The 57315-nt window shown below is 64.0% G+C and carries 48 protein-coding genes and 2 pseudogenes (1 of these 50 only partly in view); 33 read left to right on the forward strand and 17 right to left on the reverse strand.

Annotation, left to right across the window (positions count from 1 at the left end; all coding sequences use genetic code 11):
• From P8H27_RS20710 to P8H27_RS13335, 4 genes are all read left to right on the forward strand, one after another.
• Positions 1 to 631 carry the 3' portion of a methyl-accepting chemotaxis protein gene (locus tag P8H27_RS20710; RefSeq protein ID WP_374761354.1) on the forward strand. It extends 200 nt beyond the left edge of the window, so 631 of the gene's 831 nt are visible here — the last part of the coding sequence; the start codon falls outside the window, past its left edge; the stop codon is at positions 629 to 631.
• 447 nt (positions 632 to 1078) lie between these two features.
• Complete coding sequence (gene brnQ, locus P8H27_RS13325; protein ID WP_289638057.1) at positions 1079 to 2392, forward strand: branched-chain amino acid transport system II carrier protein; 1314 nt, start codon at positions 1079 to 1081, stop codon at positions 2390 to 2392.
• 100 nt (positions 2393 to 2492) lie between these two features.
• Positions 2493 to 3227, forward strand: coding sequence for a DUF599 domain-containing protein (locus tag P8H27_RS13330; RefSeq protein ID WP_289638058.1), 735 nt, complete (start codon positions 2493 to 2495; stop codon positions 3225 to 3227).
• Positions 3224 to 3613, forward strand: a complete 390-nt coding sequence (locus P8H27_RS13335) for an MAPEG family protein (protein ID WP_289638059.1) — start codon at positions 3224 to 3226, stop codon at positions 3611 to 3613. The genes P8H27_RS13330 and P8H27_RS13335 overlap by 4 nt, the downstream gene beginning before the upstream one ends.
• A gap of 48 nt (positions 3614 to 3661) precedes the next feature.
• Here P8H27_RS13335 and P8H27_RS13340 read toward each other — a convergent pair whose 3' ends face one another.
• Positions 3662 to 3952: a hypothetical protein gene (locus tag P8H27_RS13340; protein WP_289638060.1), complete on the reverse strand. Its 291-nt coding sequence runs from the start codon at positions 3950 to 3952 to the stop codon at positions 3662 to 3664.
• A 184-nt stretch (positions 3953 to 4136) separates the two neighbouring features.
• Here P8H27_RS13340 and P8H27_RS13345 point away from each other — a divergent pair, with 184 nt between their 5' ends.
• From P8H27_RS13345 to P8H27_RS13370, 6 genes are all read left to right on the forward strand, one after another.
• Positions 4137 to 4613: a PaaI family thioesterase gene (locus P8H27_RS13345; RefSeq protein ID WP_289638061.1), complete on the forward strand. Its 477-nt coding sequence runs from the start codon at positions 4137 to 4139 to the stop codon at positions 4611 to 4613.
• Positions 4610 to 5056, forward strand: a complete 447-nt coding sequence (locus P8H27_RS13350; protein ID WP_289638062.1) for a PaaI family thioesterase — start codon at positions 4610 to 4612, stop codon at positions 5054 to 5056. The genes P8H27_RS13345 and P8H27_RS13350 overlap by 4 nt, the downstream gene beginning before the upstream one ends.
• Before the next feature lie 51 nt (positions 5057 to 5107).
• Positions 5108 to 6355 (forward strand): MFS transporter, encoded by a 1248-nt coding sequence (locus P8H27_RS13355; RefSeq protein WP_289638063.1) that lies wholly within the window; start codon positions 5108 to 5110, stop codon positions 6353 to 6355.
• A gap of 103 nt (positions 6356 to 6458) precedes the next feature.
• The gene (htpG, locus tag P8H27_RS13360; RefSeq protein ID WP_289638064.1) at positions 6459 to 8378 is read left to right on the forward strand and encodes a molecular chaperone HtpG; all 1920 of its coding nucleotides are present in this window, start codon (positions 6459 to 6461) and stop codon (positions 8376 to 8378) included.
• Positions 8379 to 8822: 444 nt separating this feature from the next.
• A complete protein-coding gene (locus P8H27_RS13365) occupies positions 8823 to 9845 on the forward strand; it encodes an amidohydrolase family protein (RefSeq protein WP_289638065.1) in 1023 nt (340 codons plus the stop codon).
• A 61-nt stretch (positions 9846 to 9906) separates the two neighbouring features.
• Positions 9907 to 10374 (forward strand): DUF3859 domain-containing protein, encoded by a 468-nt coding sequence (locus tag P8H27_RS13370; RefSeq protein WP_289638066.1) that lies wholly within the window; start codon positions 9907 to 9909, stop codon positions 10372 to 10374.
• A gap of 140 nt (positions 10375 to 10514) precedes the next feature.
• Here P8H27_RS13370 and fabB read toward each other — a convergent pair whose 3' ends face one another.
• The 5 genes from fabB to P8H27_RS13395 form a co-directional block, all read right to left on the reverse strand.
• Positions 10515 to 11735: a beta-ketoacyl-ACP synthase I gene (gene fabB, locus P8H27_RS13375; RefSeq protein WP_289638067.1), complete on the reverse strand. Its 1221-nt coding sequence runs from the start codon at positions 11733 to 11735 to the stop codon at positions 10515 to 10517.
• A gap of 11 nt (positions 11736 to 11746) precedes the next feature.
• Positions 11747 to 12262 carry a 3-hydroxyacyl-[acyl-carrier-protein] dehydratase FabA gene (gene fabA, locus P8H27_RS13380; protein WP_289638068.1) on the reverse strand — a complete coding sequence of 172 codons (516 nt, stop codon included), beginning with the start codon at positions 12260 to 12262 and terminating at the stop codon, positions 11747 to 11749.
• Positions 12263 to 12591: 329 nt separating this feature from the next.
• Positions 12592 to 14538, reverse strand: coding sequence for an ATP-binding protein (locus tag P8H27_RS13385; protein WP_289638069.1), 1947 nt, complete (start codon positions 14536 to 14538; stop codon positions 12592 to 12594).
• Positions 14535 to 15416 (reverse strand): ABC transporter substrate-binding protein, encoded by an 882-nt coding sequence (locus P8H27_RS13390; protein ID WP_289638070.1) that lies wholly within the window; start codon positions 15414 to 15416, stop codon positions 14535 to 14537. Before P8H27_RS13390 ends, P8H27_RS13385 begins: the two co-directional genes overlap by 4 nt.
• 46 nt (positions 15417 to 15462) lie before the next feature.
• On the reverse strand, positions 15463 to 17631 hold the full coding sequence (locus P8H27_RS13395) for a TonB-dependent siderophore receptor (RefSeq protein ID WP_289638071.1): 2169 nt from the start codon (positions 17629 to 17631) through the stop codon (positions 15463 to 15465).
• Positions 17632 to 17791: 160 nt separating this feature from the next.
• Between P8H27_RS13395 and P8H27_RS13400 the strand changes: the two genes are divergently transcribed.
• The 10 genes from P8H27_RS13400 (at position 17792) to P8H27_RS13445 (ending at position 26461) form a co-directional block, all read left to right on the forward strand.
• Positions 17792 to 18814, forward strand: coding sequence for an NAD(P)H-dependent glycerol-3-phosphate dehydrogenase (locus P8H27_RS13400; protein WP_289638072.1), 1023 nt, complete (start codon positions 17792 to 17794; stop codon positions 18812 to 18814).
• Between the two features lie 25 nt (positions 18815 to 18839).
• A complete protein-coding gene (locus tag P8H27_RS13405; RefSeq protein ID WP_289638073.1) occupies positions 18840 to 19187 on the forward strand; it encodes a DUF4389 domain-containing protein in 348 nt (115 codons plus the stop codon).
• A 10-nt stretch (positions 19188 to 19197) separates the two neighbouring features.
• Positions 19198 to 19662 carry a phosphohistidine phosphatase SixA gene (gene sixA / locus P8H27_RS13410; RefSeq protein WP_289638074.1) on the forward strand — a complete coding sequence of 155 codons (465 nt, stop codon included), beginning with the start codon at positions 19198 to 19200 and terminating at the stop codon, positions 19660 to 19662.
• A 114-nt stretch (positions 19663 to 19776) separates the two neighbouring features.
• Complete coding sequence (locus P8H27_RS13415; protein WP_289638075.1) at positions 19777 to 21444, forward strand: AMP-binding protein; 1668 nt, start codon at positions 19777 to 19779, stop codon at positions 21442 to 21444.
• A 64-nt stretch (positions 21445 to 21508) separates the two neighbouring features.
• The gene (locus tag P8H27_RS13420) at positions 21509 to 21955 is read left to right on the forward strand and encodes a hotdog fold thioesterase (RefSeq protein WP_289638076.1); all 447 of its coding nucleotides are present in this window, start codon (positions 21509 to 21511) and stop codon (positions 21953 to 21955) included.
• Between the two features lie 147 nt (positions 21956 to 22102).
• Positions 22103 to 22912 carry an alpha/beta fold hydrolase gene (locus P8H27_RS13425; RefSeq protein ID WP_289638141.1) on the forward strand — a complete coding sequence of 270 codons (810 nt, stop codon included), beginning with the start codon at positions 22103 to 22105 and terminating at the stop codon, positions 22910 to 22912.
• Positions 22909 to 23772, forward strand: coding sequence for an alpha/beta fold hydrolase (locus tag P8H27_RS13430; protein WP_289638077.1), 864 nt, complete (start codon positions 22909 to 22911; stop codon positions 23770 to 23772). Before P8H27_RS13425 ends, P8H27_RS13430 begins: the two co-directional genes overlap by 4 nt.
• A 50-nt stretch (positions 23773 to 23822) precedes the next feature.
• Positions 23823 to 24485, forward strand: coding sequence for a glutathione S-transferase family protein (locus P8H27_RS13435; protein ID WP_289638078.1), 663 nt, complete (start codon positions 23823 to 23825; stop codon positions 24483 to 24485).
• Between the two features lie 8 nt (positions 24486 to 24493).
• A complete protein-coding gene (locus P8H27_RS13440) occupies positions 24494 to 25297 on the forward strand; it encodes a DUF4892 domain-containing protein (RefSeq protein ID WP_289638079.1) in 804 nt (267 codons plus the stop codon).
• A gap of 75 nt (positions 25298 to 25372) precedes the next feature.
• Positions 25373 to 26461 (forward strand): AI-2E family transporter, encoded by a 1089-nt coding sequence (locus P8H27_RS13445; RefSeq protein ID WP_289638080.1) that lies wholly within the window; start codon positions 25373 to 25375, stop codon positions 26459 to 26461.
• A gap of 179 nt (positions 26462 to 26640) precedes the next feature.
• On the opposite strand, the gene P8H27_RS13450 is transcribed toward P8H27_RS13445, so the two are convergent.
• The gene (locus P8H27_RS13450; RefSeq protein WP_289638081.1) at positions 26641 to 27675 is read right to left on the reverse strand and encodes a patatin-like phospholipase family protein; all 1035 of its coding nucleotides are present in this window, start codon (positions 27673 to 27675) and stop codon (positions 26641 to 26643) included.
• 113 nt (positions 27676 to 27788) lie between these two features.
• On the opposite strand from P8H27_RS13450, the gene selD reads away from it, so the two are divergent.
• The 5 genes and pseudogenes from selD to P8H27_RS13475 form a co-directional block, all read left to right on the forward strand.
• On the forward strand, positions 27789 to 28823 hold the full coding sequence (gene selD, locus P8H27_RS13455; RefSeq protein WP_289638082.1) for a selenide, water dikinase SelD: 1035 nt from the start codon (positions 27789 to 27791) through the stop codon (positions 28821 to 28823).
• Positions 28823 to 29923 carry a tRNA 2-selenouridine(34) synthase MnmH gene (mnmH, locus tag P8H27_RS13460; RefSeq protein WP_289638083.1) on the forward strand — a complete coding sequence of 367 codons (1101 nt, stop codon included), beginning with the start codon at positions 28823 to 28825 and terminating at the stop codon, positions 29921 to 29923. Before selD ends, mnmH begins: the two co-directional genes overlap by 1 nt.
• Before the next feature lie 99 nt (positions 29924 to 30022).
• Positions 30023 to 30301 carry a hypothetical protein gene (locus P8H27_RS13465; protein WP_289638084.1) on the forward strand — a complete coding sequence of 93 codons (279 nt, stop codon included), beginning with the start codon at positions 30023 to 30025 and terminating at the stop codon, positions 30299 to 30301.
• A 187-nt stretch (positions 30302 to 30488) separates the two neighbouring features.
• Positions 30489 to 32138 (forward strand): cellulose biosynthesis protein BcsG, encoded by a 1650-nt coding sequence (bcsG, locus tag P8H27_RS13470; RefSeq protein ID WP_289638085.1) that lies wholly within the window; start codon positions 30489 to 30491, stop codon positions 32136 to 32138.
• 38 nt (positions 32139 to 32176) lie between these two features.
• Positions 32177 to 32350 (forward strand): annotated as a pseudogene (locus P8H27_RS13475) (IS630 family transposase); the annotation flags it as partial.
• A 135-nt stretch (positions 32351 to 32485) separates the two neighbouring features.
• On the opposite strand, the gene P8H27_RS13480 reads toward P8H27_RS13475, so the two are convergent.
• From P8H27_RS13480 to bcsR, 10 genes are all read right to left on the reverse strand, one after another.
• On the reverse strand, positions 32486 to 34513 hold the full coding sequence (locus P8H27_RS13480) for a hypothetical protein (protein WP_289638086.1): 2028 nt from the start codon (positions 34511 to 34513) through the stop codon (positions 32486 to 32488).
• Entirely contained in the window at positions 34513 to 35334 is an 822-nt protein-coding gene (locus tag P8H27_RS13485) for a CbbQ/NirQ/NorQ/GpvN family protein (RefSeq protein WP_289638087.1), read from the reverse strand. The genes P8H27_RS13480 and P8H27_RS13485 overlap by 1 nt, the downstream gene beginning before the upstream one ends.
• Positions 35335 to 35339: 5 nt before the next feature.
• The gene (locus P8H27_RS13490) at positions 35340 to 36713 is read right to left on the reverse strand and encodes a cbb3-type cytochrome c oxidase subunit I (RefSeq protein WP_289638088.1); all 1374 of its coding nucleotides are present in this window, start codon (positions 36711 to 36713) and stop codon (positions 35340 to 35342) included.
• Between the two features lie 57 nt (positions 36714 to 36770).
• Positions 36771 to 37643 (reverse strand): c-type cytochrome, encoded by an 873-nt coding sequence (locus P8H27_RS13495; protein WP_289638089.1) that lies wholly within the window; start codon positions 37641 to 37643, stop codon positions 36771 to 36773.
• A 928-nt stretch (positions 37644 to 38571) separates the two neighbouring features.
• On the reverse strand, positions 38572 to 42021 hold the full coding sequence (gene bcsC, locus P8H27_RS13500) for a cellulose synthase complex outer membrane protein BcsC (protein ID WP_289638090.1): 3450 nt from the start codon (positions 42019 to 42021) through the stop codon (positions 38572 to 38574).
• Positions 42018 to 43124 carry a cellulose synthase complex periplasmic endoglucanase BcsZ gene (gene bcsZ, locus P8H27_RS13505; RefSeq protein ID WP_289638091.1) on the reverse strand — a complete coding sequence of 369 codons (1107 nt, stop codon included), beginning with the start codon at positions 43122 to 43124 and terminating at the stop codon, positions 42018 to 42020. The genes bcsC and bcsZ overlap by 4 nt, the downstream gene beginning before the upstream one ends.
• 7 nt (positions 43125 to 43131) lie before the next feature.
• A complete protein-coding gene (gene bcsB / locus P8H27_RS13510) occupies positions 43132 to 45348 on the reverse strand; it encodes a cellulose biosynthesis cyclic di-GMP-binding regulatory protein BcsB (protein ID WP_289638092.1) in 2217 nt (738 codons plus the stop codon).
• Positions 45345 to 47936 (reverse strand): UDP-forming cellulose synthase catalytic subunit, encoded by a 2592-nt coding sequence (bcsA, locus tag P8H27_RS13515; RefSeq protein WP_289638093.1) that lies wholly within the window; start codon positions 47934 to 47936, stop codon positions 45345 to 45347. Before bcsA ends, bcsB begins: the two co-directional genes overlap by 4 nt.
• Positions 47933 to 48664: a cellulose biosynthesis protein BcsQ gene (gene bcsQ, locus P8H27_RS13520; protein ID WP_289638094.1), complete on the reverse strand. Its 732-nt coding sequence runs from the start codon at positions 48662 to 48664 to the stop codon at positions 47933 to 47935. The genes bcsA and bcsQ overlap by 4 nt, the downstream gene beginning before the upstream one ends.
• A gap of 1 nt (position 48665) precedes the next feature.
• Positions 48666 to 48884 (reverse strand): BcsR/BcsP family cellulose biosynthesis protein, encoded by a 219-nt coding sequence (gene bcsR / locus P8H27_RS13525; protein ID WP_289638095.1) that lies wholly within the window; start codon positions 48882 to 48884, stop codon positions 48666 to 48668.
• Positions 48885 to 49195: 311 nt separating this feature from the next.
• Here bcsR and P8H27_RS13530 point away from each other — a divergent pair, with 311 nt between their 5' ends.
• The 8 genes and pseudogenes from P8H27_RS13530 to P8H27_RS13560 all read left to right on the forward strand — a co-directional run bounded on the left by P8H27_RS13530 (position 49196) and on the right by P8H27_RS13560 (position 57238).
• Positions 49196 to 49336, forward strand: coding sequence for a hypothetical protein (locus tag P8H27_RS13530; RefSeq protein ID WP_289638096.1), 141 nt, complete (start codon positions 49196 to 49198; stop codon positions 49334 to 49336).
• A 1089-nt stretch (positions 49337 to 50425) separates the two neighbouring features.
• Positions 50426 to 50656: pseudogene (locus tag P8H27_RS20715) on the forward strand (HAMP domain-containing protein); the annotation flags it as partial.
• A 141-nt stretch (positions 50657 to 50797) separates the two neighbouring features.
• Positions 50798 to 51511 (forward strand): methyl-accepting chemotaxis protein, encoded by a 714-nt coding sequence (locus P8H27_RS20720; protein WP_374761355.1) that lies wholly within the window; start codon positions 50798 to 50800, stop codon positions 51509 to 51511.
• A gap of 120 nt (positions 51512 to 51631) precedes the next feature.
• Positions 51632 to 52549: a MoxR family ATPase gene (locus P8H27_RS13540; RefSeq protein ID WP_289638098.1), complete on the forward strand. Its 918-nt coding sequence runs from the start codon at positions 51632 to 51634 to the stop codon at positions 52547 to 52549.
• Positions 52546 to 53502, forward strand: coding sequence for a DUF58 domain-containing protein (locus P8H27_RS13545; RefSeq protein ID WP_289638099.1), 957 nt, complete (start codon positions 52546 to 52548; stop codon positions 53500 to 53502). The genes P8H27_RS13540 and P8H27_RS13545 overlap by 4 nt, the downstream gene beginning before the upstream one ends.
• A complete protein-coding gene (locus tag P8H27_RS13550) occupies positions 53499 to 55496 on the forward strand; it encodes a DUF3488 and DUF4129 domain-containing transglutaminase family protein (RefSeq protein WP_289638100.1) in 1998 nt (665 codons plus the stop codon). Before P8H27_RS13545 ends, P8H27_RS13550 begins: the two co-directional genes overlap by 4 nt.
• Positions 55497 to 55564: 68 nt before the next feature.
• On the forward strand, positions 55565 to 56335 hold the full coding sequence (locus tag P8H27_RS13555; RefSeq protein WP_289638101.1) for a CHAD domain-containing protein: 771 nt from the start codon (positions 55565 to 55567) through the stop codon (positions 56333 to 56335).
• 105 nt (positions 56336 to 56440) lie between these two features.
• Entirely contained in the window at positions 56441 to 57238 is a 798-nt protein-coding gene (locus P8H27_RS13560; RefSeq protein WP_289638102.1) for an acyl-CoA thioesterase II, read from the forward strand.
• Positions 57239 to 57315 lie beyond the last annotated feature (77 nt).

Genomic DNA, 57315 nt, shown 5'->3' on the forward strand with positions numbered 1-57315 from the left:
CGCCGACGACGGCCAGGCGCGGGTGCAGGGCAATCGCCAGGCCATGCACAGCCTGACCGACAAGGTCGGCCGGCTGGCCGCGGTGATCGAGTCGCTCAGTGCCGACAGCGAACGCATCGGCTCGGTGCTGGCGGTGATCCGCTCGATTGCCGAGCAGACCAACCTGCTGGCGCTCAACGCCGCCATCGAGGCGGCGCGGGCCGGGGAGCAGGGGCGCGGCTTCGCCGTGGTGGCCGACGAAGTACGCAATCTGGCCCAGCGCACCCAGGCGTCGACCGAGGAGATCGAGGCGATCATCCAGGCGCTGCAAGCACGCAGTCAGTCCTCCATCGAGATGATGGGCGATAGCCAGCAAGCGGTGGAGTTGGCCAGTGACAGTGCCGAGCAGACGAGCTCCGCGCTGCAACGGATCACCGCGGCGGTGGATGCCATCGACCAGAATATCCAGCAGATGGCCGCGGCAGCCGCCGAGCAGGCCAAGGTGGCGGAGGAGGTGGGCAGCGGCGTGGTGCGGGCCAACGGTATCAGCGAGGACACCTATGCCACCGTCGAGCAAACCCGCGCCGCGGCGCAGAGCATCGCCGAACTGGAGAGCCGGCTAAGCGGGCTGATCGAGCAGTTCCAGACCTGAGACTGCCGGGGTGGCGCCCCGCGAACCGTGCGGCACTCCAGCCCTGGGGCCTGAGCGGTAGCGGCTGCGGGTCAAGTTATATAAATGCGACATCGAATGCCGTTCGCTCGACGCCGCGACTGGCGTCGGTCGCTTGCTGCGAACCATTGCTTTAAGGTGCCGGCGCCAGCCTTGGGGCTGAGTGGCTTGGCCATTGTGGCTGTCCAGGAGTCTGTCGGAGTTAGCGCTGTTCTACTGCGCAAAAGCCACAGCCTTTGGTTGCGGGGGCTATTTTTGCTGCTCGTTCTCGTTAAGTAGCCGGTTATTCGCCGCGAAAGATCGATAAAGATCAATGCAAGCTGACTCAAATCGGGCTTGCCCTCGCGACGCACGATCAAGTTCGACAGACTCCCGGCCGACGGGCCGCCGCACCTTCTCAAGAATTTCTACTTCGGTACTACCCTGCCAATGAATGTGTTGAAAAAACTGGATCTCCTGGCCCTTGGCTTCATGACCTTCGCCCTGTTTCTGGGCGCCGGCAACATCATCTTCCCCCCCAGTGCCGGTCTGGCGGCGGGCGAGAGTATTGGCCTGGCGGCGTTGGGTTTCCTGCTTACCGGTGTCGGCTTGCCGTTGCTCACCATCGTCGCCCTGGCCCGTGTCGGCGGCGGCATGGCGCTGCTCACCGCGCCTTTGGGCATGCGTGCCGGAGTGCTGTTCGCGGTAACGGTCTACCTGGCCATCGGCCCGCTGTTCGCCACGCCGCGAACCGCGGTGGTGTCGTTCGAGATGGCAGCGGCACCGTTTACCGGCAATTCGGAGCGGCCGCTGCTGATCTACACCCTGGCGTATTTCGCGGCGGTGTTGTTTCTCTCGCTTAACCCGGGGCAGTTGGTCAATCGCATCGGTAAATTCATTGCGCCGATGCTGTTGGCGGCACTCCTGGTGCTGGGTGGTGCGGCATTGCTGATGCCTGCTGGCGAGATTGGCCTGGTTGCCGCGGACTATCAGTCAGCGCCTTTCGTCCAGGGCTTCCTGCAAGGCTACCTGACCATGGACACCCTGGGCGCGCTGGTGTTCGGCATCGTGATTGCCACGGCCATCCGCGATCGGGGCGTGACCGACGGCGCGCTGATCACCCGTTATTCGGTGATTGCCGGGCTGATTGCGGCCATTGGATTGTCGTTGGTGTACCTGGCACTGTTCTATCTGGGGGCGACCAGCCAGGGCATTGCCGGTGAAGCGCAGAATGGCGTGCAGGTGCTCACCGCCTATGTCCAGTACACCTTCGGCACCGCCGGCAGTCTGCTGCTGGCCGTGGTTATCACCCTGGCCTGCCTGACCACCGCGGTGGGCCTGCTGACCGCCTGCGGCGAGTTTTTCAGCAGCCTGTTGCCGGTGTCCTACCGAGTGGTGGTGGTGGTGTTCGGTTTGTTCAGTCTGCTGGTGGCCAATCAGGGGTTGACCCAGTTGATCAGCATTTCGGTGCCGGTGTTGGTGGGGCTCTATCCGCTGGCTATCGTGCTGGTGGCATTGAACCTGCTGGATAATCTGTGGTTGTCGTCGCCTCGGGTGTTCGTCCCGGTGATGACGGTGACCCTGATTTTCGGAGTGGCCGATGGTTTCGCCGCGGCGGGCTTCAGCCACTTGCTGCCGGCAGTGTTCAGCGACCTCCCGTTGGCCGAGCAGAGTCTGGGTTGGTTGCTGCCCGTGTTGCTGGCCGTGTTGCTGGCGGCCGCGTTCGATCGCACCTTGGGCCGGCCGCGAGCAGTAGCCGCTTGACCCTGATCTGACGCCGAGGCCGCCGCTACAGGCGGCCTTTTTGTTGGCCTGTGTCAGGCCAGGGCTGGCTATAATCGGCGCGGGCCAACAAGGAGTCCCCATGCCGATCGATGACTATTACCTGGCGCACCTGCTAGCCGTTTGCTGGTTCGTGATCTGTTGGGCCGGATACAATCGCTACGCGCTGTTCAAAGGGCGCAGCACACCCTGTCTGGCCAGTGTGCTGCATCTTTACCGCGAGGACTGGATGCGCCGCATGTTGCTGCGCGAGAACCGCATCGCCGATGCCAGCGTGATCGGTAACCTGGAGCGCAACGCCTCGTTTTTCGCCTCCAGTACCCTGCTCATCCTCGCCGGTATCCTTACCGTCCTGGGCGCCTCCGAGCGTGCGGTATCGCTGTTGGCGGACTTGCCCTTCGTGCAGGCGGCCAGTCGCGAGATGTCCGAGGTCAAGTTGTTGAGCCTGGGGGTGGTGTTCGTCTATGCCTTCTTCACCTTCAGTTGGTGCATGCGTCAGTACAACTTCGCGGCGGTGCTGGTTGGCTCGGCGCCGATGGCCGGCGAACGGCATGTTACCGAACAGGAACGCAAGGCCTTCGCCGAACGCACGGCGCGGGTGATCTCGATGGCGGCCAACCAGTTCAACTACGGTTTGCGGGCCTATTACTTCGGCATGGCGATTCTTTCATGGTTTATCAATCCCTGGTTTTTTATGGTGGTAACCGCCGGCGTGGTGTTGGTGCTTTATCGTCGTGAGTTCCATTCCGATGTATTGGAAGTGATGGTCTATACCCAGACTACGATGGCCGAGCCGGCCAAGGAAAAACGCGAATGAGCTTGCCATTCTGGTCCGTCTTTATCAGTGCGTTGTTGATTTTTCTGGCCAAGGCGCCAGTGGCCAGAGCCATGCAGCAGGAGAGCGGGGCCTATGACAATCATCAGCCGCGCAGCCAGCAAGCCCGCTTGACGGGGTTCGGGGCGCGGGCTTTGGCAGCCCATCTGAACAGTTTCGAGGCATTCCCGCTGTTTGCCGTCGGCGTGCTGATGGCCCATGTCACCCAGACTCATGGGCTGCTGGTGGATGTGCTAGCGGTGACTTTTGTTATCTCGCGGGTGCTGTATCTGCTGTTCTATTGGGCGGATATGCACTGGCAGCGCAGCCTGGTGTGGGGGCTGGGTTTGCTGTGCAGCCTGTTGCTGATGCTCGCTCCGGCCTTATAGGGCACAGCAAGACCCGTTTAATTCGGGCCTTGCTGTGTTGCGGGGTTGTTACTGGCCGTCAAGGCTGTCTTTGAGTTCGTCCCCGGCCTCTTTGATCGCGTCGGCGGCGTCATCCGCTGCCGCTTCAATTTTTTCACCGGTGGTAGGTTCCGAGCCCATCACTTCATCCGCTTTCTGCTTGATCGCCTCAGCGCTATCTTCGGCCGCGTCGCCCATGGATTCAGCTGCTTGCGAAACGGACTCCTGAGCCGATTTCATCTTGTCTTCCGGAGTTTCTTCACAGGCTGCCAGGGCCAGAACGGCCGCGAGCAGCAGGGCATAGGTAAATGGCTTTTGCACGATAGGTACTCCTTGTGGACATTTATGATGGCTGGGTTGCCCCAGACATGGCCCATTCGAGCATGGCCCGTTCAACGAAGTTCCCTGGCAATTGCCAGTTAATCAGCGCTGCTGCGGCAATGTGCCGGGGGCGGCGGAGGCGCTATCATGCGCGCCCTTTTTGCCGCTGTGGTGGATCGAATCGATGAGCAATACCCACATTCTCGAGCGTGCGCAGCGATTTTTGGCGGCGCTGCGCCATTGCCAGGTGCTCGCTATCCAGGTGCATGACGCCAACCCCCTCGGTTTGACCCTGCGTTTGCCCTATAGCCAGCAGATAGTCGGCGATCCGGAGTCCGGGGTGATTCACGGTGGTGCGATCACCACCCTGATGGATACCACCTGTGGCATTTCCACCGTCTGCGTGCTGGCTGAGCTCGAGGTCTGTCCGACCCTCGACCTGCGTATCGACTACATGCATCCGGCCGAACCGAACAAGGACGTGTTCGGTTTTGCCGAATGCTACCGGGTTACGCCGAACATCATCTTTACCCGTGGGTTTGCCTATCAGGACGACCCGGCGCAGCCGATTGCCCACGTGGTTGGGACTTTCATGCGCATGGGCAAAGGCGTAGCGGGCGCCACACAGCTCAAGGGTGCCATTCAAGGGGGTGATGCATGAGCGAATTGCAGCTCAAACAGTTGGTCTGCCAGGCGCATGAAAGTGGCAATTACGACCCGCTGCTCGACCTGATGCCCTACGCCAAACTGCTCGGCATGCAATGCCTGCGTCTGGGCGAAGACATGGTCTTCCGCTTGCCGGCCAACCAGGACAATATTGGTAACCCAATCCTGCCGGCGCTGCACGGCGGGGTGCTTGCCGGGTTCATGGAACATGCCGCCATGCTCCATCTGTTGATGTTCATGGGCATTCCACATTTGCCGAAAATCATCGACTTCTCGATAGATTACCTGCGCGCCGGTCATTATCGTGACAGCTATGCCCAATGCCAGGTGTGGCGACAAGGTCGACGCGTCGCCAACGTGGCAATCACGGCCTGGCAAACCAACCAAACCGAGCCCATCGCCACGGCCCGTGCACACTTCAAGGTCGATGAGCCTTGAAGGCTGCCACGGCCGTCAACTCGACTCGGCACATCTACTAAGGAATTCTGAATGGATGCGTTGCTGATCCTCGGTGGCTTGTTGCTGATTCTGGCCGGCCTGGTCTGGCTGGTGGTGCGCGCCTTTGGCACGGGGTTGCTGTGGGGCTGGGCGAGTCTGCTGCCGCCGTTTACCCTGCTGTATGTGTTGCGCCACTGGCGCAGTGCGCGCCAGGCGCTGGGCCTTAGCGCCCTGGGGTTTATCCCGCTGGTCGTCGGCTTGACCCTGCTTGCCAGTCAGGATTCGCAGCGCCTGCAGGCGCTGATCAGTTTGCAGTGGCTCAAGCCCGAGGTGCAGGCTCCGACTGAGTTGTCCATCGAGTTGCATGGTGAGTTGCATGGCCAGCCTTTTCTGCCGCAGCAGGGCGAGTTGCTCGGCAACGTCCTCAGCCTGCGCGAAGGCCAGGATTTTTTTGCCCGCCGCGAATTGGTCATCCGTCTGCCGCAGCCCGTGACGGGTGCCTTGCGCCTTGACGTGTTGCCCGGCGACCAAGGCCCGCTGCCGGAAATCGAGGTCAGCTGGTTGCTGCCGGAGCAGGAACTGCCCGAGGCGCGTCGACTCAGTCGCGGCTACACCCTGCACCTGAACCTGCAACCTGTGCCGCCGAACAAACTGGCTGGCGATTTCCATCTGGTGTTGCCGACGCAATTCAAGACCACCCTGAGCGGCAAGGTTGAGTTGTTCCGTGATGGTTTGCGCTATCGCGACGGCATGGTCGACCGGCATGTCGACTCGAGCGATACCCTGGCCTATGTGATCAAGGACTATCTGCAGCGGCGTTTCGCCAGCCGTGCGGTGTACCTGGGCGACTTGCCCGCAGTGACGCTGCCGGCGGATAGCCTCGAGCTGACAGTCGAGGCGCAGATCAACGGGCAAGCGCAGCGTCTGCCCATTCGCCTGGACAAAACCGAGGCGCGCGGCTGGGCGGTTGCGGCCGATCACTTTGCCCCATTAGCCGAGCGGGCGGCGCCAGCGCCACAGGCGGCCGCGTCAGTTGGGACGGCGAGCGGCGAGCGGGTCAGCCGTCCGCTGGATCGGCGCCTGCGCTTTAGCCTCGAAGGTCTGTTGCGCAACCCAAGCCGCTACGCGAACCTGAACATGCGGGTGTTGACCGTGCGCGGCAGTACGGCCGAGGGCCGTTTTCAGGGGGTCGACCAGCAGGGGCGTATTCTCATCCGTCAGCGCTTGAGCGGTGCGGGCGTGGTCAGCTACGCCCTGCATCCTGAGGAAGTCGGCAAGATCGAGCTACTGGAACCCTGAACCCTTGTCGTGACAGGCAACTACTTGAAATCCTGGCGGTTGCCCCCATCTGCATGACACCCGCCGGATTTCGGCTTAGTCAACAATGTGGAGTTAAACGACCATGAGTGTGGAAACTCAAAAAGAAACCCTGGGCTTCCAGACCGAGGTGAAGCAGATGCTTCACCTGATGATCCATTCGATGTATTCGAATAAGGAAATCTTCCTCCGGGAACTGATTTCCAACGCCTCGGATGCGACCGATAAGCTGCGCTTCGAAGCGCTGGCCAAGCCCGAGTTGCTGGAAGGCGGTGCCGAGCTGAAGATTCGCATCAGCTTCGATACCGAAGCCAAGACCGTCACCCTCGAAGACAACGGTATCGGCATGAACCGCGAGGAGGCGATCGCCCACCTTGGCACCATCGCCAAGTCGGGCACCGCCGATTTCCTCCAGCATCTGTCCGGCGACCAGAAGAAAGATTCGCACCTGATCGGCCAGTTCGGCGTGGGCTTCTATTCGGCCTTCATCGTCGCCGACAAGGTCGACGTGTTCAGCCGCCGTGCCGGCCTGGCGGCCAGCGAAGGCGTGCATTGGGCGTCCAAGGGCGAGGGCGAGTTCGAGATTGCCACTGTCGACAAGGCCGAGCGCGGCACCCGTATCGTCCTGCACCTGAAGAAAGGCGAGGAAGAGTTCGCCGACGCTTGGCGCCTGCGCAACATCATCAAGAAATACTCCGACCATATCGCCCTGCCGATCGAGCTGCCGAAAGAGTCCCATGCTGCTCTGGAGAACGATGCAGAGGCCGACAAGCCGGCCGAGCCTGCGTGGGAAACCGTCAACCGCGCCAGCGCGCTCTGGACCCGCCCGCGCAGCGAGGTCAAGGACGAGGAGTACCAGGAGTTCTACAAACACGTTGCCCACGATTTCGACAACCCGCTGACCTGGAGCCACAACAAGGTCGAGGGCAAGCTGGAATACACCTCGCTGCTTTTTGTCCCGGGCCGCGCGCCGTTCGACCTGTACCAGCGCGACGCCTCCAAGGGCCTCAAGCTGTATGTGCAGCGCGTGTTCATCATGGATCAGGCCGACGAGTTCCTGCCGTTGTACCTGCGCTTCATCAAGGGCGTGGTCGACTCCAACGACCTGTCGCTGAACATTTCCCGCGAGATCCTGCAGAAGGATCCGGTGATCGACTCGATGAAGTCGGCGCTGACCAAGCGCGTGCTGGACATGCTGGAAAAACTGGCGAAGAACGATGCCGAGCAGTATCAGGCGTTCTGGAAGAACTTCGGCCAGGTGCTCAAGGAAGGTCCGGCGGAAGATTTCGCCAACAAGGAGAAGATCGCCGGTTTGCTGCGTTTCGCCTCCACCAGCAGCGACGCGGGCGAGCAGAGCGTGGCCCTGTCCGACTACCTCGGCCGTATGCAGGAAGGCCAGGACAAGATCTACTACCTCTCCGGCGAGTCCTACGCCCAGGTCAAGAACAGCCCGCACCTGGAAGTGTTCCGCAAGAAAGGCATCGAGGTACTGCTGCTCACCGACCGTATCGACGAGTGGCTGATGAGCTACCTCACCGAGTTCGACGGCAAGCACTTCGTCGATATCGCCCGCGGCGACCTGGATCTGGGCAAGCTGGACTCGGCAGAGGACAAGCAGGCCCAGGAAGAAGTGGCCAAGGCTAAAGAAGGCCTGGTCGAGCGCCTGAAAACCGCGCTGGGCGAGCAGGTCGCCGAGGTGCGGGTATCGCACCGCCTCACCGATTCGCCGGCGATCCTGGCCATCGGCGAGCAGGATCTGGGCTTGCAGATGCGCCAAATTCTCGAAGCCAGCGGGCAGAAGGTGCCGGAGTCCAAGCCGATCTTCGAGTTCAACCCCAACCATCCGCTGATCGAGAAGCTGGATGCCGAGCCGGACGAAGAGCGTTTCGCCGACCTCAGCCACATCCTCTTCGACCAAGCCGCGCTGGCGGCCGGTGATAGCCTGAAAGATCCGGCGGCCTACGTGCAGCGCTTGAACAAGCTGCTGGTCGAGCTTTCCGCCTAATACCCCTGGTAATGAAAAGCCCGCTGCTGCGGGTTGCTCAGAGGCCACCCCCACACCCTGCGCGGGCTATGCTTGCGCAGGGTGTTTTGTTTGCGGGGCCATCGTGAACGCGTTAGCGCTGCTAGCAGGCCGTTGAAAAATGTAGGCGAGGCAGCCAAGACAAGGCAGAAATGGCCGAAACCGCTGCTGGTCGCGCGGGCGTTCAAGGCCATGCCCGTGCAGTTCGATGAGCTGTTCGCCGCGCCCTGGGCGGCGCGGGATCAGCGCGGCAATTCCAGGCGCACGGTTTTCCCGGGTACCTCGGGCCAGCCTCACCCAGGGCCGATGGGCTGCAGCCGCGGGGGCGTCTGCCGAATGGGTGCGCGATTGAGCAGGGTTCTGCGCGCTGAACTTGCCGGGCGTCTGCTGGGTCTATGCTGCTCATGCTGTCAGAAGGATACCCGCATGCATCTGCTGCCTTTGAGTTGCCTGCTGTTGCTCGGCCTGGCTGCGAGCAGCGCGCATGCCCGCGATTATCGCTACAGCGATGCGCACCTGCATTACGTCGATTTTTTCCAGGAAAGCGCCGGCATGGACACACTGCTCAAGCGCATGGCCGAGGCCAATGTCGAGCACGTGATGCTCTCGGGCATTCCGGTGGCCAAGCAATGGGACGAGAACGAACCCAAACGCCCGCGTTACTACGCCGGCGATGACGCCCATGCCTATTGGTACAGCGCCACCGACGGGGCGATCGCGCATGCTTTCAAACGGCTGTCGGCCGAGCAGCGCAAGCGCTTCCACCCCTTCTTGTCTGGCTTCAACCCCAACGACAAGAACGCCGATGCGCATATCCGTCGCACGCTCGAAATGGATCCGGGCTTGTGGCAGGGGATCGGTGAGGTATTCACCCGGCACGACGATCTGACGGCGCTGATCCATGGCGATGCGCCGCAGGCCGACAACGAGGCGCTGGCGCGGGTCTATCACCTGGCCGCCGAGTACGATTTGCCGGTGCTGTTGCATTCCAATATCACCTCCAAGCGCGAGCGCAACCCGCTGTACTTGGCGGAAATTGAAGCGCCGCTGCGCAATCATCCGCATGTGCGCTTTATCTGGGCGCATGCCGGCACCAGCCTGGAAATACATCGGCATCAGGACAAGCTGGATTTCCTGTTGTCGACCCTCGCTCGCATGCTCGAAACCTACCCGAACCTGTATATCGATCTGTCCTGGAGCATGCTCAGGCCCTACCTGCTGGATGAGCGGGGCCAGCCCGACCCGGATTGGCTGCAACTGATCGGCCGTTATCCGGAGCGGTTCATGCTCGGTTCCGATGTGGTCGGCCGCTTCGACAGCATGGGCGAGTACCTGCGGGGGTTCGAACCGTTCCTCGATGCCTTGCCCGCCGAGGTCGCGCAGCAGGTCGCGCGGGACAACTTCCTCGCCGTACTGCCGCGCAAGGTGCAGGACGAACCCGACAAATAGGCTGTCATTCGTCTGTCACAAGGGTGCCATAGGCTCGCTCCAGGCAAACAAGGAGCGCGACATGCAATACACCCGTTTCAGTGCGCTGGCCGCACTTATGCTGATGGCTGGCCTGGCGCAGGCCGAGGTGCGGGTCGAGGGGGTCGTGGAATATGGCATCTTTGTCAGCCCGCATCAGGACTTCAAACCGGGCGAGCATGTCTTGACCCGCGCCAATCAGCAGATCGAGCGCAGCGAGGTGATCCCGGCCAAGCTCGGTAGCAAATTCGGTATGCGCTACAGCCTGGCGGGCAAGGCGGTCGGCGACGCACCGCTGACCCTGCTCTACCTGACGCCCGGTGTCGTCAGCGCCGACGGCAAGCGTCACGACAAGTTCGTGGTGATGCAGGCGCTGATCCCGGGAGCAACACCGGACGTCATGGCGTTCGAGTTCAGCGAACCCCATGAGGTCGTTGCCGGGGAGTGGCATTTCCTGGTGTTCCAGGATGACCGCAAACTGGCCGAGCAACGCTTTCAGGTGCGCCGATAGTTGCCTGCCCGGTCAGAGCAGGCCGGGTTAATCTTCGCGCACTTGCCCAGCTGATGCTGGAGCACGGCTTCGGCACAAACAACAAGGCCACCCAATGGGGTGGCCTTGTTGTTTAAAGCATCGAGCCATTGCTCGGCGGTTTACTTGCCTGCCCAGCGCTTGAGCACCAGGGTGGCGTTGGTGCCGCCGAAGCCGAAGCTGTTGCTCATCACTGTGTCGATTTTGGCATTCTCGACGGTGCTGCGCTGGATCGGCAGGTCGGCGATTTCCGGGTCGATTTCGTCGATGTTGACCGAGCCGGCAATGAAGTTGCCTTCCAGCATCAGCATGCAGTAGATCGCTTCCTGCACGCCGGCGGCACCCAGGGAGTGACCGCTCAGGCTCTTGGTCGAGCTGATCGCCGGTGCCTTGGCGCCGAACACCTCGCGTACTGCGCGACTTTCCGCGACATCGCCGACCGGGGTCGAGGTGCCGTGGGTATTCAGGTAGTCGATTGGCGTGTCCACGGTGGCCAGTGCTTGCTGCATGCAGCGCACCGCGCCTTCGCCGCTCGGGGCGACCATGTCGTAGCCGTCGGAGGTGGCGCCGTAGCCGACGATTTCCGCATAGATCTTGGCGCCGCGCTTGAGCGCATGCTCCAGTTCCTCGACCACCACCATACCGCCGCCGCCGGCGATGACGAAACCGTCACGCTTGGCGTCGTAGGCGCGCGAGGCCTTGTCCGGGGTGTCGTTGTACTGGGTGGAGAGGGCGCCCATGGCGTCGAACAGGAAGCTCTGGCTCCAGTGCTCCTCTTCACCGCCGCCGGCGAACACCATGTCCTGTTTGCCCAGCTGGATCTGCTCCATGGCATTGCCGATGCAGTGAGCGCTGGTGGCGCAGGCCGAGGAGATGGAGTAGTTCACGCCCTTGATCTTGAAGGGCGTGGCCAGACAGGCGGAAACCGTGCTGCCCATGGTGCGCGGTACGCGGTAAGGGCCGACACGCTTGACGCCCTTCTCGCGCAGGATGTCCATGGCTTCCATCTGGTTGAAGGTGGAAGCGCCACCGGAGCCGGCGATCAAGCCAACCCGCGGGTTGGAAATCTCTTCGAGGCTGAGACCGGCATCGGCGATCGCCTGTTGCATGGACAGGTAGGCGAAGGCGGCGGCATCGCCCATGAAGCGGTAGACCTTGCGGTCGATCAGCTCTTCCAGATTCAGGTCGACCGAGCCGGATACCTGGCTGCGCAGGCCCTTCTCGGCGTATTCCGGGTTGAAACGGATACCCGACTTGCCGGCGCGAAGGCTGGCGGAGACGGCTTCTTTGTCATTGCCCAGGCAGGAAACGATGCCCAGGCCAGTAATCACGACGCGACGCATGGGGGGATCCTTTAAAAACTGTCGGTAGAAGTGAACAGGCCGACGCGCAAGCCTTCGGCGCTGTAGATTTCGCGACCATCCACGCTAACAGTGCCATCGGCGATGGCCAGGATCAGCGAGCGGGTAATGGTGCGCTTGATCTGTATGTTATAGGTCACGGTCTTGGCCGTCGGTAGTATCTGACCGAAGAACTTTACTTCGCCCGAGCCGAGTGCACGGCCGCGGCCTGGGTTGCCTTGCCAACCGAGGAAGAAGCCGACCAACTGCCACATGGCGTCGAGGCCAAGGCAGCCTGGCATCACTGGGTCGCCTTCGAAATGACAGCCGAAGAACCACAGGTCAGGGGTGATGTCGAGCTCTGCAACGATCTCGCCCTTGCCATACTTACCGCCAGTGTCGTTGATGTGGGTGATACGGTCGATCATCAACATGTTCGGGGCGGGCAGTTGCGCATTACCTGGGCCGAACAGTTCGCCACGGCTGCAGCGCAACAGGTCTTCCCGGGTGAAGGCGTTTTGTTTGGTCATGCGAGCTCCTCAATATTTCCCATGCGCCAAGGCTGGGCAAATCGTCCTGGCCGGATATGCCGCTATTGTGCGTCTACCGGCAGCCTAGTCATAGACTGTTGCGTTGTGGTGAAAGTCACAGCGCGCTGAGTACAGTTGTACTCCGTCCCTGCCATCTTGCCACAGCGGGGCGCCTTGGTAAGCCTACGCTGGTCAAGCCTGCAGCACATAGCAGGCGGTTGGGACGCTGCTGCGCTCGGTTATACAGCGCCGAAACCGGGCTAAAAGGCCTGTTTTCAGCAGCTGAACTGCGCTTTTAGGCCGATTCCGGCTTGCCTGGCCGTGGTTCGCTACATTTCCAACGGCCTGTCAGGCGTCTTGACCATTGGTCGAAGGTCGGGGGGCAGCCAGCGCAGCAGTACCCGTTGCAGATCGGCGCGTTTGAAGGGTTTGGCCAGGTAATCATTCATGCCTGCATTCAGGCATGTCTCGCGATCGCCCTGCAAGGCATTGGCGGTGAGGGCGATGATCGGTACCTCGGCCTGGCCCGCGAGCCGGCGAATTTGGCGGGTGGCTTCATAGCCATCCATGATCGGCAGGCGGCAATCCATAAGGATGGCGGCAAAGTGCTGACGCTCGACGCTGTGCACGGCCTGGGCGCCATCGCCGACCAGGGCGACCCGATAACCCAGGCTGCGCAGCATGGCCTCGATCACGGTCTGGTTCACCGGGTTATCCTCGACCAGAAGCACCTCCTGACCTTGCCCCTGAGCGTCTTTTGCCGGGGCGCTCGGGCTGATGTGGCGAACTTGGCGAGAGAAGGGGAGCGGTAAGCCGAGGGTGAACACCGAGCCCTGGCCCTCTTGGCTGTCGCCGCGCAGGGTGCCGCCCATGCGTTCGGCCAGGGTACGTGCGATCGGCAAGCCCAGACCGGTACCGCCGTAGCGCCGGGAGATCGAGGTGTCGGCCTGCTGGAAGGCATCGAACATGTGTTCCAGGCGTTCGGCTGAGATGCCGATGCCGCTGTCGTGCACCGCGCAGGTCAGCCACAGCACCTGGTCATCCAGCTCTTGCCAGCGGGTTTCCACCCGGATGCTGCCTGCTTCGGTGAACTTCAACGCGTTACCGATCAGGTTGACCAGAATCTGCCGGATGCGCGTCGGGTCGCCTTGAACTTCGAGCAGCTCCAGGTCGCCCTGGGTGTCCAGGTGTAGCTCCAGGCCGCGTTGCTGGGCGCTGTGCTGGAACACCTGCACGCAGGTCTGCACCAGTTCCAGCAGGTTGAAGGGGATGGATTCCAGTTCCAGGGCGCCGCGCTCGATGCGTGAAAAATCGAGGATGTCATTGATGACTTTCAGCAGGTGTTCGGTGGATTCGGCAGCCAGTGCCGCGTATTCCGCCTGTTCCCGGGTCATCTCGGTGGTTTCCAGTAGCTGCAGCATGCCCAGCACGCCGTTCATCGGGGTGCGAAGTTCATGGCTCATCATGGCCAGGAAGTCGGATTTGGCGCTGTTGGCCTGCTCCGACTCTTCGCGGGCCTTGATCAGCAATTCGATGGCTTGCTGTTGCTCTTGGCTGGCACGATTCAGGCCACTGGCCAGGTTGTTGATGTGCCGTGCCAGGCCGCCCAGTTCGCCATCGTCGAGTTCGGGCAAGGTGGCGCGGTAATCGCCGCCCTGAATCGCCGTTACCGCATCGCCCATGGCGCTCAGGGGGTGGGAGATGCGGCGTGCCAGGCGGCGCGCGAGGGTAAAGGTCAGAAACAGGGCGAGCAGCGCCAGAGCCGCGGCTTTCAGGAGAATTTCCTGCTGGCGAGTGTTGAAGGCGTCATTCGACATGCCGACCACGACACGGCCAAGATACTGCTCGGGGGCTCGTACCGGGGGCGGGCTGGGTTGTTGCAGAAAATCGTTATCCAGCTCGATCCGTTGCAGGCGAATAGGCGCGTGAAAGACTTCCACTTGCGTGCTGCCCTGACCTTGGCTGGCGGCCTGTTCGACATACACCAGGATATTGTCGGTGCTGTCGCGAACCTCGAGAAAGCGTACGTGTGGGGTCTGCAGGGTGGCCTGTAACAGGGCGTCGAGCACCTCCACGTTACCGGAAATAACCCCGTATTCGGTTGCAGGGGCCAGCTGGCTGGCGATCAACTGGCCCGTGTGGTCGAGTTCTTGGCGCAGATCCTGTAAACGCACGAAGGTGAAGAATCCGGTCAACAGCAGGGTCATCAGCAGTGCCGGACCGACACTGATCAACTGCGTACGGGTATGGATGTCCCAGCCGCGGCCCAGCTTCATGGTTGTTCTCCTTCGGCGACTTGCTGCGCCAGGCTCGCATCATCGGCCAGCTCCAGGGCCAGTGCGCGCGCCACCTGGCGGTTGCCGAGTACTCTGAAATGGCTAGGGTAGGTGCTGCGCGGCCAACTGGCTGGAGGCTGGTCGAGCAATTGCCCAAGGCTGGCCAGCCAGTCGTCCTGGTCGCTGTAACTGCTCGCCAGGCTGCCGGCACGCACGAAACTGGCGTTGGGGCCGATCAGTGCGCGTTGCTGGGCGTAGCTGGTCAGCAGCAGGCTTTTCGCCGTTTGCGGGTTGTACAGCTCGGCATCGTTGAGGCCGAACAGCAGGTCGCTGCGCCGCAGCAGAGCTTGCAGCGGTCGGTTGTCGCGGCTGTCCGGCCAGGCTTGGTCGACGATCTCCAGTCCCAGGGGGGCGGCGGCGCGGCGCAGTTCGTCGAGCAAGAATTCACTGTGTTCGCCGTAGAGCACGCCAATCCGTTGCGCTTGTGGCAATAGCAAACGCGTCAGGCGCAATTGACGGGCAGGTGCCGGGTCGCTCCAGAGCAGGGTTAGGCGTGTCGGGCGAGTCTCGCCGAGCCGTTCATGGGCTTGCACCCGGCTGATGCGCAGCACCAGGGTGGGAGGGCCTTCCGGGCTGGCCAGGCGCCAGTCGAGGGCGGCGGCGCCAAGCAGGATCAAACGGGTGTCGGTGGGGATCTGCTCGGGGCTCGGCAGCTGCTCGATGGGCTGGAATTGCACCCGATCCTGGGGGCGCCGCTCTGCCAGCGCGGCACTGAATGCGCGGATGGCGGGATTGTCTTCGACGCTGCCGAGAATGATCTCGGCGGCCTGCAGCGGCGCACTGCAGAGCAGGCAGCAGAACAAGAGCCAAGGAGGCATCCGTGGGACTTGCATGGGACTCTTCCGTGAGGGGGGGTAAGGCATCTTAGAACTCTAGCTCCGCACTGAAATACAGCAGGTGTCTTTGCTGGTAATTATTCGCTGGCCAGGACAGCGGCTCATCGTCCAGGCGCTGCTGCAAGACACCGGCCAGTTCCAAGGCGGCGCTACCGATGACCATGCGTTTGGCCACGCGCAGATCCAGTCGTTCGAATCGATATTGGTTGAGCTGGTCGGCGCCGTAATAAAACAGCGCGCTCGACCAATCCTGGCCCCAGTCCCGCAGCCAGCCGACAGAGCCGCTGTGGCGTGGCGTAAGACGGCGATCAATCCGGTGGCTGGCGTCATAGTCGATGTAGGCGTAGCCGAGACGCAGGCGATCGCGCATGCTCAGCTGCCAATTCAGCTCAGTCTCGCTACCTTTCAGGCGCAGCTGATTGCCGTTGGTTGGCATGAATTGGTAAACCTTGAGGGGTTCGCTGATCAGGTTGTCGATTTCGTCATAGAACAGTTTGACGTCGAGGCTCAGGCCGATGTCGTTGAAGTGGCCGTTGTAGCCGAGCTCATGGGAATGAATGCGTTCCTGCTCGAGATTGCCGGGGCCAGCCGCCGTAGCGAAATAGTCGGCTTCGCTTTGGCCGGCGAGTGTTGGCTTCAGGTCGCGCACGCGGTACTGCCAGTCGGCATGGTTCTCGAACATGTCAGGGCTGCGCACCGCTTCGGAATACACGGCCCGCAGGCCGTGGGCGGGGGTGATCAGGTAGTTGAGGGCGAGGCGTGGCGAGAGCGAGGCGCTGGTCGCGCTGGCATCCTCCAGCATCGCGCCACCCTGCAACAGCCAATGCGGGTCGATGCGCCACTCGAACTGGCTGAACAGGCTCCAGGTGTCCCGGCTAAGTTCGCCGTTGAGGTAGACCTCGGAGTCGGCGCGGTCGTGGCGGTAGTTCAGCCCGCTGACCAGGCGCAGGTTGTCGGAGAGGCTCAGGGTGTCCTGTACTTCGAGATCGAAGCGGCTCTCGCGGGCGTCTTCGTTGATCAGGCCGCAAGAGTGGGCGAAGGCGCCAGAGGTCGGGTTGAAGGTGGCCGCGGCCTGCTGCAGTACCTGGGTGGCGAGGAGGCTCTGGGCTTGGCTGCCGCCAAGCGGTAGTTGCATGTTTTGCAACAGGGACTGGGTGTACTGCGGCGAAAGCTCCCATAGCTTGCGCAGCGCTGGACTGAACGCCAACTGACCCTCGCAGGCGCGCCACTGGCGCAGGCGTTCCCATTGCTGCAGGTTGGTCTGCACATACAGGCTGTGCTCAGGGTTGAAGTCGAGGTTCCAGCGCAGGCTGGTGGCGAAGTCACGGGCACGCACATCGGAATCGCGATCCTGCTCCCAGGGTTGCGCGGCGATCGGGAAGATCGGCTCGTAGCGGTTGTCGACCTGGTTGGTTCCCTCCTTGAGTGCCAGTTGCCAGTCCAGCGACTGCTTAGCGTCGAGTTCCTGGCTCAGGCGCAGGTTGAGGCGGTTGAGCCGTTTGCTGTCGCGAAAGTCGCTGTCATCGGCCCGCTGGTCAAAACCGTCATCCTGCAGGCCGGAGAGCGACAGGCGCAGGTCTCCGCCATCCCATCCCTGGCCATGGCTGGCATACCAGTCGTTGATACCGCGCTGGCCGCGGGTGTGTTTCAGGCGCGTGCCATGGGTGTCGCGGGGGGCGCGAGTGAGGATGTTGATTACGGCCATCAGGGCATTGGCGCCGTAGCTGACCGTGTTCGGGCCGCGGAACACTTCTATGCGCTCGATGTCTTCGAGGGCCACGGGAATATCGTCCCAGTCGACCTGGGCGAAACCTGCGCGATAGACCGAGCGGCCGTCTACCAGTACTTGCATGCGCCGGGCCTGGGTAGCGCTGCTGCCGTGGTAATTGACCGTGGTCGAATTACCGCTTTGCGGTACCACCAGCATGCCGGGCACCAGACGCAGCAACTCCGGCAGGCTGCGTGCCCCGCTGGCGCGGATCAACTGGCGGTCGAGTACGCTGATGCTTCCAGGAACCGCCGCGGGCGCTTGTTGCAGGCGGGTGGCGGTGAGAATCTCGGGTAGTGGCTGCCCAAGCTCGAACAAATCGTTGGCCTGCGCCAGATTCGCCGTCAAGAGAGTCCACAGGCTCAGAGAGCGCGCAACTGCAGGATTGATCGCCACGCAACGGCCTTGTTCGTGTTGAAAGTGCGGCATGTTAACCGAGCTGCACGGCTTTTTCAGTCTGAGGTATGCGCTTACCTGCATTTCTGTCTGGCGCAAGGGCTGCTGGCGTCTGCTAAAAGCTGGCCGCAGGCCCCTCGGCCCGTATAATGCCCAGAGATTGCCATCGTGCATGGCCCAAAACGGATACCTTATGACAGAGCAGCAACCCATAGCCGTACTTGGCGGCGGCAGCTTCGGCACTGCGATTGCGAACCTGCTGGCGGAGAATGGTCAGCAGGTGTTGCATTGGATGCGCGACCCGGATCAGGTCGAGGCCATCCTCGCCACTCGCGAAAACCCGCGCTATCTCCAAGGGGTGAAGATTCACCCCGGCGTCGAACCCCTTACCGATCTCGCCGCGACCCTGGGTGCCTGTCAGTTGGTGTTTGTCGCCTTGCCCTCCAGCGCCCTGCGTCAGGCGCTGCAGCCGGTAACCGAGCGGCTCGCCGGCAAATTGCTGGTCAGCACCACCAAGGGTATCGAGGCGCATGGCTTCAAACTGATGAGCCAGGTTCTCGAAGAGGTCGCCCCGCAGGCGCGTATCGGCGTACTGTCCGGGCCGAACCTGGCCAGAGAGGTCGCCGAGCACGCCCTGACCGCCACGGTGATCGCCAGCGAGGATGACGAGCTGTGCCTGCGGGTGCAGGAGGCCCTGCATGGCCGCACCTTCCGCGTCTATGCCAGTGGCGACCGTTTTGGCGTGGAGCTGGGCGGCGCACTGAAGAATGTCTACGCGATCATCGCCGGCATGGCCTCGGCCATGGGCATGGGCGAGAACACCCGCAGCATGCTGATCACCCGTGCATTGGCGGAGATGACCCGTTTTGCCGTGCAACTGGGCGCCAACCCCATGACCTTCCTCGGCCTGGCCGGGGTCGGCGATTTGATCGTCACCTGTTCGTCGGCGAAAAGCCGCAACTATCAGGTCGGCTTCGCCCTGGGCGAGGGCTTGAGTCTCGAGGATGCGGTGGAGCGCTTGGGCGAGGTGGCGGAAGGGGTCAACACCATCAAGGTGCTCAAGGCCAAGGCCGAGGAATTGCAGATCTATATGCCGCTGGTCGCGGGTTTGCATGCCATTCTGTTCGAGGGCCGCACGCTGAATCAGGTGATCGAGGCACTGATGTTGGCGGAGCCCAAGACCGACGTCGACTTTATTCCCACCACGGGTTTCTGACCCGCGACTGCACAAGGAGATTTTCATGAGCGAAGCGCCTAAAGAACTGGAGCGCGAGTCCATTCTGTTGCGGATTCTGTGGATGGCGGTGTTCGTCATCGTCTGGCAACTGGCCGAGTTGGTGCTCGGCGGCGTGGTCTTGCTGCAGTTGGGCTACCGGCTGTTTTATGGCGCGCCCAGTGCCAGCCTGCTCGGCTTCGGCGACAGCCTGAGCCAATACCTGGCGCAGATCGGTCGCTTCGGCACCTTCAATAGCGAAGAAAAGCCCTGGCCCTTCGCCGATTGGCCGACCCCGCAAGCCGCGCAAGGTCAAGCGCCGCATAGCGTGCCGCCGGCCGCGCACCCGGTGCGTGACGAAGAGCCGAAGTTGTGAGGGAGAGGCAATGAGGCTGTGGTTGCTGCGCCATGGCGAGGCCGAGGCGCAGGCGCGCAGCGATGCCGAACGCGGCCTGACGGCGCGTGGCCGCCAGGAGGTTCTCCAGGCCGCGTTACAGCTGGAGGGGCGTGCGCTTGGCGCGATCCTGGCCAGCCCCTATGTGCGTGCGCAACAAACCGCCGCACTGGTGCGCGAAGCCCTGGGCTTCACCGCTGGCGTCCAGACCGTGCCCTGGCTGACCCCCGATAGCGACCCGCGCGAAGTGCTCAGGCAGCTCGACCATTACCCTCAGAACGAGCTTTTGCTGGTCACCCACCAACCGCTGGTTGGAGCCTTGGCCGGGCTGTTGATCCATGGTCACCGGCAGCAGGCACTGCCCATGTACCCCGCCAGCCTGGCCGAGCTGGAGGGCGATGTGCTCGCCGCCGGTCTGATGGATTTGCTGGCTGTGGTGCACCCGCGCCACGGCTGAAAGCGGGCTACACAGCGAAACATTTCTTCACTTGCGGCTTGCCTTTGTGCGTGGAATAGTCCAACCAAGCAATTGCTTGGTTGGCTCCACAAAAATAACAAAGGAGGAAGCCCTGTGGCCGATGCGATCCGTTTGCCGCTGGCGGTGTTTTACCAGCGTGAAGCTCGTCACCCGAATAAGCGCTACATGGTTCAGCCGTTGCCGGGCGGTCAGCTGGAGGAGTTGAGTTGGGCGGATGTCGGCGCGCAGGCACGCCGCAGTGCCAACTGGCTGCGCAGCCGGGAACTGCCGCAAGGCAGCCGCATCGCGATCATCTCCAAAAACTGTGCGCATTGGATCATTGCCGACCTGGCGATCTGGATGGCCGGACACGTCTCGGTGCCGCTCTACCCGAACCTGACCGCCGAGTCGGTGCGCCAGGTGCTCGACCATTCCGAGGCGGCGCTGGTGTTCATCGGTAAGCTGGACGATTGGCCGGGCATGGCGGCGGGGGTGCCTGATAATCTGCCAACCATCGGTTTGCCGCTGCGCCCGCCAGGACAATTCAGTTACCTGTGGGACGATTTGCAAGCCTGTGCGCCGATCCAGGATGATCCCACGCCGGCGGCCGATCAACTGGCCAGCATCATTTATACTTCCGGCACCACCGGCATGCCCAAAGGGGTGATGCACAATTTCAGCAACCTGGGTTTTGCCGCCAGCCATGCCGTCGAGTTGTTCGGTGTCGATGAAGACGATCGGGTCTTGTCCTACCTGCCGCTGTGCCATGTGGCCGAGCGCATGTTCGTCGAGTTGGCGTCGATCTATGCGGGGCAGACGGTGTTCTTCGCCGAGAGCCTGGAGACCTTCCTCGACGATCTCAGGCGTGCCCGGCCGACGGTGCTCTTTGGCGTGCCGCGGATCTGGAGCAAATTCCAGATGGGGGTGTACAGCAAGATGTCGGCTGCACGGCTCGACTTCCTGCTCAAGTTGCCGCTGATCGGCCGCCTGGTCGGCAACAAGATCCTCGCCGGTCTTGGTCTGGATGCGCTGCGCTATGCCCTGTCCGGCGCCGCGCCCGTGCCTGAAACCTTGCTCGACTGGTACCAGCGCCTGGGCCTGGAAGTGCTCGAGGTCTATGGCATGACCGAGAACTGCGGCTATTCCCATGTCTGCCGGCCGGGCAGGTTCAAACCCGGCTGGATTGGCCAGAACAACCCCGGTGTCGAGGTGCGCATCGCCGCGGATGGCGAAGTACAGGTGCGCAGTGGCGCGACCATGCAGGGTTATTACCAGGATCCGCAGAAAACCGCGGAAACCATCAGCGCCGATGGTTTTCTACGTACCGGCGACAAGGGCGAGCAGGATGGCGAAGGCAACCTGCGGTTGACCGGGCGGATCAAGGAAATCTTCAAGACCAGCAAGGGCAAATATGTCGCCCCGGCGCCGATCGAGAACCTTCTGGCGGTGCATTCGCGCATCGAGCAGGTGTGTGTGGTCGGCGATGGCATGGCCCAGCCCTTGGCGCTGTGCGTGCTCTCCGAAGTCGGCCGCCGGGAAGCGAGCAATGGGATCCGTGGCGACTTGGAGAGCAGTCTCAAGAGCCTGCTCGAACAGGTCAATCAGGCGCTCGACAAGCACGAGCGTGTGCAGCGGCTGGTGTTGGTCAAAGACGTCTGGGCGGTGGACAACGGCTTCCTCACGCCGACCCTGAAGATCAAACGCACGGTGGTCGAAGGCACCTACGGGCCGTACTTCGCCGATTGGGTCGAGCGCGGCGAAACGGTGCTGTGGCACGAGTGACGGGTTCGGATTGGGGTGTCCCCGGGCCGAACCGCTTTCCTTAAACCGCAAAAAAGGATTTCCCATGAGCCTGTGGCGGCAAACTCCGGATATCGAACAGCTCAATGCGACCTTGAGCAACACCATCGGCGAGCAGTTGGACATTCGCTTCGAATCCTTCGACGCCGACTCCATCAGCGCCAGCATGGCGGTCGACTCGCGCACCCATCAGCCCTATGGCCTGTTGCACGGCGGCGCCTCGGTGGTGCTGGCGGAAACCCTCGGTTCCATGGCCAGTTATCTGTGTATCGACAGCAGCCGGTTCTATTGCGTCGGTCTGGAGGTCAACGCCAACCACCTGCGCGGGCTGCGCAGCGGGCGGGTCACGGCGGTGGCGCGCGCCGTGCACCTGGGGCGCAGCACCCATGTCTGGGATATTCGCCTGAGCGGCGAGGATGGCAAAATCAGCTGCATCTCGCGACTGACCATGGCCATAGTGCCGTTGGGCGAGAACGGCCCGGCGCTACGTTGAATCAAACAGCCGGAAGCCGATGCGGACGTGCTGGCGTGCTTCCCATTGGCTTTGGCCATAGTGCCGTCATTCGCTGGCCGTTTCGCCATTGCCGTGCCGGCGCGGCTGCCGGACAATCCACGGATCATTTCGCTTAAGCCTGCCGCCATGACTCAGCCCGTGTTCTTCGCCCATGCCAATGGTTTTCCCTCGGCCACCTACGGCAAGTTGTTTGCTGCCCTGGCTCCGGATTATCGGGTGCTGCATCTGTCGCAACATGGTCACGACCCGCGCTTTCCGGTGAATGACAACTGGAGCAACCTGGTCGACGAGCTGTTGCATCATCTCGAGCAACACGGCGAACCGGTGTGGGGGGTGGGGCATTCCCTTGGCGGTGTGCTGCACTACCATGCGGCGCTGCTGCGCCCGGAGCTGTATCGCGGGGTGGTGATGCTCGATTCGCCGGTGCTGACCCTGGCCGACCGCATGGTCATTCGCGCGGCCAAGCGTTTCGGTTTTATCGACCGCATCACCCCGGCCGGGCGCACCCTGGGCCGGCGCGAAGAGTTCGCCGACCTGAACGAGGCGCGCGGTTACTTCGCCAGCAAGAGCCTGTTTCGCCGTTTCGATCCGGAATGCCTGGATGCCTACCTGCAGCATGGCCTGCATGGCAGCGGACAGAACCTGCGCCTGCGCTTCGACCCGGCCACCGAGATCAGTATCTATCGCAGCGTGCCGCATACCAGCCCGGGGCGGCCGCAGCAATTGCAAGTGCCGCTGGCGATGATCCGTGGCCGGCACAGCCGGGTGGTGCTGGCGCATCACGCGCGCCTGATTCGGCGCATGGCCAAGGGCGAATACCTGACCCTGCCGGGCGGGCACATGTTCCCCCTGGAACGCCCGCAGGACACGGCCGGGCTGTTGCGCTCGCTGTTCCAGCGCTGGTCCGGCCAACCCCCTGTCGAGGCGTGCGCATGAGTCTGCCGGTCGAGGAAGTACGCCTGCGCCTGCCGCATATCGAGCTGGCGGCGCATCTGTATGGCCCGGTGGACGGCCTGCCGGTGATCGCCTTGCATGGCTGGCTGGACAATGCCGCGAGTTTCGCCCGACTGGCGCCCAAGTTGTCGGGGCTGCGCATCGTTGCCCTGGATTTCGCCGGGCATGGCCATTCCGATCACCGCCCGCCGGGGGGCAGCTACGCAATCTGGGATTACGTGCATGATGTCCTGCAGGTGGCCGAACAGTTCGGCTGGCAGCGTTTTTCCCTGCTCGGTCATTCGATGGGCGCCATCGTCGCGGTCTTGCTGGCCGGTGCGCTGCCCGAGCGGGTCGAGCGTCTGGCGCTGATCGATGGCTTGATCCCCTACACCGGCGAGGCCGACACGGCGCCGCAGAAACTGGCCGAGGCGCTCAAGGCGCAGATGGCCCTGGCCGGCAAACGCAAGCCGGTGTACGCCGAATTCGGGCGGGCGGTCGAGGCGCGCATGCGCGGGGTCGGCGCGGTCAGCCGCGAAGCCGCCGAGCTGTTGGCCCAGCGCGGCCTGATGCCGGTACCCGGCGGCTACACCTGGCGTACCGACAGCCGCCTGACCCTGCCGTCGCCGCTGCGCCTGACCCATGCCCATGCCATGGCCTTCGTCCGGAGCCTGCAGTGTCCGGTGAGTTTGCTGCTGGCCGAGCAGGGCATGCTCCTGGCGCAGCCAGGTTTCGCACAGTTGTTGAACGGCTTGCCGTTCGGCCTGAGCCGTCTGCCGGGCGGGCATCATCTGCACCTGGACGATGAGGTCGGCGCGCAACTCGTAGCAGACTGTTTCAATCCTTTCTTGCGCCCGTCTTGACTTGCTAAAGGCAACTGCGGAAGGTGGGGCCGATTGCAATGGAGAATCGCATGATCGACCTTTATACCGCGGCGACCCCCAATGGCCACAAAGTGTCCATCGCGCTCGAGGAGCTGCAGCTGCCCTACAGCCTGCATACGCTGAGTTTCGAGGATAAAGAGCAGAAAACCCCGGGCTTTCTCAAGATCAACCCCAATGGCCGGATTCCGGCGATCGTCGACCGTGACAACGGTGATTTCGCCGTGTTCGAGTCCGGCGCGATTCTGATCTACCTCGCCGAGCTGACCGGGCAACTGCTGCCGCAGGACATCAAGGGGCGCTCGCTGGTGTTGCAGTGGCTGATGTTCCAGATGGGCGGGATTGGCCCGATGCAGGGTCAGGCCAATGTGTTCTTCCGCTATTTTCCGGAGAAGCTGCAGGGCCCCATCGACCGTTACCAGCACGAAACCCGACGCCTCTACGAAGTCCTGAATACGCGCCTGGGCGAAGTCGAATACCTGGCCGGCGACTACAGCATCGCCGATATCGCCACTTACCCTTGGGTGCGCATCCATGACTGGTCGGGCGTTGCGGTCGAGGGGCTGGAACACTTGCAGCGCTGGCTGGCGGCGCTCGACGGTCGCCCGGCGGTGCAGCGCGGCCTGCTGGTGCCAGCGCGTCAAGTCGCGGACGACGCGGCGGTGAAAACCGCCCAGTCGATGTTGATTCGATGAGGGCGCCTATGCGAGGCCTCAGTCTGTTCGGCATGCTCCTGGCGAGCGGCGCAGTATTGGCGGCGGATGTCGCCGGCAGTCGCGATCTCGAGGTGCTGGCGCGGTTTCCCGGTAGCCAGATCGTCAGTTTCAGCGAAGTGGCGGAACAGGAGCGGATCTACCCGCAAGGTGCGATCCGGCGGATCAGTGGCCGGCTGCGCTACGAGCGCGAAGTGACGGCGCAAGGCGCGCTCACCTCGCTCACCTACGAATTGCCGCGCACCCATGCGGCCGATGAGGTCTTCACCGCTGCCCGCGAAGCGCTGCAGGCGCAGGATGCCGAACTGCTCTACTGGTGTCAGGGGCGTGAGTGCGGATCGAGCAGCCTGTGGGCCAACGCGGTGTTCGACAATCGCATCCTGTATGGCTCCGATGACCAGCAGGCCTATGTCCTGATGCGCCTGGCCGAGCCGCGTCAGGACAGTCTGCTGGTGCTCTACAGCATCACCCGGGGGAATAAACGTGCTTATCTGCATGCCGAGCTGCTGGCGGCCAATGCACCGCTGGGCGAAGTGCTGCCAACGCCCGCGACCTTGCTGCGTCAGTTGAACGACGGTGGCGAGTTACGCCTGGCCAAGCAGACCGAACCCAGTGACGCCTGGGTGGCATTGCTGGCGCGTAGTCTCAACCTGAACAGCACCTTGCGCGTCAGTCTGTCCGGCGTTCAGGCCGAAGCCTGGCGTCAGGCGCTGGTCGCGCAGCGGGTCAGAGCCGCGCGGCTGGAGTTGGGCGATAGCTCCGTTGCAGGTCTGCGCATCAACGTGCTGCGCTAACCGGCGTGGCGGTTCGCGCGCGCCAGGCATCTGTTCGTGGTCTGTGCCGTTTCTCACTGTTGCGGAGTTGCAAGAATGTTGAATAACGACCGCTTGCTGGTGCAGATTCTGCTTGTCGGGCTACTCGGCGCGAGCCTGTGGGTGCTCGCGCCGTTCGCTTCGGCACTGTTCTGGGCGGCCGTGCTGGCCTTTGCCAGTTGGCCGCTGATGCGCGGGCTGACCCGCGTGCTCAAGGGCCGGCAAACCGCCGCTGCCGGGCTGCTGACCCTGGGCTGGATCGGTCTGGTGGCCGTGCCCCTGGTGATGCTGGGATTCAATCTGGCCGAGCACATCGGCGAGGCCACGGCGCTGTTCAAGGGTTACCAGATCACCGGCCTGCCGCCAGCGCCGGACTGGCTGGTGCAGATCCCGCTGGTAGGCGAAAACCTGCTCGGGTTCTGGCAGACCATCGATCAGCAGGGTGCGGCGTTTTTTGCCAGCCTCAAGCCTTACCTCGGCCAGGTCGGCAATTGGTTATTGGCCCGTAGTGCGCAAATCGGCGGCGGTATGCTGGAACTGTCCCTGAGTCTGCTGCTGGTGTTCTTTTTCTACCGTGATGGGCCACGCCTGGCGGGGTTTGCCCATAGCCTGCTCGACCGTCTGATCGGGGATCGCGCCGAACACTATCTGGAACTGGTTGCCGGCACCGTGCAACGGGTGGTCAACGGCGTCATCGGCACGGCTGCGGCGCAGGCGCTGTTGGCGTTTGTCGGGCTGTATATCGCCGGCGTGCCGGGAGCGCTGCTCCTCGCTATGCTCACCTTCGTGCTCAGCCTGATTCCCATGGGGCCGCCCCTGGTCTGGGTGCCGGCCACGGTCTGGCTGTTCACCCAGGACGAGTACGGGTTCGCCGTGTTTCTCGGGATCTGGGGCATGTTCGTGATCAGTGGCGTGGACAACATCCTCAAGCCTTATCTGATCAGCCGCGGCGGCAACCTGCCGTTGGTGGTGGTGCTGCTCGGGGTGTTCGGCGGGATTCTGGCCTTTGGCTTCATGGGCCTGTTCCTCGGTCCGACCTTGCTGGCCGTGGCTTACAGCCTGCTCGACGACTGGGTGGCGAACAAGATGCCGACGGCCCAAGCGGCGCCCGACAAACCGCCAGCGGATGGGCAAGCAGGCCGTTGAGAAATGCCGGCGCTCGGCTATGCCGCGTGGCAACGCAACGCCGCGGAGTAACCGCCGAAGGCTGGCCCGCCGGGTCGGCAAAGCGAGTCAGCCGACTTCAAAATGCTTCTGTACAGTACCCGAGCGGTGTTTTTTCGGTCGATGCCTAGCCGTCGCGCGCGACAGTTTGCAATGGCCTGCTAGTTGTCTTTTTCGTACTTCTCCAGCGTGTCGTGGGCGATCTGCCGGCCGAGCATGATCAGTTCCGGTGCCTTGTAGAACTCGAAGAAACGGCAGGCGCGCCTGGGCACGTTGATCAGGATGTCCGGCGGGTAGCCGGCGATCTTGTACTGTGCCAGCGAGGTCTGCATGACCTCTAAGCTCTGGTTGATCACTTCCAGCAGGGATGCCGGGCCGCTGATGTCGGCGATGCGGGAGTCGCTGGCCGATTTCGGCATGGCCCGTGCCGCCGCCTCGCTGGCTGGCGCCGACTCAGGCTCCTCGGCGTGCTGCAACCAGGGATCGAATCGCTCGGCACCCTTGCGCTCTTCCATCAGCAAGAGTTCATCGGCGTTGCCATTCTTGCGCAGCAGCGAAGGCAGTCGCGAGCCGAGTGTGGCCATCATCAGGTCAAATCGTTCTTTCAGTAGCGGATGCCGTTCGATGGCCGGCAAGGAGTAGTGGCGCTGGTTGTTCGAGTTGAGGTTGACCGCGATGATCAGGTCGCAGTGGCTGGAGACCACCGGCACGATTGGCAGCGGATTGAGCAGGCTGCCGTCGACCAGCATGCGCTTGCCTTGAATGACCGGGGTGAACAGGCTGGGGATCGCCGCCGAGGCGCGCATGGCCTTATGCAGGCAGCCCTCCTGAAACCAGATTTCCTGTTGATTGGTCAGGTCGGTGGCGACCGCGGTGAAGGGAATCGGCAGATCCTCGATATTGATCTCGCCAAGGATCTCGCGGATCTTGCCGAACACCTTCTCGCCGCGAATGGCGCCCAGACGGAAGCTCACATCGAGCAGGCGCAGCACGTCCAGGTAATCCAGGCTCTGGATCCAGTCGCGGTATTCCTTGAGCTTGCCGGCGGCGTAGATGCCGCCGACCACCGCGCCCATGGAACAGCCGGCGATGCAGGCGATCTCATAGCCGCGTGCTTCCAGCTCTTCGATCACGCCGATATGCGCATAGCCGCGTGCGCCGCCGGAGCCGAGAACCAACGCTACTCGCTTAGTCATTTATTAATCCCCCGTAACGCATTGTTTTATCAACATACCGCGTGCCGAACGCTGGCGCCAAGGCGGCATTTGCTAGAATGCCGCCGCCTGTCGACGATTAAGAGTGAGATGCCATGAGCGAGCCGATCCGTTTGACCCAGTACAGCCACGGTGCTGGCTGCGGGTGCAAGATTTCCCCCAAGGTGCTGGAGGTGATCCTGGCGGGCAGCGGCGCGCAGAATCTCGACCCTAAACTGTGGGTCGGCAATGCCTCGCGTGACGATGCGGCGGTCTACGCCATCGACGAGGAGCGCGGGGTGGTGTCGACCACCGACTTCTTCATGCCGATCGTCGACGATCCTTTCGATTTCGGCCGGATCGCCGCGACCAATGCGATCAGCGATATCTACGCCATGGGCGCCGATCCGCTGATGGCCATCGCCATTCTCGGTTGGCCGGTCAACCTGCTGGCCCCGGAAGTGGCCCGTGAGGTGATTCGTGGCGCCCGTTCGGTGTGTGACCAGGCCGGCATCCCCTTGGCGGGCGGGCATTCGATCGATGCGCCCGAACCGATCTTCGGCCTGGCCGTCACCGGCCTGGTGGAAAAACGCCATATGAAGCGCAACGACAGCGCAACAGTGGGCTGCAAGCTGTACCTGAGCAAGCCGCTGGGTATCGGCATCCTCACCACGGCGGAGAAGCAGGCCAAACTGCGCAGCGAGGATGTGGGCCTGGCGCGCGATTGGATGTGCACCCTGAACAAGCCCGGTAGCCGTTTCGGCAAGCTCGCCGGAGTGACGGCGATGACCGACGTCACCGGTTTCGGCCTGCTCGGCCATCTGCTCGAGATGGCCGACGGCAGCGGCCTGACCGCCCGTATCGAGTTCGCCAAGGTGCCGCGTCTGCCCGGCGTCGAGTACTACCTGGAGCAGGGCTGCGTACCCGGCGGCACCCAGCGCAACTTCGACAGCTATGGCGAGAAAATCGCACCGCTGCTCGAGTTGCACAAGCTCCTGCTGTGCGACCCGCAAACCAGCGGCGGCCTGCTGATCGCGGTGACCGCCGAGGGCGAGGCGGAGTTTCTCGCCCTCGCCGCCGAGCTGAACTTGGCGTTGCAGCCGATCGGCCAGTTGCTCGAGCGACAGACTTACGCGGTCGAGGTGCTGTGATGCGCGACAACACCAGCGATTACCGCCAGCTGTTTCTCAACGACACGCCGATGATGGATGCCCGTGCCCCGGTGGAGTTCGCCAAGGGCGCCTTTCCCGGGGTGGTCAACCTGCCGTTGATGGACGACAGCGAGCGGCAGCGGGTGGGCACCTGCTACAAGCAGCATGGCCAGCAGGCCGCCATCGAGCTGGGCCAGCAACTGGTCGGCGGTGCGCTCAAGGCGCAGCGGATCGAGGCCTGGGCGGCCTTCGCCAGGGCCAATCCCGAGGGCTATCTGTATTGTTTTCGCGGCGGTCTGCGCTCGCAGATCGTCCAGCAGTGGCTGAAAAGCGAGGCGGGTATCGATTACCCGCGAGTGATCGGCGGCTACAAGGCGATGCGTACCTTCCTCCTGGAAACCACCCAGCAGGCGGTGGCGCAGTGCGGCTTCATCCTGGTCGGCGGCATGACCGGCACCGGCAAGACCGAGGTGATCGCGCAACTCGACAACAGCCTCGATCTGGAAGGCCATGCCAATCATCGCGGCTCCAGCTTCGGCAAACGCGCCAGCGGACAACCGGCGCAGATCGATTTCGAGAATGCCCTGGCTATCGACATCCTGAAAAAACGTGCGGCGGGCATCCAGCAGTTCGTGCTCGAGGATGAAGGGCGGATTATCGGCAAAAGCGCCTTGCCGCTGGAACTCTACCAAGGCATGCAGGAATTCCCCCTGGTCTGGCTGGAAGACAGCCTGGCGGGCCGGGTCGAACGCATTCTCAAGGATTATGTGATCGATTTGTGCGCCGAATTTGTCGCCCGATACGGCGCGCAGGAGGGCTTCAAGGCCTTCGCCGAGCGTCTGCAGCAGAGCCTGGCGAATATCCTCAAGCGTCTGGGCGGCGAACGTTACCAGCGTCTGGCGGCAATCATGGATCAGGCCCTGCTGGAGCAGCAGAGCCAGGGCGTGGTGGAGCTGCACCGCGGCTGGATCGAGGCGTTGCTGGTGGAGTATTACGACCCCATGTATGCCTTCCAGCGCGAGAACAAGGCCGGGCGGATCGAGTTCGTGGGCGAACAGGCGGCGGTGGTGGCGTTTCTTCGCCGGCGCGGCCATTCTTAATCGGTCTACTGTTGAACTGAGCAGGCACTTTTCTGCCCTGCGAGCGTCCTATCGAAGCATCAACAGCTGGTTATTTCCCGATATCAAGGAGTGCGCACCATGAAAGCCTGGATCCTGCTACCGATGATCGCCCTGGTGCTGGCCGGTTGTGCCGGCAAAACCGCCTACCGCGACAGCTGCGCCAATCAACTGAATGCGGCCTGGGCCGAATTGGATCTGGCCAAGGCCGAAGGCTTTGCCGGCACCGTGAGTTATTCCAAAGCCCTGTCGTTACTCACCGCGGCGAAAACCCAGCAGCAATTCGAAAGCTACGAGGGCTGCACCAGCAAGTCCGAACGGGCGCGCTTCTATATTCGCGAATCGCGCGCCGGCCGTTAGCAGCCCTGCGGCGCTCGCGTCAGCGACCGCCGCAAATTCCCCCATATAAGCTCGATCAAGAAGCCAATCGGTATTTGCCTTTTGCCGATCAGCAGCAATGCTTAAAAAATGAGTGTCGGTTCTGCTCGCTAGGGCGATGCGCCGCAGAAACCGTGTGCTGCCGAGTTAAGTACTTGGGGAGTAGGCCATGCAGCAGATCAGTGCTTTGGCGCCGCCAGCTGCCATGAGTTCGTGGCGTGGTCTCGGCCTGTGGAATTTCTACTTCATCACCAAGCTGGTTTTGCTCTGGTATGGCCAGCTGAATTTCCATGCCCTGGAGAATCTGGCTTTCGCCGCTCTTCTGCTGTTGCCTCTGCCGCCGCTATGGCTGCATCGATTGCGCCATCTGCTCGCCATTCCGCTCGGCGTCGCCCTCTACTACTACGACAGCTGGCTGCCGCCGTTCAACCGCCTGATTGCCAATTCCGCGCAGCTCACCCAGTTCACTGCGGACTACCTGCTGGAACTGGCGGGACGCTTCATCAATCCGACCTGGGTCGCCGCGGGGCTGATCCTGCTGGTCGGTTATCTGTTCGTCAGCCAGTGGATCCGGGTGACCGGCTTCACCGTGGTGGCGCTGGTGTTGCTGCTGGCGGTGGGCAATGCCCAGCTGTTCGCTCCTGGGCCGGGGGTGGTGCCGGTGCTGCTGTCGACCCCGGCAAGCATCGCCCCCGCGGCGGGCGAGGCGGCACCGACAGTGATCGATGATGCTTTTCTGAACGCGACCCTGGACGGCTTTTACGCGAGCCAGGGCCAGCAGGTCACGCAATTTCCCAGCGCCCTGGCGGCCGATGCGGTGCCCCTGGACGTGCTGATGCTGAATATCTGCTCCATGGCCTGGGATGACCTGGAGGAAGCCGGTATGGCCCAGCATCCGCTGTGGGCCAAGATGGATATCCTCTTCGATGATTTCAATTCCGCCGCCACCTACAGCGGCCCGGCAGTGCTGCGCTTGTTGCGGGCCAGTTGCGGGCAGACGTCGAATGCCGACCTGTATCGTCCCGCGGCCAAGCAATGTTTCCTGTTCGAGAACCTCAAGCAGTTGGGTTTCACCGATGGCTTGTTGCTCAATCACAGCGGCCGCTTCGACAACATGCTCGGTCTGCTGCGTGACGCTGGCCGTCTGCCAGTTGCAGCCAGCCCCTTCGGCCAATTACGTCCGGCGTTGACCGGGTTCGACGGTTCGCCGATCTACCGCGACCGTGAAGTGCTGACGCAGTGGTGGCAGCAGCGGTTGAGCTCGGGTTCGCCGCGCGAGGCGCTGTTCTACAACTCGATCACCCTGCACGATGGCAATCGGCGGGTGGACAAGACCACCGGCAAGGCCGTCAGTGCCGACTACGGCACCGATCTGCGCCAGGTGCTGGACGATCTCGACAGTTTCATCGAGCATTTGCAGGCCTCCACTCGGCCGGTGCTGTTGCTCATCGTGGCCGAGCATGGTGCGGCCCTGCGCGGTGATCTGATGCAGGTCAAGGGCATGCGCGAGATCCCCAGCCCGACGGTTACTCATGTTCCGGCCGGGCTCAAGTTGATCAATGCCAAGGCGCAGTTGTCTCAGCGCCCGTTGCATATTCAGGCGCCGAGCAGCTATCAGGCCTTGTCCGAGCTGATTGCGCGGCTGGTCGATGGCGAGGCCTACCGCAATGCCGATTTCGACCTGCTCAGCGTGACCCGGGATCTCCCGCAGCTGGATAGGGTGGTGGCGGAAAACGAGGGCAGTGTGATGGTGCGCCTGCACAACCAGCATTACTTGCGCATGGAAAACCAGAGCTGGATCCCTTACCCGCAACCATGAAAGCACGAGGTGAACTTGGAGCCTGGCGCACTTAACCCAAACTCGACGAGGCGACGATCAAGGAAATCCTGACCCTGACGAGCCCGCGTGTGCCGCGTCAGGCGACCCGCTGGCGCTTGCGCCTGATGGCCAAATCCGTGGGCGCCAGCGTCTGGCAAGTCGCCGTTTTATCGAGGCCCATAAGGAACAGTCAGCCAAGCCATTTCGCCGGAACGAAACGGCCGAATCCATCATCAGCTCTGTAAATCGCGCAAAGCTCGCCCCGAGGCCGGGCCTCCTACGCACCGTAGGCAGCTCGCGCCTGGTGATACAACACCCAACGGGTACAGAGGTTTTTTCACCGTCTCTCAGGTCTGCAGTAGCCGCTTGAGCCAGTCGAGCAATACCGTTGGCAGCAGTTCCGGTTTGGGTAGCAGCGCGTACTGACGGGCACCGAACACCGCAGGCAGGTAGTTGGCGGCCTGGCGGTCGATGGTCAGGCAGAACGGGTAGATGCCCTGCAGCTTGGCTTCGGTAACCGCCTGACGCATGTCCTCGACGCCATAGCGGCCCTCATACTCGTCCACATCGTTGGGTTTGCCGTCGGACAGCAGCAGCAACAGCCGATGCGCCGCCGGCTCCCCCATCAGCAGGTTGCTGGCGTGGCGGATCGCAGCGCCCGCGCGGGTGTAGCGCTCCGGCTCCAGCCCGGCGATGCGCCGGCCGGTGGCATTGTCGTAGCGCTCGGCGAAGCCCTTGATGCTACGCAGCGTCACCGCCAGCGGGCCTTCTCCAGAAAAGCTCTGCACGCTGTACGGCTCGCCCAGCCCTTCCAGAGCCAGGCATACCAGCAGCAGCGCTTCGCGCTCGACATCGATGACCCGGCGGTTGCTGCTCAGCCAGCCGTCGGTGGAGCCGCTGGCATCCACCAGGAGCATGATCGCCATGTCGCGCTGGTTGGTCCGCTGCGTCTGGTACAGCGCCTGCGGCATGCTCAGCCCGGCGCGAGCCTCGGCGAGGCCGTCAAGGTAGGCGTCCAGATCCACCTCGTCGCCGTCCAGTTGGCGGCGCAGGCGCAGGCGCTGCGCTCGCAGCATCTCGAATTGGCGGCGGATCGCGGCGAGCATCGAGCGGTGGGTGGCGAGGGTTTGCTCGACCCATTGTTGCGGGCCAAGCGGCGCGGCTAGTACCTGCACCATGGCCCCGGGGGTGCGGTACCTGCGGTTTTGGTAGTCCCATTCCGGGTAGCTCAGGCGCTCGGCGCTGGCTTGCGGGTCGCTGCGCTGGCGCAGAGCGCGGCGATCCGGCAGCTCATCGGACAGCAGCACCTCCTTCGGGCTTCCCGGGGTGAGCACCAGGCGTGCTTCGTTCAGTTCGGCCAGCGAGTCGGCGAAGTCCTCGGCGGGAGTGGCTTGGTCGCGGTCGGTTGGGCGCTGCATGCCGAGCGGATCCTCGGCATGTTCCTGCGGCGGCGACGGCTGCACCATCCAGACTCCCGGCGGTTGCTCGTCGTCCTCGCCGTCGATGGCTTCGCGTACCTGCGGGCGACGGGACAGGCGGGCGCCGCGTGGCGCCGGGGTGTCGCCGGGAGGATCTTGCTCGGGGTGGCTCGACGCGTCGAGGCGAGACTGTGCGGGTATGCGCAACTCGCCGATCCAGAGGTCGGCCAGCAAGGCGCCGCCAGGCATCGGCCGACCCGGTGGGTACAGCCGAGCGGCGAGCTGCTCGGCCAGTTGCCGCGACTCGTCGCTGCTGGCCGGCAACGGCAGGTCAGCGAGCGGCTCGCCGCAGCGGCTCTGCAGCAAGCGGCGGAGCAATTGCTCCCGTGCTCGCTGCGGTGCGGTAAAGCGCGCCAGCGGCGGGCGAGTGGCCAGCGCCTGGTTGCGCCGACTCTGCAACGAGTCGCGCAGCCCCGGCAGGCAGGCCAGCAGTTGGGCGTCGGCCGCCCAGGCTTCCAGCAGCCGGTAGAGGCTGCGCTGCAGCGCCGAGTCGATGCGCTGCGCCATGGCTGCACTGCCGCGTTGCGCGCGCATGGCCTGTTGCAGAGCCAGGCTGCGATACATGATCTGCGCCGCTGCGGGGTCGGCGATACCCAGCTGCGCCGGCAGCCAGATATGCTGGTCGTCGGTGGCTGGGATCGCGGCCTGCGGGTAGGGTTTTTCGACGCGGCGGAAGAGTTTTTCCAGGAACGTCGGCAGCGCTGGTGGCTGCGCCACTCGCAGCGGGTAGCTGCGGCCGAAACTGGCATAGATCAGCAGATCAAGCCGCTCGGCGACATCGCTCAGGGCCAGCGGGTGCGGGACGCCGGGCGAGCTGCGGTGGCGCTGCCAGAGTGCCTGGGCGTAGACGGTGGCGTGGCGGGCAACGTCGGTGATGACGTCTTCGGCTTCGGCCATCAGACAAAGGTCATGTCGACCAGGTCGCGCATGGTGGCAACCAGCGTGGCATCGTCGGAAAGCGGCGCTATCAGCGCGGCGTTACAGGCGGTGCGTAGGGCAATGCCGCTGCTGATCAGGCAGGCAGTGGCGATCAGCAAGCGGGTGCTTGGCACTTCCGCCAGGCCACGATCCTGCAGGGCCCGCAGGCGCTGGGCGAGGCTCACCAGGGCGTGGGCGGTGGGCTGATCGATGCCGCTCTCGCGCATGAGGATAGTGGTTTCGCACGCGGCGCTGGGGAAGTTGAAATCCAGGGCGACGAAGCGCTGGCGGGTGCTGGGCTTTAGATCCTTGAGCATGCGTTGGTAGCCCGGGTTGTAGGACACCACCAGTTGGAAGCCCGGCGCGGCCTCGAGGGTTTCGCCGGTCTTGTCCAGCGGCAGGATGCGGCGGTAATCGGTGAGCGGGTGTAGCACCACGATAGTGTCCTGACGCGCTTCAACCACCTCATCCAGATAGCAGATGGCGCCTTCGCGTACCGCGCGGGTCAGCGGGCCATCGACCCAGCGGGTGCCGTCGCTGCCGAGCAGGAAGCGCCCAATCAGGTCGCTGGCGGTCATGTCGTCATGGCAGGACACGGTGATCATTGGCCGACCCAGGCGCCAGGCCATGTGCTCGACGAAGCGCGTCTTGCCGCAACCGGTTGGCCCCTTGAGCATGACCGCCAGTTGCCGCGCGTGGCACTGCTCGAATACCTCTATCTCGTCGCCGGACGGCTGATACCAAGGCTCGGCATCGAGCCGTACGGGGCGAGCCGACGGTTGCGGCAGCGTTGCAGCCATCGGCTTCACTGCTGTCCGTGTCCGGCTGGAGCATTGCCGGGTAGCGCCTCGCGATCATCGACCTCGAGCCGGCGCGGATGGCGGAAGAAGTCGTAGATGAACAACCCGACGCCGATAGTGAAGATCGAGGCGGTGGCTACCAGCATCAGTAAGTGGATCTGGATTTTCAGCTGCGTATCCAGATAGCCCATGCCGAGGATGCGCTCCAGGTAGACCTGGCCGATACCCGCGGTGGCAAACGACAGTGTCATGCCGAACATGCCGCCTAGCTGCAGCCAGAATGCCCAGTAGCCGATGCTGCCGCCATCCTCGCTGCGGCCGCGAGTCAGTGACGGCAGGGCATAGACGATCATGGCCATGACGATCATGGCGTAGGCGCCATAGAAGGCGGCATGGCCGTGCATGGCGGTGATCAGGGTGCCATGGGTCCACTTGTTGACGCCGGGGAAGGTGTGCGCGAAGCCCAGCAGACCGGCGCCGAACAGGGTGAACACGGCGCTGCCGAGTGTCCAGTGCAGGGCCAGCATGTTCGGATGGGCCAAGCCGGAGCGGCGTATGGCGTAGTAGGCGTACATCGCCATGCCCGCCAATGCCAGGGGCTCCAGCGCACTGAACAGCCCGCCGATGGGCAACCAGTAGCCAGGTACGCCGACCCAGTAATAATGGTGTGCGGTGCCGAGGATGCCGGCGATGAATACTAGGCCGACGATCACGTACAGCCACTTCTCCATCACCTCGCGATCAGCACCGGACAGGCGGATCAGCAGATAGGCGAGAAAGCCGCCCTGGATCATTTCCCACACGCCCTCGACCCATAGGTGGATGGTCCACCAGCGGTAGTAGATCGACACGACATAGTTTTCATAATGCAGCAGTGCCGGCAGGTAGAGCAGCGCGGCGCTGGCCAGGCCGAGCAGGAGCACGCCCTCGGTGGTGGTGAAGCGGCCAGACTTCTTGATGGTCATGCCGATGTTGTAGAGGAAGATCAGCATGCAGAGGACGATCACCAGCTTGTGCGGGAGCGGTTGTTCTAGCAGCTTGTTGCCGGTGCCGAAGCGGAACAGGTAACCGATGATGGCGGTGACGCCCATGGCGGTCCACAGACCGAGCTGGATATAGGCGAGCTTGGTGCTGTACAGCTCGGTGCGTGACTCGTCGGGCACCATCCAGTAGGTCGCGCCCATGAAGCCGGTGAGCACCCAGACGATCAGCAGATTGGTATGAATCATTTTGCTCACATCAAACGGCAGGATGTACAGCAAGGGATCGGGGCCTAGGTACTTCGCCGCGGAGAGCAAACCGAACACCAGCTGCAAGCCGAACAGCACCATGGCGACGGCGAAGTACCAGTAAGCGACGGACTGTGATTGGTAACGCATGGCCAACCCCCTGCAAGGTGTCGTCCCGCTGGGCCGCAGCCCGCGACGGAAGCGCTGTTATTTGAATGTCGCGAGGTACGCGACTAGCTGGTCGATCTGCTCGGGTGTCAGCGACTCGGCATAGTTGCTGGGCATGAACGAGGTGCCGCCGGCCGAGTACATCTCGCCCGGGTACAAATAGGCACTGGGTGTGACGATGGATTCGCGGATGTACGCCTCGACGCTGTCGGCGTTGCCCTGATAGTCCGCAGAGGCCATGACTGTTTTGGCCCGCGCGGCCAGTCCGGCCTGGGTCGGCCCGGCCAGGTTCACGCCGGGGGCGATTGAGTGGCAGGCATTGCACGCCGGGGTCGCCGTGCGGAACAGGACTTCGCCAAGGGCGATGGGGTCTGCTGCCGTGCCGCTGGCCGGGGCCGTGGCGGGCGGCATGCGCTCGCTGCTGCGAGCGGATCCATAAGCGTCCTGCTGCGCCAGGGTCAGGTCGGTGCCGGGGATTGAGGAACCGGCCACTAAAATCGGTCGTGGCGGCCAGCCCTGATTATCGACATTGGCCACCCAGTCGAAGAAGGCGATCAGCGCCGCGATATCTTCGTCATTGAGATTCTGGTTCGGCATCAACCGGCGATGGCGTTGCTCGTTGTAGAACTTCGCCGGATTCTTGAGGAAGGCCGTCAGGTAAGGCGCGCCACGCAGCTGGGAGATCTTCGTCAGGTCAGGCGCGTAGTAGGCGCCCTCGCCAAAGAGGGTGTGGCAGTTGATGCAGTTTTTCGCGTGCCAGACGTCCTTGCCACGGGTTACTTGCGGGGTGATGTTCTCGACGTTGGTTAATCTGGCGAACTGCCGGTGACTGTCCACGGTGAGGCCGAGGAAGATCACCGTGGCGATGGCTGTAGAGATGATGGCAAAGGAGCGGGTTTGTCGTTTGTTCATGGGAATGCCTCAACGGCCAGTCAAACGCCGATGCCTGTCCAATAGGTAATGCTGATGCCCGCCGCGTACAGAATGGCGATGAGCATCAGCGCAAGGACCGCGAAGCTGAGTATTCGTAGCGCTTTTTCCAAGGACGTATCCCTCCTGAGGAGTTGCATGGCCGGCCATCCGCCAGCCTGCGACACCGGCGCCGCCGGGTGACTAACCGTTGCCGGATATGCGCCGCGCCGTGACCAATCCGATCAGCGATCGCCGATCGCCCATAGCACGTGTTCGGCCTGTTAGGTCAGGCACATCCGTTCGTTGCTGCGCAGCAATGGCCTGCGCTCACCGGGCTAAACCTGGGCGGGGTCTTGCCGGCAATGAACCCTGATGGGCTCGGCTAGGCAATGGCTGGGAACGAGTCGGCCGGCATTGAGCGTCAGGCCCATCACTTCGCGGCAGGGGTTGCTGGCCAGAGTCTGGGGGCGAACCTCGGGGAGCAGGTCTGCGCGATGCAAGCGGGCAGCTTCGCCAGACGGTGCATGCTTCAAGGCCATGGTTTACTTTCGTCGTTCTGCCTCGTGTGGCCTTGAGGCTAGTAGGGTCGATGAGGGCTGTCCAATCACGTCCGGATGAGTGGTTCGTGTGCGGCTCGCTCGTGCGCTACGGGTCGATAGGGCCGGCCCTTGAATAGCCTTAAGCGGCCTATTTCACCCACGGATCTTGGGAGTAGGCTTTAACGCGCCAGGGCGCGTTGGCGATAACGCCGTGTGATCCTCGGCAGCTGCCCGCGGCTTTGCCTTGGTGCGTATCGGCACCTCGCGGCCTGATCTCTACTGCTGGCGAGTACTGAAGTGCCAGCGGGTCAAGTCCGACAGGCTCCTACAAAAACGCTACAGGTGCCCACAAGCCCGCGGTTTGCGGGCTTGTGGCTGTTGCACTGGGCTCAATTGAACTGGGCGTATTCCTCCAGGGGTTCCGGGGGCATTTTCAGGTCGCCACTCCAGGGGGTGAAGCTATAGCGCAGGTAGAGCAGGGCGCCGCGCGGCTCGTAGTCGCTGCCCACCGAGCGTTCCATGCCGAGCATGCCGCCGACGAACCAGTTCGGCGTCAGCCGTCGTTCCGCCGAGAAACTGAAACGATAACTGAAACCGTTGCTGCTGCCGCCCTGGAAGATCGGGTTGCCGGCTTCGCTTTGCCAGTCGCTGCGGGTCGGGAAGTAGGGCGAGTCGTCGCTGCGCGACCAGGCGAAGCCGGTGGCGGCCTCGGCGTAGACCGACCAGTCGCCCCAGCGCTGGGCATAGTTGATCGGCACCGAGAGCGACTGGTACTGCTGCGGGCTGTAATAACCGCCGTGGCCGAAGGTGTAGCCGCTGAGGTCTTTCTGGTAGTGCCAGTACATGGCGTTGCCGCCGATGCGTAGGCGCCGGTCGGGCTCGTCGACCAGTCGGAAGTAGACCCCGGCCATCAGCCGGTAGCGGTCATTGTCTTCCACGTTTTTGCCGGTGAGGCGATGTGCCTGCAGGCTCGACCAGATGCCGTAGCGGCCACCCTCGTCGTAGCTCAGGCCCAGGCGGATGCCGTTGGCGCGCACACCGCCCCAGGTTTCGCCGGTGCGTGGATCCTCGGTGCCGGCGTAGGACAGCAGCGAGTTGTTCAGTGCGCGGCGCGAGACGTCCAGGCTCCAGCCCAGCTTGGCCAGGTCGCCCTTGATGCGTATGCCGCCGACCAGATCCTGCACCGGGAAGCCCAGCGGCGTGCTGCCGATGTCCCACTCCAGGCGTTCACCCCGCCAACCCGCGGCTACGGCGGTGCCTTGCTCGCGCTGGTGGCGGTCGCCGCGATCGCAGGCTTCGCCGCGTTGCGGGCAGAGGATGACGCTGCCGAAGTCGCTGGCCTCGAGCAGGTTGTCGAAGCTGCCGTTATCCAGGGTCACCTGCTCGGCACGCAGGAAGCCCCGGCCGCTGCCCAGTGGCTGAGCCGCTTCGACATTCAGGTTATCCGCCTGTAGGTCGGAGAAGCCTGGCGTGCCGCTGCTTTCCAGGCGGCTGTACTGCAGGGTGACGGTGGGTGCCTGGCGCAGGTAGAGCTCGGCGGAATCGCTGCGGATGCTGCGGGTGAGCCAGTCATCTTGGCCATCGGCCCGGGTGCTGCGGGTGAAGGCCAGGGCATCGTCCGGCGCCAGGGCGATGCCGCTGCTGCGCATGGCCTCGCGATAGGCCGCCAGCGCCTGTTGCGGTTGGCCGCCGGCCAGGGCCAGGCGCCCGCTGTCGCGCCAGATCCAGGGGTCTTCCGGGGCGGCGAGACGGGCCTGGGCCATGGTTTGCTCGGCCTTGGCCTGTTCGCCGAGTTGCAGCCAGAGATTGGCGATGCGCCGTTGTTGGCTGGGCGAGGGGGTGGCTGGGGCAAACGCCTCGAGGCGCTGCCGAACATCGGCGTCGCGGCGCTGCTGGGCCAGTTCGATCAGGCTCAGTGCGGCTTCGCTGTTGTGCGGTTCGAGTTGCTGAGCCAGTCGGTACTGGCGCTCCGCTTCTGCTCGGTCGCCCCGCCGTTCGGCCCATTCGCCGAGCGTCAGGGGGATGGCGACCTCGTCTGCAAAGTGGCGTTGCTGCAACTTGAGGTAGTCGCCGGCCGCATGCTCACGCCCCTGGGCATGCAATCGGCGGGCATGATCCATGGTCTGGCCGAAACGCAGGCGCCGATCCAGGGCACGCATGTCGTCGTCCCATTTGCCGCTGGGCACCTTGGCCAGGCTGTCCAGGGCTTGCTGGGGGCGATCCTGGCTGGCCAGGAACAGGCTGTGGGCATAGCGCGAGGGCGGGTCGTAGGGTGCGCGCAGCAACAGGCCGGCAAAGCTCTGCTCGGCATTGGCATCGCCGAGCCGAGCGCGAGCCTTGGCCAGGTCGTAGGCGATCCAGGGATTGTCCGGTTGCAGGCGCAAGGCCTGCTCGAGACTGTGTTTGGCACTGGCCCAGCGCTGCTGGTCGGCGTGTTGTTGGGCCTGGCTGACCAGTTGGGCAGCCTGCAGGCGGTTCAGCTCGGGTTCGAAGCGTTGGCGCTGATCGGTCGACAAGGTGGCGATGATACGCCGTGCGCGTTCCGGCTGGCTGGCACTGTAGAGGTTGATCAAGCCGCGCTTGGCCGCAAGGTTGCTGCTGTCGCGGCTCAGCGCCGCCTGGTAGTGGCGTTCGGCGCCGCTGATATCGTTGCGCTTGGCCTGAATAGCGCCCAGGCCGTTGAGCGGTTCGGTTGCTCTGGGCTTGAGTTTGGCGGCTTGCTGGTAAAGCTGCTCGCCGCGTTCGAGCTGGCCCTGTTCGACCGCTGCGTCGGCTTGCTTGAGGGTGGCCCAGAAGCGTGATTCACCGATCAGGGTTTGCCACTTGCCCAGGTTGTCGATGTTTTCCTCGTGGCTGCGTGCCCGTTCGTACAGCGCCAGGGCTTCCTGTTGTCGGCCCTGGCGCTGGCGTAGCAGGCCCAGCGCGCCGAGAGTCTGGGCATCGGTGGGGAAGCCCTGCAGGGCCAGTTGCAGGTCGCGCTCAATGCTCGGGTAGGCCTGCGAGCCGCTGTCGAGCAGGCCCAGCGCACGTTGTTTGGCCTGGAAGGAAGGGTTGCCGAGCAACTGTTCCTGTTCGGCCAGGGCTTGTCTGGCGATCTCGTCGGCATCCGGATACTGCTTCAGGTAGCGGCGCCAGAGCGCGGCGCTGCGCTCGCTGACCGGAAGCCGTTCGAGGCGGTCTTGCCAGACGCGGGCGACGCCATCGCGTGCATAGGGGTCGCTGGCCAACTGTTCCAGATCGGCATGGGCGGCCTCGCTGAATGGGTCGAGAGCCAGGCGTTGCCTGGCCAGGGCCAGGCGGAAGTTGCTGCTGTGCGGATACTCCTGAACCAGGCTTTCCAGGCCATGCAGGGCTCTGGATTGGCCTTGCGCGGTATTGGCCAGGGTCTGCCAGTACTCGAGGGCGTACTGGCCGCTGGGAAAACTGGGTTTGAACAGGCTGTCGTAAATCGCCAGCGCCTCCTCGGGGCGCCCGGAGCGCGCCAACAACCGAGCCTGCTGCAGGCGTTCCTTGGCCTCGGGCTCGGTGAGCTCCAGGTGCAGGCGGGCCAACGCCAGTGTCTGGCTGTCGGGGGCGCTACGGTTCAGGTGGTCGAGGGTGACCTTGGCTTCGCTCAGCTGGTTGTTGCGCACTTGCAGGCGGATCAGCGCAGCCAGCCCCTCGGGGTCGTCGGGATTGAGCTTGAACAGTCGATACAGGCTTTCCTCGATCAGCTCTACCTTGTTGCGCGCCTCCCCGGTGCGCACCTGTTCGAGTAGTTGCAGGCGGGCTTCGCCGGTGTCGATGGCCTGGGCGCTGGCGCTCAGCAGGAGCAGGGCGAACGGTAGGTACTTGGTCATGAGCATTCCTCTAATGACTGTGGTTGCAATGTCCCGCGCGGTGAAAAGCGATAGCGGCCTTCGTTCCAACCCTGGCCGAACAAGCTCAGTACATGGTCATAGTAGGCGTCGGCTTGCAGAGGCTCGGCGGCCAGGCGGGCCAGTTGCTCTTGCAGCAGGCGCGGTTCTGCGGTTCTGCTGAGCAAGGGCAGTAGCGCCGCCGAAAACCCCGGCGGGCCATGCCCTTCGGCCGCGCCGGTCAGGCTGTCGACGCGCAAGGGGGGGCGGCCATGCTGCTGGAGGTAGCGCAACATCGGCTCGAAGCGCTGCGCGAAGTTGTCCGTCTGCTCGTTGTCTGGCGCCTGCATGCCCGCCCACAGGTAGACGCGGATGGCATCGTAGCTGCCTTGCCAGCCACCCTTGGCTGGCGCCTGCCATTGCCCGTCCTGCCACTCCACCCAGTCGGGGGCGAAGCCCTTGGCGCTGGTTTCTTCGAGCATGCGCCGGGTCGGTTCGAGCATCGCCGCCCAGATGCTGTCCGGGTAGCGGTGGGCGAAGCTGCGCAGCAGGGGCAGGGGGGAGTAACTGGGGTTGAGGGTCCAGCTGTTCTGCCGGGAAAAGCCCTCGGCGCCGGGCAGCAGCAAGGGGCCGAGTTGCGGCAGTTGGGCGACCTCGTGATGCTCGATCAGCGCCAGTTGCCGGGCCGACAGGCGTGAATAGCCGGGCTGCTGCCAGAGCCTGCCGGCTTCCTGCAGGCTATAGGCCAGCCACAGGTCGGCGTCCGCCGCGGAGTTGGCATCGAGCACCTGCCATCGACCCTCCGGGCTGCGCCCCCAGAGCCAGGCCTGCAGGTGCCGCTGCAGGTCGCCCTGGGCCAGGTTGTTCTCCGACCAGCGCAGCAGGCGCGCGAAGGTTTGCCGATCGCCGGCTGCCAGGGCGAAGAACATGGCATAGGCCTGGCCCTCGGAGGTGGTGACTGCCCGCGGGTCGCCAGGGTCGATCACCCGGCCGCCGGCATCGATGAAGCGCTGTTTGAATTGCTCCCACAATGGCCACTGGCAACTGGCGTGCGCGGGGTTGCCGAGCGACGCCAGAAGTAGCAATACGGCCATCCATAATTTCATGCGCACCTCAGTCGGGGGCTTGCAGCCTGCGTCTGGCCAGCAGGCCGAGCATGCTGAACAACACGCTGGCCAGCAGCACGGCGCTCAACGAGGCCAGGATTACCAGGAACAGCAGGTGGTCGGCGAGGTGGAACCAGAGCATCAGCCACCAGGGCAGGCTGCCGACGTAGTAGGTTTCGCCGAGCGCGGCAGAATCGATGTGTTCCCCGTGCATCAAGGTCACCGAGCCCGCGATCCTGGCGCGGCGCTGATTGTCGAGCAGGCTCTGCTCGATCAGGCCGTAGCCGCTTGCGTCTCCCGCCATCATTGCGATCACGCTGCGCTGATCGTCGAATGGCGACTTGAAGCCTATCAGGGCCGCCAGCTCGGCAGCGGCGTCACTGGTTTGCCGGCGCGGGGCACGGCTGCTCGGGTGGCTGAGCTTGGCGGCGACCTGTTCGGCCAGCGCGCTCAGCTCCGGCCCTTGCGCGCGGCGGAATGCTGGCACCGCAGCCGCCACTATCAACAGGTCACGTTGGCTTCGCCCAGCCTGCTGCCAGTCGTCGCCGATGCTCAGGCGTGTGGCGGGGTAACCGGTATGGGCAGCGATGCGTCCAACGATGGCCAGCAGCAACGACAGCTCGGCCTGGCTGGGCTGGGGTGGCATCAGCACCAGGGTCTGCGAGAGATCGGCGAAACGGCTGTAGGGGTAGCCGGATGCTGCGAAGGCCTGCAGGTCGGGCATCGCCTTGTAGTGATGGAAGGCCGAGAAGTCGATGCTCGAGTCGGGGTCGATCGCCGCCTGAATGTTCATCGGCAGGCTGGTGGCGCAGTTGCTGTCCTGGCTGCAGCCTGGCAAGGCATTGAAGGTAAAGTTCATGCGCAGTTCGTTGTGTGGGCCGATGCGCTGGGCCGGGATCAGAACCCGCTTGCTGCCGGGCTGGTGCGTGAGCAGGGGCAGTTGTTGCTGCGCCAGGCCGGCGATGTTGCCTGGTGCCGGGTCGTTGAGGGGGAAGGCCTGGACGAAGTGGTCGTTGATGCTGATGCTGAGCAGCGAAGACTCCTTCTGCAACGGCGGCGTGTAGCGGTAGCGCAGATCCAGGGGCACTCCAGGGCTGCGCCAGATGAACAGATCCGCCGGCACCTTGAGGGCAAGGCTCAGTGGCGGCGGCACCAGACCGCTGGCCTGCAATTGCAGCGGGTTGTCGAGCAGTTCGCTGAAGTGCGTGGGGCCATCGCTGTTCACCCAGTTGGGGGCGTCGTAGGGTTTTCTGGGGGGCATTTCGGGTTGGTTGTGCAGGGTGCTCGCGGGCCCTTTGAGGTTGTTGCTGCCCAGGGCGACGGCGCGAGCGGCGGTCAGCACTTGTTGGTCATCCTCGCCCAGCACCAGGAGCAGTTTGGCGAAGGGCGCGGACGGATGGTCGATGATGGCCAGCGTGGGGGCGCTGACCCGTGGGTAATCCTTGAGGAAGGCGGGGCGTTGTTGGTTGTTGGCCAAGACCACCGCCGAACGGTTGGCCGGCAGGCCGCCGATGAAGGCGGGGAAGGCGGCGCCGCGCCAGCTGCTATGAATACCGAACCAGGAGGCGAGGACGGCCGCGGCGGTCTGCTGGGTTGAACTGGGCGCGCCGCTGAAAACGAACGGCAGCAGCAGCGGCGCCTTGTCTCGGTGATCGAAGAAAGGTTCCGGCAGAATGGCCAGATCGTTGCTGGCCTTGAGGCGCAGGACGCTGAGCTGCAATTGACTCTTGGCGCTGAAGTCCAGCCACAGGCTGGCGTGCATGGGGTCTTCGGGCGTGCTGTCGCTGCTGCCGACCAGCTCGAAACGCAGGTGGTTGAAGTCGCGGATGAAGCTCGTGTCCAGCGTGAGGGTGCGATTGACCTCCTGGCCAAGCTCCTGGTCGAGGATCGGCAGCACGCCCATCAGTTCGTCATTGAGGTACACCTTGACGTGGGAACGTTTGGCGTTCAGCGCCGGCGAGGGGGTGTAGAACAGCTGCAGCTCGGCGGCACTGATCAGTTCATCGCTGCGCACGCCGAACTCGGCGTAGAGGTGGCGCAACATGTTGCGCAGCAACAGAACCCCGGGGGAAGACAGCTCGCCGAGACTGAGGCTGCGCTGGTAGGTGGCCGGCTGCGGCGTATCCGTTACGAGTGGCTCCGTCGGGGTGGCCAGGGCGCCGAGCGAAATCAGCAGCGCGACGATGGGCATGAGCACGAAACGGGCGAAATGTTGGCGCATCATAGGCGTGACCCTGGCTGGACGGTGCAGAACACGGGGCTGACCGGCACGAAGGAGGCGAGCCATTGGCCGGTGCCGCGGCCAAAATCGATCAGGGGTTGCAGGCAGGGCGGGGCATACAGCAGCGTCTGTCGATAGCCGCTGAGGCCGACGCGGGCGATCTCCAGCAGGCTGCTGAGCGGTTTGTCCTGGTTGAAACCGTCATGCCAATGCGCCCAGGTGTCGGCGCGGGCAAAGGTGCATTGCACGAAGCGGCCGTGGCGGCGCAGATCCATGGGTTCCAGTTCGGCGCCGAGGATGCCCCGGCTAATGCTGCGGCCGCGGGCGGGAAACTCGAACTCCTCGTGGCCGCGCCTGAGTTGCAGCGACAGTGTGGCGACCTCAGGCAGGGTCAGGTGGAGCCCCTGGGGTAGCCGGATGCTCACGCCTCCGTCCGAGTAGTTGAGCAGCGTGCAGGGGTAGGCGTGTCCCGAGGGCAGGCGGATGCCCGCTGCGAGGCGCAGCTCGACCCGGTGCGACCGGCGAACCTGGCGGACTTCTGCCGCCACGGCCAGGGCGCCGCCGAGGATGATCAGGTTGTACAGCACCCAGCACAGGCTGATCAGTACGGTCAGACGTTCGTCGCTCGCCCCCCAGAGCAAGCGGTAGAGACCAAACAACAGGCCGATGCCGTTCAGGGCGGCGAGCATCAGGAAGGGCTTGGCCATCTTCCAGTCGAACAGGTCGTCTTCGATCAGGCCGCCCTTGGCGGTGACATTGAAGGTGCCCTTGTGCGGGTTGAACAGCGCGACGCTGGTGGGCCGGGCGATATACCAGGAGAGTACGGTTTCGTAGATTTCACTCCAGAACGAATGGCGGTACCTGCCCTGGATGCGTGAGTTGGTCATGGTGCTGTGGACGATGTGGGGCACGACGAACAGCAGGATGAGCAGGGCCGGGGCATAGATGATGTAGGCATGCAGGATCAGGAAGGCCAATGGCGCGGTGAGGTAGATCAGGCGTGGCACGCCGGAGAGAAAGTGCAGCATGGCGTTGAAGTAGCAGAGCCGCTGCCCGAGCGAGAGGCCTTGGCCACACAATGGATTGTCGAGCCGGAAAATCTGCACCATGCCGCGGGCCCAGCGGATGCGTTGGCCGATGTGCGCGCTGAGGCTTTCGGTGGCCAGGCCGGCGGCCTGGGGAATGCGGATATAGGCCGAGGTCCAGCCGTGGCGGTGCAGGCGTAACGAGGTGTGGGCGTCCTCGGTCACGGTTTCCACGGCGAAGCCGCCGATGCTGTCCAGCGCGGCACGCCGCAGGATGGCGCAGGAACCGCAGAAGAAGGTCGCGTCCCAGAGGTCGTTGCCATTCTGGGTCAGGCCATAGAACAGGGTGTTTTCGTTGGGGGTCTGGCGGAAATTATCCAGATTGCGCTCGAAGGGATCGGCCGAGAGAAAGTGATGGGGTGTCTGCATGACGCCGAGCCGGGGGCTGCGCAGGAACCAACCCATGGTCATCTGCAGGAAGGAGCGGGTGGGAATGTGGTCGCAATCGAAAATGGCGATGAACTCGCCGCTGGTCTTGAGCATCGCCGCATTGAGATTGCCAGCCTTGGCATGGCGATTGTTCGTGCGGGTCAGGTAGCCAACCCCGGCTGCCGCGGCGAACTGGCGGAATTCGTCGCGCTTGCCATCGTCGAGAAGCCAGATATTGAGCTTGCTCTGCGGCCAGTCGATGCCGAGCGCCGCAAGCACGGTCGGGCGCACCACCGACAGGTCTTCGTTATAGGTCGGGATGTAGATGTCGACGCTCGGCCAACTGGCCGTGTCGTCCGGCAGCGGGCAGGGCTGGCGGTCGAGGGGCCAGATGGATTGCAGGTAGCCGAGGATCAGCACCAGCCAGGAATAGCTCTCGGCTGCCAGCAGCAGCAGGCCGCAGCTCAGATCCAGCGGGTCGTCCCAGTTCAGGGTCGAGCTGTAGCGCCACCAGAAATAGCGGCTGGACGCCAGGATCGACAAGACGATCAGGATCAGCGTTGCACGGCGTCCGGAACAGCGGTTCACCCCCAGCGCCATGAGCCACAGCAGGCTGGCGAACAACGCCTGTTGGTGCAGTTCCAGCGGCTGGGTGACGCACAGCGCCAGCACCGGCAGGCCGACTAACAGTAACGGCATGTGCCACCAGTTGACCGGGCGTTCGGGGCGTTGCGCGGCAGGCTGCTCGCTGACCGAGCGCCCGGGGCGGCGTGCCAGTGCCCGCTGCAACAGCGGCTCAAGCACCTGTCGGCAACGGTTCAACGCGGATCGGTGCGCCTCGGCCAACCCGGCAAACCTCTGCCGGCGTTGGGCTGCTGGTTGTATCAGCAGCAACCACAGGCTCTGCAGCAGCACGCGCAACGGATCGGCCGGGCGCAGGCGTAACCAGTGTGCCTGGGGATAGAGCTGATCCCTGTGCGTCAGCAGCCAGCGCCAACTGGCCGACTCCAGGGTGAACAGCGTCCAGCACAGGGCGTGGGCAAGCCTTCGCAGCAGACCCGGGGGGTGGGGCGGTGGGGGCTGCTCTGCCTCGCTGGGCAAGGGCTGCGCTGCTGGTGGTTGGGTGAACTGGTTCATGGGTCTTGCACCGTCTTGATGCACCAGTTCGCCAGGGCGAGAAAGTCCTGCATGGCCAGGGAGTGCGGTGCGCTTTCGCCCAGCAACTGTTTGCGCGCCAGTGCCTCGCGAACCGCTTCGTCCTCATGGATCACGTAAGGCACCAGCAACTGGCCGAGGGCCAAGCGCCAGAGGGTCAGCAGGTCGTGCGACAGTTTGAGCGAGGGTTGCAGGCGGTTAATCAACCAGTGGTGGTTGCGCGACAGGTGGTGGTTGTCATGCAGCTGGTGGCTGAGCAGCACATGGCAGGCGGGATCCGCCTCCAGCACGTGCAACCAATGGAGGTTCGGCTGCTGACCGAGGCGTTCGCTCAAGTCGAGAGACGCCGGGATATTGAGCAGGACAAAGCAGTCGCTCGCCGGCGCCAGTTGTTGCAGGGCGTGTTCGAGCCAGGCAACGACCTGCTCGGGGTCGTAGCCCCGGGTCGCCTGACGGTCAAATGGCAGCACGTAAACCCGTTCCTGCTGGCGAAAGGCGGCAATGCTCTGGACAGAACTCTCCGCTCCTCGGTACGCCCAGGCCGAGGGTTCATCGTAGGGCAAGCCGAAATGCAGGCCGAGGATGTTGTTGGGGCACAGATCGATGGCCAGTACGGGCTGGTGCAGAATGGCCAGGGCCGAGCTCAGACCGGCCACTATCGAGGTGGAGCCGCAGCCGCCGCGTAGCCCCTGTATGGCAATCAGGTGCACCTCAGTCTGCCTTGACCAGATTGACGGTCTCAATCACTTGTAGCAGCGGGCGCAGCGTTTCGTTGAGCAGCGGCCAGTCGGCGACCGCGGCGAGCACGGCCTGTTCATGTTGCAGTTCTGAATAATGAAAGGCCTTCAGTTGGTAGTGCTCGAGGAGAAAGCTGAGGTCTTCCTGGGATTGCAACGCCGGTCGATCTACTTCAGCTGGCTGGAAGTCCATGGTGGTGTTCTCGTGTCGTGTTGGTTGGCGATTCTTATTGTCAAATAAATGACTTTTTTGCATGCGTTGCGTACAACAATGTCATGTTAGTGGCGTTCGGCGGAAAGTGAAGGAGGCCAACACCTGTTATTGATCTGCGACAGTTTTTCTGCTAGTAGCGGCCGTCTGCGTTCCAGTGAAGCTTCTCGCCGCCAGGGTTTGCAACTCCAGCCAGGGTTTCCGACCGGCGGCTTGGCCAGGTTGGCCGGGGGTTGAGAAACCTTGGCGAGGCAGTCGAGACAAGGCGAAAACGGTGGAGACGTAGCGAGCTGGTGATCCAGCTGCTGTCCTTCGCCCAGGCCGAGGCGATGAACGCCTGCGCGGCCCATTTGCCCCATGGCGCCGGCGAGTTCGAGCGTTGCGGCATTGCCAGCCAGGCCGGTGAGCGCGTTGGCGTGCCGCGCGTGGCCTAGGCAGGCATGGCCTATACTCGTACCCGCGATCGTTGCGAGATGCGGCGCCCCTGAACCAGGCCCGCCAACTTGTTCTAAAAACGACCTGCACATAACTAAAAGTACAACTGCCCCGGTTACTGGCTTGTCGCCAGCAGCCGCATGCTTCTATGTTGCTGCGTCAGGTTGGCGAACCAGGGTTCGCCAGTGACTGGGGGGAAGGGGGAATCTATGTGGACTGGTCTGCAGCGGCATGTCGCCAATTTGAGTACCGCGAAGAAACTGGCCCTGGGCTTTGCTGTGGTGTTGGCGCTCACCGCGGTGGTTGCCGCTACCGGTTATTCGGCGCTGCGTGAGGTCGGTGTGCGCTCGGCCTTGCTGGAGCGCATGAGCGCGATCAACACCCAGGTGCTGCAGATCCGCCGTAGCGAGCAGGATTTCGCCCTGACGAACGACGCCGGCCATGTCGAGCGCCTGCACGAGCAGAGCGAGGCGCTGCTGGCGCGTAGCGCAGCCCTGCAGGCTGAGCTGCCGAGCGCCGATGGGCAGGTGCTGAGCGAGGTCGATAGTGCCGTCGAGCAGTACCGCGCGGCCTTCGACCGTTATGTTGAGCTGACCGATAACATGGGCCTGTCCCTGGAAGCGGCCAATTGGCTGGTGGTGAGCGCCGCCAACAGCCTTGAGCTGCTCAAGGAAGGCTTGGCCGAGGATGGTATCGATCTGCTCAAAAGCAGCCAGGGAACCCAGGGCGCCGAGTCGGTGTTGCAGGCCGGGCAGATCGGCACGGTTCACCAGTTGCTGCTGCAGGCGCTCGACCAGGCCCGCGTGCGCCTGCAGCAGAGCCGCAGTGCGGCCGAGGTCGCCCAGGGCGAGATCCAGCAAGCCCTCGATGCGCAGACCCTGGCCGGCGAATTGCGCGATGCCATGGCCAGTCCGGGCTATGCCTCGGTGCTGGCGGAAGTCATCGGCAACGTCGACTCGTTCAATCAACGGCTCACGGAGTACAACGGCCACTTGCGCCAGCAGAAGCAGGAGTATGCCCTGCTGGTGCAGCAGGCCGAGCGCATCGTCGCGCTGGTCGAACAGGCTTACGCCCGGCAGAAGGGCGCCATGCAGGTGCAACTGCAGACCAGTGGCTGGTTGATTGTGCTGGCCGCGGCGTTAGCCCTGGTGATCGGGTTGCTGGCGACCCTGGCGATCACCCTGCTGATCGTGCGTCCGCTCAAACAGGTGATCGAGCAGGCCCGGCAGATCGCCGAGGGCGACCTCAGCGCGCGCATCGAGGTGCGCCGCCGCGACGAAGTGGGGCAGTTGCAGGCCGCCATGCAGGGCATGTCGAACAACTTGCGCGAGATGGTCGGCCAGTTGCAGGGAGGGGTGAGCCAGATTTCCGCTTCGGCGCAGTCGTTGTCGGCGATCACCGAGCAGACCCGCCTGGGCGTCAATGGCCAGCGGGTGGAAACCGATCAGGTGGCGACCGCCATGAACGAGATGACCGCCACCGTGCATGAGGTGGCGCGTAACGCCGAGGCGGCGGCCGCTTCCACCGAGAACGCGGATAACCGGGTCAGTCGCGGTGCCGAGGTGGTGCGCCAGACCCTGGTGCGGATCGATCAGTTGGCGGCGGCGATGGATACCACCACCCAGAGCATCGAGCGCCTCAGTCAGGACACCCAGCGTATCGATTCGGTGCTGGATGTGATCAAGAGCGTGGCCGAACAGACCAATCTGCTGGCCCTCAATGCCGCCATCGAGGCCGCCCGCGCCGGCGAGCAGGGCCGCGGCTTCGCCGTGGTGGCCGATGAAGTGCGCGCCTTGGCCCAGCGTACCCAGCAATCCACCGCGGAAATCGAAGGCCTGATCGCCACCCTGCGCGAGGGCGCGCGGCGCTCGGTGGCCGACATGCAGCAGAGCGGTGCCCTGGTCGCGCATGTGGTCGAGGATGCCAATCAGACCGAAGGTGCCCTGGCCGGGATTGCCGAGGCGGTGACCCTGATCTTCGAGATGAACCAGCAGATTGCCGCGGCCGCCGAACAGCAGACGGCGGTGGCTGAAGAGATCAGCCGCAGCGTCACCTCGATTCGCGATATCGCCGATCAGTCCTCGGCGGCGATGGACGAGACGGCTGCTTCGAGCACTCAGCTGGCCGCGCTGGGCCGCGAGCTGCAGGGCATGGCCGGGCATTTTCGCTTGTAGTTTTTTTGCTTGAAAGTGCGAAGCGCGCTGACAGTTTCGTCAGTAAAGGTTTCCTGGCGCTTTGCCTGCCTGGTGCCGGCCAGTAGCATCGACGCACTTGGATAAAAACCGGAGCGATCGATGCGCGCAAGACTGGATGCCTGTCTGCATGCGGTGAATCAGGTGCTGTTGGGCAAGGAGCCGCAGGTGCGCCTGGCGCTGGCCTGCCTGTTGGCCGGTGGCCATCTGTTGATCGAGGACTTGCCGGGCATGGGCAAGACCACCCTCGCCCATGCGCTGGCCAGGGTGCTGGGGCTGCGCTTTCAGCGCATCCAGTTCACTTCCGACCTGCTGCCTGGCGATATTCTCGGCACCTCGGTGTTCGTCAAGGACAGCGGGCAGTTCGTCTTCCACCCGGGGCCGATCTTCGCCGAGCTGGTGCTGGCCGACGAGATCAATCGGGCCACGCCGAAAAGCCAGAGCGCGCTGCTCGAAGCCATGGAGGAGGGCCAGGTGACCATCGAGGGGGCGACCCGAGCGCTGCCGCAGCCGTTCTTCGTGATTGCCACGCAGAACCCGGCGAGCCAGGGCGGCACCTTCGCCTTGCCGGAGTCGCAGCTCGATCGCTTTCTCATGCGCCTGTCGCTCGGCTACCCGGCCCAGGCCGCGGAAAAAGCCTTGCTCCTCGGCGATTCGCGGCGCTCGTTACTGCCGCGCCTGGAGGCGCTTCTCGAGCATGCCGAGCTGGCGCTGATCCAGGCCGAGGTGCCCAAGGTGCGTGCCAGCGACGCGCTGATCGATTACCTGTTGCGCCTGGTCGATGCCACCCGCAGCCAGCCGCAGTTTGCCTGTGGGCTGTCGCCGCGCGCCAGCCTGGCCTTGCTCGCCGCCGCCCGGGCCTGGGCCTTTCTCGCCGGCCGCGATTACGTGATCCCCGAGGATGTGCAGGCGGTATTGCCTGCGGTGGTCGGTCATCGCCTGCGCGAGCGCGTCGATCCGCTCGGGCCTGCTGGCGGCGCCCTGGTGCAGTGGTTGCTGCGCGAGGTGCCGGTGCTGTGAGGCAACGGCTCAAACCGTTCTGGTCACGCTGGCTGGCCCGACGGCTTCCCCCGGCGGCCAGCGTGCGCCTGACCCAGCGGCGGATCTTCATCGTCCCGACCCTGGTCGGCGCTGCCTTTGCCCTGGCGCTGCTATTGATGCTGCTGGCGGCGATCAATTACCAGAACAGCCTGGCCTATGCCCTGACGTTTCTGCTGGCTGCGGTATTTGTCGTGGCCATCCTGCACACCTACCGCAATCTGGCGGGCTTGCTGCTCAAGGCCGCTGGCGCGCGCGCCGTGTTCGTCGGCGAGCAGGGGCGTTTTCGCGTGCGCCTGGAAAGCCGCGCCCGCGCGCACCAGGCCATCGCCCTGGGTTGGCCGGCGATGGCTTATCAGACCCAGGATGTGCCGGCGCAGGGCGTCAGCGAGTGCGAGCTGAGCCTGCCGGCACTGCGCCGCGGTTGGCTGCGACCCGGCCGGCTGCGGGTCGAGAGTCGCTTCCCGCTGGGCATTCTGGTGGCCTGGAGCTGGGTCGACCTGGATCAGGCGTTGCTGGTCTATCCGCAGCCGCTGGAGGGCGAGTTGCCGCTGGCCGCCGGCGCTGATGACGAGTGGCACGAGCAGGGCCTGTGCGCCCACGGCCAGGGCAGCGAGGATTTCCAGGGGCTGACAAATTACCAGCCCGGCGACTCCCAACGGCGGCTGCACTGGAAGGCCTATTCCCGCGGCCAGGGGCTGTTGGTCAAGGACTTCGCCGCGGCCGGCGGGCGCGACCCCTGGCTGGATTTCGAGGCGCTGGCGGGCGATGTCGAGCTGCGCCTGTCGCTGCTCTGTTATTGGGTGCTGCAACTGTCCGAGCGCCAGCAGCCCTTTGCCCTGAGTTTGCCGGGCCAGGTGCTGGCCCCCGCCAGCGGCGAGCAGCATCGCGAGGCTTGTCTGCGCGCCCTGGCCCTGTTCGGTACGCCGAGGTGAGCCGGCCGGCGGACATTCCACGGATCAGCCTGACCTGGTTGCTGGTCGCCCAGGTGCTGGTGATCATGCCGCACCTGAGCCATCTGCCGCTGTGGATCCTCGGCTTGTGGCTGGGCTGCGCGGTCTGGCGCGTCCAGATCTTGCGCATGCGCGCCGGCTATCCCGGTGCCTGGCTCAAGGCCGGCTTGATGCTGGGTACGGCCGTCGGCGTGTTTGTTTCCCGCGGCAGCCTGATCGGTCTGGATGCCGGGGTGGTGTTGCTGATTGCCGCCTTTATCCTCAAGTTGCTCGAAATGCACACGCGCCGCGATGCCCTGGCGGTGATCTTTCTCGGCTTCTTCGTGGTGCTCAGCGCCTACCTGTTCGACGACAGCCTGCTCGCCGCGCTGTTCAGCCTGCTACCGGTCACCGCCTTGCTGGCGGCCCTGATCGGCCTGCAACAGAGCGGCGTCGCCGCACGGCCCTGGGCCACCGCACGGCTGGCGGCTGGCCTGCTGCTGCAGGCGCTGCCCCTGATGCTGCTGCTGTTCGTCTTTTTTCCGCGGCTGGAGCCTTTGTGGTCGTTGCCGACGGCGAACGATCAGGCTGTCAGCGGCTTGGCCGACAGCATGGCGCCGGCGGATATCGCCGAGTTGAGCCGCTCGGGCGCGCTGGTCTTTCGCGCCAGCTTCGACGGCGAGGTGCCGCCCCGCGAGCAACTCTATTGGCGGGCGTTGACCTTGGAACGCTTCGACGGCCGGCGTTGGTCGCAGTCCAGCTTTGCCCTGTTGCCACTGGCCCCGGCCTGGGAGAAACAGGGTCAGGCGCTGCGCTACAGCATCGTCATGCAGCCCAGTTCGCAGCCCTGGCTATTCGCCCTGGATGTGGCCGAAACCAGCCTCGAAAACACCCGGCAGATGAGTGATTACCGCCTGCAGCGCAGCCGGCCGGTCGAACGCGCCTTGCTCTATCGGGTGACTTCCTGGCCCGCGGCACGGCGTGAGTCGACGGGCTCGCGCGACAACCTGCGGCGTGCCCTGCAACTGCCGCAGGACGGCGATCCACGCAGCCGTGCCTGGGCCGCCGAGCTCAAGCGGCAATACCCGCAAACCGAGCAGTTGGTGCAGGCCGTACTCAGCCATTTCAACCGCGAGCCCTTCGGCTACACCTTGCGCCCGCCCCGCCTGGGCTTGAACAGCATCGATGACTTCCTCTTCGCCTCGCGCAAGGGCTTCTGTGCCCACTACGCCGGCGCCATGACCTTCGTCCTGCGCGCGGCAGGCATCCCGGCGCGGGTGGTGGCGGGCTACCAGGGCGGCGAGTACAGCCCCGCCGGCGGCTACGTCCAGGTGCGCCAGTTCGATGCGCATGCCTGGGTCGAGTATTGGCAGGCCGGCACGGGCTGGGTGAGTGTCGATCCGACCTTTCAGGTGGCCCCGGAGCGGATCGAGCTGGGTCTGGAAGAAGCACTGGCCGATGAGCAGAGCTTTCTCGAGGGTTCGCCCTTCTCGCCGTTGCGTTACCGCCAGCTGGGTTGGCTGAACCAGCTGCGCCTGGGCTGGGACAACCTCAACCATGACTGGCAGCGCCTGGTGCTCGGTTACCAGGGCGCGCAGCAGCTGGCGTTGCTGCAACGCTGGTTCGGGCGTGTCGACGCTCAGGTGCTGGCGCTCAGCCTGGTGGGCGGCGGCGGGCTGCTGATCGGGTTGCTGGCGCTCTGGCTGTTCAAGCCCTGGCAGGGTGAGCGCGATCAGCAGCAGCGCCTGTTCAAACGCTTCGAGCAGCTGCTGGCGCGGCATGCCGGGCCGCGTCAGCCGGGCGAAGGCGCGCGCGCCTATGCCGAGCGCGCGGCGCAAGCGCTGCCAGCCCAGGCGCAGGCTATCCATGCCTTCGCCGCGACGTTCGAGGCGCAGCGCTATGCCGGGGCAGAGGCCTCCCCGGCATTGTTACGTGCCCATTTGGCGCTATTGCGCCGCGAACTGCCCTGGCGCGGCAGCCGCCCACCGCGGCAGTAGCGGCGATTGAACGCTTGGCGAGCCGGGACACGGAGCCAAACTGCGGCACTTTACCGAGGAATGATGCGATGACAAGTTTTGCTGCGAGGGTGTTGGCCCAGGTGCTGTGCGTGCAGGTCGACTTGTATGCCTGTCGCGAGCGCCTGGCCGCGGCGACCGATGCCGAAGCCCTGCACGACCTGCGTATCGCCCTGCGCAAGTTGCGCAGCCTGCTACAGCCGCTGCGCGGCTTGCCCGCCTGTGATGGGCTGCGCAGTCAGGCTGCCGAGGTTGGGCGACGCAGTGGGCCGCTGCGTGATCTCGAGGTGCTGCTCGCACATTTACCGCGCCTGGGCATGCGCGCTGCGGTCGACCGGCGGCAGTCGCGGTTGCTGGCGGGGTATGCGGCGCTGTTGGCCGACGACGCGCTGCCAGGGCTGTTCGAGGCCCTGGATCAGTGGCCGCAGTCGTGGCGCCAAGCGGCGGCGGAGGCTGAGTTGGCTGGCCTGGCTAAACGGGTCAAGCGGCGCTTGAGCAAACAGCAATGGCGCTTGGCCGAGGCCCTGGTCGAGCCGGCCCACGATCGCCATCGTCTGCGCTTGTTGATCAAACGCGTGCGTTACGGTGCCGAGGCCTATGCGCAGCTGAGCGGGTTGTCGGGCAAGACCCTGGCGCGCCTGAAAACGGCGCAGTCGGCACTGGGCAATTGGCATGATCTTCAGCAGTGGTTGCAGCGGGCCGAGCAGGAAGCGGATCTTGCCGCTTGCGTCGACACCTGGCGCACGGCATTGCAGGCGGCCGAAGAGGCGGCGGATCGGGCATTGCTGGCGCTGCAAGCGGATTTCCCCTCGGCTGGGTAGCCTGCGCTCGCCGCTCCACTTGCCCGCGTCAATTGGCCGAAACGGCGTTTCGCCCCGCCCGGCATTTCCCCTAAGATCACCTGCTGTCGAGGTCTTGAGGTGGTTATGGGTTTTTCCGAGTTGCTCCAGGCCGTTCGCGCCAACCCGCAGGCCGTGGTGATCCCGTCTGCCTGGGCGCAGGGGCGGGCCAGTTTCGGTGGTTTGATGGCCGCACTGGTGTATGAAGCCATGCGCGCCCAGGTTCCGCCTGGGCGCCCGCCGCGTTCGCTGGCGATCACCTTCGTCGGCCCGGCCGAACCCGATGTGCCGGTGAGTTTCGAGGTCGAGGTGCTGCGTGAAGGCAAGGCGGTCAGCCAAGTGCTGGGCCGCGCGCTGCAGAACGGTCAGGTGGTGACCCTGGTGCAGGGCAGTTTCGGCGCCGCGCGTGAGTCGGCGGTCAAGGTCGCGGCCGAACCAGCGGCGCCGATCAAACCGGTCGAGGACTGTCAGGAACTCGTCTATGTGCGCCATGTGACCCCGGAGTTTACCCGTTTCCTGGCGATGCGCTGGGGCATCGGCGGCATGCCCTTCAGCAATAATCCCTCGCGGGAAATGGGCGGCTGGGTGCGCTTGCGCGAGGAGGGCGCGGCGCAACCGGTCAACGAGGCGCATCTGCTGGCCCTGGTCGATGCCTGGCCGCCGGCGGTGTTGTCGCATCTGCGCGCACCGACACCGGGCAGTTCGTTGACCTGGACCATTGAGTTCATCCAGCCGCTTGCCGCGTTGAGTACCCGCGACTGGTGCCTCTATCGCGCGCAGATCGAACACGCCCGCGACGGCTACGGGCACATCGCCGCCGCCTTGTGGAGCCCGAGCGGCGAGTTGCTGGCGATCAGCCGGCAGACGGTCGTGGTGTTCGGCTAGCGTTTGCTCGCTCGCAAGGCGCCGGGGCAATTCGGGAATGCCCGAATTGCCCCGCGCCTTGCGATTTATCCCGCTCG

The sequence above is a fragment of the Pseudomonas sp. sp1636 genome (assembly GCF_030376615.1).
Classification (GTDB): Bacteria; Pseudomonadota; Gammaproteobacteria; order Pseudomonadales; family Pseudomonadaceae; genus Aquipseudomonas.

Coding starts and splice junctions, on each gene's coding strand:
- brnQ (WP_289638057.1), top strand. CDS start 1,079: ATGAATGTGTTGAAAAAACTGGATCTCCTGGCCCTTGGCTTCATGACC.
- P8H27_RS13330 (WP_289638058.1), top strand. CDS start 2,493: ATGCCGATCGATGACTATTACCTGGCGCACCTGCTAGCCGTTTGCTGG.
- P8H27_RS13335 (WP_289638059.1), top strand. CDS start 3,224: ATGAGCTTGCCATTCTGGTCCGTCTTTATCAGTGCGTTGTTGATTTTT.
- P8H27_RS13345 (WP_289638061.1), top strand. CDS start 4,137: ATGAGCAATACCCACATTCTCGAGCGTGCGCAGCGATTTTTGGCGGCG.
- P8H27_RS13350 (WP_289638062.1), top strand. CDS start 4,610: ATGAGCGAATTGCAGCTCAAACAGTTGGTCTGCCAGGCGCATGAAAGT.
- P8H27_RS13355 (WP_289638063.1), top strand. CDS start 5,108: ATGGATGCGTTGCTGATCCTCGGTGGCTTGTTGCTGATTCTGGCCGGC.
- htpG (WP_289638064.1), top strand. CDS start 6,459: ATGAGTGTGGAAACTCAAAAAGAAACCCTGGGCTTCCAGACCGAGGTG.
- P8H27_RS13365 (WP_289638065.1), top strand. CDS start 8,823: ATGCATCTGCTGCCTTTGAGTTGCCTGCTGTTGCTCGGCCTGGCTGCG.
- P8H27_RS13370 (WP_289638066.1), top strand. CDS start 9,907: ATGCAATACACCCGTTTCAGTGCGCTGGCCGCACTTATGCTGATGGCT.
- fabB (WP_289638067.1), bottom strand. CDS start 11,735: ATGCGTCGCGTCGTGATTACTGGCCTGGGCATCGTTTCCTGCCTGGGC.
- fabA (WP_289638068.1), bottom strand. CDS start 12,262: ATGACCAAACAAAACGCCTTCACCCGGGAAGACCTGTTGCGCTGCAGC.
- P8H27_RS13385 (WP_289638069.1), bottom strand. CDS start 14,538: ATGAAGCTGGGCCGCGGCTGGGACATCCATACCCGTACGCAGTTGATC.
- P8H27_RS13390 (WP_289638070.1), bottom strand. CDS start 15,416: ATGCCTCCTTGGCTCTTGTTCTGCTGCCTGCTCTGCAGTGCGCCGCTG.
- P8H27_RS13395 (WP_289638071.1), bottom strand. CDS start 17,631: ATGCCGCACTTTCAACACGAACAAGGCCGTTGCGTGGCGATCAATCCT.
- P8H27_RS13400 (WP_289638072.1), top strand. CDS start 17,792: ATGACAGAGCAGCAACCCATAGCCGTACTTGGCGGCGGCAGCTTCGGC.
- P8H27_RS13405 (WP_289638073.1), top strand. CDS start 18,840: ATGAGCGAAGCGCCTAAAGAACTGGAGCGCGAGTCCATTCTGTTGCGG.
- sixA (WP_289638074.1), top strand. CDS start 19,198: ATGAGGCTGTGGTTGCTGCGCCATGGCGAGGCCGAGGCGCAGGCGCGC.
- P8H27_RS13420 (WP_289638076.1), top strand. CDS start 21,509: ATGAGCCTGTGGCGGCAAACTCCGGATATCGAACAGCTCAATGCGACC.
- P8H27_RS13425 (WP_289638141.1), top strand. CDS start 22,103: ATGACTCAGCCCGTGTTCTTCGCCCATGCCAATGGTTTTCCCTCGGCC.
- P8H27_RS13430 (WP_289638077.1), top strand. CDS start 22,909: ATGAGTCTGCCGGTCGAGGAAGTACGCCTGCGCCTGCCGCATATCGAG.
- P8H27_RS13435 (WP_289638078.1), top strand. CDS start 23,823: ATGATCGACCTTTATACCGCGGCGACCCCCAATGGCCACAAAGTGTCC.
- P8H27_RS13440 (WP_289638079.1), top strand. CDS start 24,494: ATGCGAGGCCTCAGTCTGTTCGGCATGCTCCTGGCGAGCGGCGCAGTA.
- P8H27_RS13445 (WP_289638080.1), top strand. CDS start 25,373: ATGTTGAATAACGACCGCTTGCTGGTGCAGATTCTGCTTGTCGGGCTA.
- P8H27_RS13450 (WP_289638081.1), bottom strand. CDS start 27,675: ATGACTAAGCGAGTAGCGTTGGTTCTCGGCTCCGGCGGCGCACGCGGC.
- selD (WP_289638082.1), top strand. CDS start 27,789: ATGAGCGAGCCGATCCGTTTGACCCAGTACAGCCACGGTGCTGGCTGC.
- mnmH (WP_289638083.1), top strand. CDS start 28,823: ATGCGCGACAACACCAGCGATTACCGCCAGCTGTTTCTCAACGACACG.
- P8H27_RS13465 (WP_289638084.1), top strand. CDS start 30,023: ATGAAAGCCTGGATCCTGCTACCGATGATCGCCCTGGTGCTGGCCGGT.
- bcsG (WP_289638085.1), top strand. CDS start 30,489: ATGCAGCAGATCAGTGCTTTGGCGCCGCCAGCTGCCATGAGTTCGTGG.
- P8H27_RS13480 (WP_289638086.1), bottom strand. CDS start 34,513: ATGGCCGAAGCCGAAGACGTCATCACCGACGTTGCCCGCCACGCCACC.
- P8H27_RS13485 (WP_289638087.1), bottom strand. CDS start 35,334: ATGGCTGCAACGCTGCCGCAACCGTCGGCTCGCCCCGTACGGCTCGAT.
- P8H27_RS13490 (WP_289638088.1), bottom strand. CDS start 36,713: ATGCGTTACCAATCACAGTCCGTCGCTTACTGGTACTTCGCCGTCGCC.
- P8H27_RS13495 (WP_289638089.1), bottom strand. CDS start 37,643: ATGAACAAACGACAAACCCGCTCCTTTGCCATCATCTCTACAGCCATC.
- bcsC (WP_289638090.1), bottom strand. CDS start 42,021: ATGACCAAGTACCTACCGTTCGCCCTGCTCCTGCTGAGCGCCAGCGCC.
- bcsZ (WP_289638091.1), bottom strand. CDS start 43,124: ATGAAATTATGGATGGCCGTATTGCTACTTCTGGCGTCGCTCGGCAAC.
- bcsB (WP_289638092.1), bottom strand. CDS start 45,348: ATGATGCGCCAACATTTCGCCCGTTTCGTGCTCATGCCCATCGTCGCG.
- bcsA (WP_289638093.1), bottom strand. CDS start 47,936: ATGAACCAGTTCACCCAACCACCAGCAGCGCAGCCCTTGCCCAGCGAG.
- bcsR (WP_289638095.1), bottom strand. CDS start 48,884: ATGGACTTCCAGCCAGCTGAAGTAGATCGACCGGCGTTGCAATCCCAG.
- P8H27_RS20720 (WP_374761355.1), top strand. CDS start 50,798: ATGAACGAGATGACCGCCACCGTGCATGAGGTGGCGCGTAACGCCGAG.
- P8H27_RS13540 (WP_289638098.1), top strand. CDS start 51,632: ATGCGCGCAAGACTGGATGCCTGTCTGCATGCGGTGAATCAGGTGCTG.
- P8H27_RS13555 (WP_289638101.1), top strand. CDS start 55,565: ATGACAAGTTTTGCTGCGAGGGTGTTGGCCCAGGTGCTGTGCGTGCAG.
- P8H27_RS13560 (WP_289638102.1), top strand. CDS start 56,441: ATGGGTTTTTCCGAGTTGCTCCAGGCCGTTCGCGCCAACCCGCAGGCC.